Source organism: Ruegeria sp. G7 (assembly GCF_056535465.1).
Genome location: NZ_JBQFIL010000002.1, coordinates 115343 through 172331, shown reverse-complemented (window position 1 = coordinate 172331; position 56989 = coordinate 115343). Strand labels below are relative to the sequence as shown.

Here is a 56989-nt window from a genome sequence, read left to right as displayed (position 1 = left end):
AAAGCAGGGCACGACGTATGCAGGGCTTCGAAATCCACCGCGCGCAGGAACTGCCCATCCGGGTCATAGGCGGCGACCCGGCTGGCACCCCATTGAGCGATCCAGATGTTGCCTTGTGTGTCCACGACTGCGCCATCTGGGTTCAGGCCCTCTTGCGAGAGGTCAATGAAGACCGAGGCATCACCCTCGGGCCAGCCGGTCTGTGCGTCCAGCTGCCAGCGCATGACCTGTTTGGTAACGGTATCACAGAAGTAGGCGCAGGACCGGTCCGGGGCAAAACAGATCGCGTTCGAGATCGTGACACCCCCGACCAGCCGCCTCAGGTCCCCCCGCCAATAGCGATAGATCGAGCCAGCCCCGGGCTCGGCCTGTTTGCCCATGGTCCCAATCCAGAACCCGCCCCAAGGATCAGCGCGCCCGTCATTTGAACGGGTCACGCTATTGTCCGCCTCAAGCGCCACAATCAGATCTTGCGCGCCGGTTTCCAACCCAAACCGCCAGAGCCCGGTTTCCGAAGCCACCAGCAGCGTGTCGCGGTCAACCCATCCGGCAGCCGAGACATGCTCGTTGAACTGCCAGACACGCGGCCTGTCGCCCTCGCGGGACAAGATGCGTTTGTTGATGATGTCGAACCAGAACAATTGCCGCCGTTCCGGGTGCCACAACGGGCCTTCGCCCAATTCGCAGGGGCGGTCGTCATAGACCTGAGTCATGCTGCCGCCTCATCATAGGCCGCGACGATGTGACGGGCGCGATCGGCGATCTCATCGACTGACAGGCCGGGCTTGTAGAGCGCCGAGCCAATGCCAAACCCGTCCGCGCTGGCCTTGATCCACTCGCCGAAGTTCTCAGGCCCCGCGCCGCCAACAGCAAAGACCTGCGTCCCGGCGGGCAAAATCGCCCGCATTGCCGCAAGGCCCGAGGGTCCGGCCATGGACCCAGGAAACAGCTTGAGCCCGCTTGCCCCTGCTTTCAGCGCTGCAAACGCCTCGGTCGGGGTGAAGACGCCCGGCCAGCTTTCCAGACCAAGCCGATGGGTGCGTGCGATCACATCCACGTCGCAATTGGGCGACACGATCAGTCGGCCACCGACGGCGGCTACGGCATCCACCTCATCCGGTGTCAGAACGGTGCCTGCGCCGATCATGGCGTCGTTGCCAAATTCACGCGCCAGAATGCCGATGCTGTCCAACGGTTCGGGTGAGTTTAGCGGCACCTCTATCCGGTCAATGCCGGCGGCAATCAGAGCGCGCCCGACGGATGCGGCCTCGGGCGGGCTCAAACCGCGCAGAATAGCTATGATCGGACGGCTCATGCGGTTTCCTTTGTCAGTGCGCGGGCCTGCATCAGCCCGGCAAGCGTCGCGGTTGTGGCATCTACGGTTTCGATCATCGCGCCTTGCTGCCCAAGCGCCGAGGCATAGGCGCGCGACAACCCCTCCGACCCGAGGATTGCCAACTGCTGACCCAGCCAGTAGGGCCGCGTCGCAGCAAGTTCCGCCCCGATCAACAACCCTGACAGCCGAGCCTGCGCCACGGCCTTGCTTTGCCCGTGCAACAGATCAGCGGCCCGCAGGCCAAACAGCCGGGCGGCCAGTTGCTCGGGTTTCGACAAGGCATCCGCAACCGCGTCGCCGAAACTCTCATCGTCCCAGCCTTCACCCACCGAGTGACGCAGCACCGATTGCCCGCGCAGCAGATCGAACATCTCGCCCGTCATGAACGTGCGGAAACTGATGACCTCTCCGGCACTGATCTGCACCCATTTGGTGTGGGTGCCAGGCAGGCAGATTACCCCGTCCCAATGAGGGCGGTTGGCCAAATAACCCGCGATCTGGGTTTCCTCACCCCGCATCACATCCGCTGGGTCGGCTTGTTTCAGACCGGGCACGACAAAGGCGCGGATGCGAGGATCGGTGTTGGGCACCCGAATTGGCGCAGCGGGCAACGGGGCCGAGGGCACGGCGGCATATGGCGCTTCGACCCAGCCCTGCCGCGCACCGACCATGCCGCAGGCTATGACATCTACGGGGGCGGAAGGCAGCCATGGTTCGATCAGGGCAAGCAGCGCAGCCTGAAAATCGCCACCAGCGGTTTTCGACATGCCGTCCTGCGATTGTGCCTGCTGCAAGACCGTTTCGCCCTGCATGGCCCAAGCTCTTAGGCAGGATGTTCCCCAGTCCAATGCGATCCAGTCTGTGTTCATCATCTCACCCCGTTGCCACCACGCCGCCATCGACCACCATGCACTGGCCAGTCATCGCATGGCTGGCCTTTGACGCAAGAAACAGCGTCGGGGCAACCATGTCTTCGGGTTTGAGGTGTTCTTTCAGGCATTGCCGCTCCAGATGCGCGGCCAGATCCTCGGGCGTGGCCCACATATCCAGCTGTTTCTGCGTCAACACCCAGCCCGGCGCCAGCGCATTGACACGGATGCCCGCAGGCCCCAGCTCGCGCGCAAGCGACCGGGTCATACCCGTGATCCCGGCATTTGAAGTGGTGTAGATCGGATAGCCCGAGTTGCCCATCAGATAGCTGATCGAGCTGAAGTTGATGATCGAGCCACCGTCTTTCATCTGGCGCGCGGCCTCCTGGCAGGCAAAGAAATAGGCTTTGAGGTTGACCTCGACCATCCAGTCCCAGAACTCGGGTGTGGTTTCTGCAAGCGAGTGGCGTTTGTCATTCGCCGCGTTGTTGACCAGCACCTGAATGGGCCCGTGCGCCTCGGCTGCTTTGGCCATGGTGGCATGCAGAAGTTCTGTGTCGGTCATGTCACCCTGCAGAAACAGCGGCGCGCGGCCATGTTTATCGCGCATCTCTTCAACAAATGCGTTGGCGTCTGACCGACCGATGAAGGCGACATGCGCCCCTTGGGCCATGAATCCGTCCGTCAGCGCAGCCCCAAGCCCCGCCCCGCCGCCGGTGATGTAAACCGAAGCCCCATTCAGATCGTGGAAAGTGGCGGGTTGGGTCATCAGTGGCTCTCTCTGGTCACAAGACGAGTGTCTTTGCCGACGAGGAAATCGAGGTCGGCCCCCTGATCGGCTTGTAGAACGTGGTCGATGTAAAGCTTGGCATAGCCTCGGGTATAATGTGGATCGTCCGGCTGCCATGCGGCGCGGCGACTCGCAAGCTCAGCCTCGTCCACCAGTAGTTCCAACTCGCCCTTGCTGGCCGAAACGCGGATGCGGTCTCCGGTTTTCACAAGCGCCAGCGTGCCGCCGGCTTGCGCCTCGGGGCTCACATGCAGGATGACGGTGCCAAAGGCGGTGCCCGACATGCGGGCATCCGAGATGCGGATCATGTCGCGCACGCCCTCTTTCACCAGTTTGCCGGGGATCGGCATATTCCCGACCTCGGGCATCCCGGGATATCCCTTGGGGCCGCAGCCCTTGAGCACCAGAATGGTGTCGGCTGTGACGGGCAGATCATCGCGGTCGATATTGGCTTTGAGGTCCTCGATGCTTTCAAAGACAAAGGCCTCACCTTCGGTTTCCAGCAACTCATCCGTCGCCGCCGAGGGCTTCACGATGGCCCCGTTGGGCGCAAGGTTGCCGCGCAGAACGCGCAGGCCCGCGGCGGGTTTGACCGGATCGGCGAAGGGGCGGATCACGTCGGTGTTATAGCACTCGGCCCCCTCGTAATGCGCCGAAATGTCTTTGTTGAGAACCGTCTTGGCCGGGCGCAGGAACGGTTTGAGTTCGTTCAGAACAACCGGCACGCCGCCTGCGTAGCAGAAGTCTTCCATCAGGTATGTGCCCGAGGGCATGCAGTTGACCAGCAGCGGGATTTCGGACCCGATTTCAAAGTCTTTCAGGGTCAGGTCCACGCCGACGCGACCCGCCAGCGCCAGCAGATGCACGACCGCATTGGTCGAGCCGCCGACAGCTGCGTTTGCCAGAATTGCGTTTTCGAACGCCTCTTTGGTCAGGATATCCGAGGGCTTGAGGTCTTCGTCCACCATCTCGACGATGCGTTTGCCGGTCAGATGTGCCAACGCCATGCGGCGGGCATCGACAGCGGGAAGGGCAGCGTTGGTGGGCAGGGACATGCCCATCGCCTCGACCAGCGAGGCCATGGTGGAGGCGGTGCCCATGGTCATGCAGACCCCGGCGCTGCGGGACATGCCGGATTCCGCGTTCATGAAGTCCTGCAGGGTCATCTCGCCCGCGCGGACCTCTTCCGAGAATTTCCAGACATCCGTGCCCGAGCCGATATCCTTGCCTTTGAACTTGCCGTTCAGCATCGGGCCGGAACTGACCACGATAGATGGCAAATCGACCGAGGCTGCACCCATCAACTGCCCCGGCGTGGTCTTGTCACACCCGCCCAGCAGCACGACGCCATCGATGCCATAGGCACGGATGGATTCCTCGACATCCATGGCCAGCAGGTTGCGGAACAGCATTGCGGTGGGCTTCATCTGGGTCTCGCCCAGCGACATGACGGGGAATTCGACGGGGAAGCCCCCGGCCTCCCACACGCCGCGTTTGACGCCCTCGGCCAGATCACGCAGGCCCGAGTTGCATGGGGTCAGCTCTGACCATGTGTTGCAGATGCCGATGATGGGGCGACCGTCAAAGGCGTGGTCCGGAAAGCCCTGGTTCTTCATCCACGAGCGGTGAATGAACCCGTCCTTATCGAGTTTTCCGTACCAGTGCTGTGAGCGGCGTTTTGTCATGTCGGGCGATGCTTTTCGTGGCTGGGGTGGGATTTGAGTATTTGTGAAAAGATGAAGATCAGGCGGCGCGCGCCGGGCGGCACCAGTCGGGTAGCCAATCGGCATGGGCGGTCAGCAGGTCGGTGACGAGGCTGCGGATCTGGCGCAGGTCCAGTTCGGCGGCGGTGTGCGGGTCCATCATCGCGGCGTGGTAGATGTATTCGGGGTTTTCCTCGGTCAGGGCGCGGACGGTCAGTTCCTGCACGTTGATCTGCGTACGCATCAGCGCGACCAACTGCGGTGGGATGTCGGTGACGACGGAAGGCTGCACCCCATTGGCATCCACCAGACAGGGGGTCTCGACCGCGGCACCCAGCGGCAGTTGGGGAATCTGGCCGGTGTTGGGCAGGTTGCCATAGGCCGTATAAGGGGTATCGGTGACGATCGCGTTCATCAGATCGGCGGCAAACTCGTGGCTACGGGTCACTTCGATGTCGCGACCATCGGTCAGGGTTTTGGCTTGTTCTTTCCAGCTTGCAACCTGCTCGATGCAGCGGGTGGGGTATTCGTCGAGCGGGATGCAGAACTGTTCGATCAGGTCCTCGCGTCCGTCCTTGATGAACCACGGCACGTATTCGGCCAGATGCTCTGAGCTTTCAGTGCAGAAATAGCCCAGATGGTCCATCACCTCATACCGCACCTTGTTGGGGCAGCGGGGCATGAGCAAGGGCGGTTTGGGCAGCGCACCGCTGGCATAGCCCTGCCGCAGCACCGGGTAAAGGTCGCGGTCCTGGTGTTCCAGTCGCAGGAAGAATGCGACGTGGTTGACGCCTGCGACCTTATAGCGGAACTCGTCTTTGGGCAGGTCGAGGTCGTGGGCCAGTTCTTCGACCGTGTTCTGCACCGAATGGCACAGGCCGACCTGTTTCAGCGCCGGGAACCGTTCGGCCAAAGCCCAGGTGTTGATCGCCATCGGGTTGACGTATTGCAGCAGCGTCGCATCGGGGCACAGCTGCATCATGTCCCGCGCTACATCCCAAAGGACGGGAACGGTGCGCAGGCCGCGCATGATGCCGCCAACGCCCAGCGTGTCGGCGATGGTCTGGCGCAGACCGTATTGCTTGGGGATTTCGAAATCGGTCACCGTGCAGGGCTGGTACCCGCCGACCTGGAACGCGGTAATGACGAAATCGGCACCATCAAGCGCCGCGCGCCGATCCGTGTGGGTCGAGACGCTCGCGCCCGTTCCGACCGAACGGATCATGGCGCGGGCCACCGTTTCGCTCTCAGTCAGGCGCTGCGGATCGATGTCCATCAACGCAAAATGGCTGTCGGCCAGAGCTGGGGTCAGCAGGGCATCGCCCACGATGTTCTGCATGAAGATCGTGGATCCGGCCCCGATAAAGGTGATTTTTGTCATGAGACAAGCCTTTGGTTTGTCGTTATTTTACAGCACCGAGGGTCAGGCCCGCGATGAAGTGTTTCTGCATCAGGAAGAACATGGCCACCGGCGGCAGGGCCGCCACGATGGAACCGGCACTCATCAATTGATAGGCAGCGCGGAACTGCGCGTTAAAGCTGGTGATGCCTGCCGTGACGGGTTGGCTTTCGGCGCCTTGGGTCAGCACGACGGCCCAGAAATAGTCGTTCCAGATGAAGGTGAAGATCAGCACGCTGAGGGCCGCAATCGCGGGCTTCATCAGGGGCAGGACCACGTACCAAAAGATGCGGACCTCGCTGATGCCTTCGACACGGGCAGCTTCGATCAGTTCAAACGGCAGGGCGCGGATGAAGTTGCGCATGAAAAGGGTACAGAACCCGGTCTGGAACGCGATGTGGAACAGGACGAGGCCGGTTTTGGTATTGTAGAGCCCAAGTTCCAACGTCAGGTCGCGCACCGGGACCATCAGGATCTGGAACGGCACGAAGTTGCCCGCGACGAACATGAAGAAAATCCAGAGGTTCGATTTGAACTTGTAGATGCCAAGCGCAAAGCCGGTCATGCAGCTGAGGGCCACGGCTCCGATCACAGTCGGAACGGTGATCATGAACGAGTTCAGCAGATAGCGCGGCATGTCCGAATTGAAGAACACCTGCCCGTAGTTGAAGGCACCTTCAAAGCTGGAGGGCAGCCCCCAATAGTTGGCATTGGTGAAATCCGCCGCTGGTTTGACCGAGAACAGGGCAACCGCCAGCAGCGGGCCGAGCCACAGCAACAGCGCAATGGGCAACATAGCCTGATAGGTGATCTGCGCCGCACGGGGTTGTTTTTCGATGGGTTTGGGAAACATCTCAGTGCCCCTTTTCTTCGCGATACATCGACCACAGGAAGTAGGCGATGAAGCACAGCATGATCAGGAACAGGATCACGGCAATGGCCGCGCCATATCCCATGCGAAAACCATATTCTGACAGCGCGACCTCAAACATGTAATAGGCCAGCACGCGGGATGATCCGAACGGGCCGCCCTGGGTCATGATCGAGATCAGGTCAAAGGACCGCAGCGCACCGATGATGGTCACGACGAAGGCGATGAAGGTGGCGGGGCGCAGTTGGGGCAGGATGATGTGCCACAGCATCCGCGCGCCCTTTGCGCCGTCCAGACGTCCGGCCTCGATCTGTTCGGGGTCCACGGCGTTCAGGCCGGTCAGATACAGGATCATGCAATAGGCGGTTTGCGGCCACAGACCGGCGAAGATGATGCCATAGGTGACGAAACGCTCATCCCCCAGCACGTTCAGCGGGCCGAGGCCGAAAAAGCCCAGGAATTCGTTCAGGAGACCAAAGGTCGGGTCATAGAACCACGTAAAGACAAGACCCACGACCACCTGAGAAATGACGAAGGGAAAGAAAAACAGGGATTTATAAAGCCGGATGCCCCAGACGGTCTGGTTCAGGAACAGCGCGATGAACAGCCCTGCCGGGATCGCGGCAAGATACAGGATCAGCCAGATCAGGTTGTTCTTGAGCGAGATATAAAACGCGTCGCGGTCGACCCATTCCCAGTACAGGTCCTCGTAATTGCGAAAACCTACATATTCTGCGGCCCCCAGCCCATCCCATTCGTAAAGTGACAGGTTGAAGGACTGAAAGACCGGAATGATCACATAGACCATGAAGAACAGCAGACCCGGAGCCAGAAACAGCCACGGCGCGATGCGTTGTTGGTTTCGGTGGAACCAGCTTTCCTGTTCGGGGGCGTCTGCGACGGACATGGGACTCTCGGGATTTAGGTCGAAGGAGTAAGGCGGGCTGCACCCGCCTTACGCAGTTTTGAGGTGCAGGCCGGGCTTGGGTCCGGCCTGACCGGATCAGTTGTCGTAGATGCGCTCGCGCGCGCGTTCCAGCTTGGCCAGGATGCGATCGGCATTGTCAGGCTTGACCATGAATTCCTGGAAGCCTTCCATCGACACCTTTGCCATCTCAGCCGGTGCGTCACGGTCCCAGAACTGGGCAACGCCGCCAGGGCTGTTCGATGACAGCATGGCAAAGCCCTGCTGCAGGAATTTGTCGTCATCCACCTTGGACTGTGCATTCACCGGCAGTTGGCCGAGATTTGCGCCATTGTTGATCTCGGTCTGCTCGTCTGCCGAGACCACAAAGCGCAGAAATTCGCGGGCCGCTTCTTTGTTGGATGCGTTGGCCGGGATATGGAACGTGTCCGTAGGGGCGTCTTCGGCCAGTTCAACATCGGGGTTGATGGCAACGAACTGGTAGAAGTCCAGTTGATCATCGGTCAGACCCGCCTCGCGCAGCGGTGCAACGGCGAAGTTGCCCATCAGATACGCGGCGGCTTCACCATTGACCATGAAGGGCAGCGCTTCCTGCCAGCTATAGGTCTGGTGGTTGTCGATGAACGCGCCCATGTCGATCAACTGCTTCCAGTTGGCGAAGGTCTGTTTGACGCGGTCGTCCTCCCAGCTGATTTCACCATTGGCGAGTTGGTTGTGGAAGTCGAACCCGTTGGTGCGCATGTTCAGATAATCGAACCAGCCGCCTGCGGTCCACAGGAACTTGGTGCCGATGGTATAGCAGGCGCGACCGGAATCGACGATCTTCTGACAGTTTGCCAGTTCTTCTTCCCAAGTGGTCGGCTCGGTCAGGCCCAGCTCATCGAAGATGTCTTTGCGGTAGTAAACGCCCCACTGATAGTATGTGTAAGGCACGCCCCACTGCTTGCCATCGATGGTCATCGCCCCCTTGGTCGAAGCCAGATTCTCTGCGATCTCGGGTTCGGCCCAAAGGTCCGAGACATCCTCGAACAGACCGGCCTCGACATACGGTTTCATCCGGTTCGCAGCGTACCAAGTCGCAACGTCCGGTGTATCCGCGGTTAGAAAGTTGCGGATCTGGGTCTTGTAGGCTTCGCGGTCGATCACGGTGGTTTCGATCTCCAGACCGGGATGCTGCGCCGCAAACCGTTCGATCATCGCTTCCATCGTCGCGCGCGGCGCCGGGTTCGATGTGTCGAGGAAAATGCGCAGCTCACCGGAAAGCTCTGCGGCAGCCGGAGCGGCGAGTGCAACGCTCATGGTCAGCGCAGCCGCTGTGCGCTTGAAGATGGAATGCATGGTTTCCTCCCTTTTGCTTCCATTCTGGTCTTTTAAAGTTCCAAATAATGGAACCGTGTTTTATATATTGAAAACTACACATCGACTCGGCTAGTCTTGTCAAGACCCTCGTGGCACCGCCGCAGGGAAAACCGGAGGAGAACCCCCACCCGTGGCAGGTGACGGAACAATAGGAAAAGCATGTGATGTGCTGGATCAGGTGGCGTCGTTTCAGCGACCGGTGCGATTCGCGGAATTGCTGGACAGCAGCGACTTTCCCAAGGCGACGCTGTATCGGTTCCTGCAATCGCTGACCAATCAGGGCATGCTGCACTACGACCCGGAACGACAGACCTATTCCCCAGGCATGCGGCTGGTGCGATTGGCGCATTCGGCCTGGACCCAAAGCTCACTCGCTCCGATTGCGCGACCTTTTCTGGATGTGCTCAGTCAGGAAACCGGCGAAACGGTGCATCTGGCGCAACTCGATTCCGGGCAGGTGCTGTATGTGGACAAACGCAACGCGCAGCGGCCCATTGAGATGTATTCCGAAGCGGGCAAGGTGGGCCCGGCCTATTGCACCGGCGTTGGCAAGGCGATGATGGCTTTTCTGGACGAAGACCTGCTGCAGAAAACGATCTCGCAGCAGAGCTTTCACCGTTTCACTGAAAAGACGCTGGCTTCGGAAGAAGCGTTGCGCACCGATCTGGCGGTGATCCGCGGCCGGGGCTATGCGGTGGATGACGAGGAACACGAACCCGGCATCATCTGCATTGCCTGCCCGATTCTGACACCCAAAGGCCGCGTGCTGGGCGCGCTGTCGGTGACCGGATCGACCGGGCGGATGAATTTCGAGCAGTTGGAATCATGGGTTCCCCGTGTACGGCGCGTGGCCGAACAGATCGGAACCGAAGCACAGGCGTGGCGGTTCCCCGAGAGCCAGAAGGACAGGATGCAAGCAACATGACAGGTGTAACCCTGAAGGGCGCGATCAAGCGCTATGGCCAGACTCAGGTCATCCACGGAATCGATCTGCAGATCGAAGATGGTGAGTTCTGCGTGTTCGTCGGCCCCTCGGGCTGTGGCAAGTCCACGTTGCTGCGGATGATTGCAGGGCTTGAGGAGACCTCGGACGGGGAGATCCACATCGGCGCGCGTGATGTCACGCATATGGACCCGGCCAAGCGTGGGGTTGCGATGGTGTTCCAGACCTATGCGCTCTATCCGCACATGACGGTGGCCGAGAACATGGGCTTTGGCCTGCGAATGAATGGCGTTGCGAAGGCCGAAATCGACCGCAAGGTTCAGGAAGCGTCGAACATTCTCAAGCTGGATCAGTATCTCAAGCGCAAGCCCAAGGCCCTGTCTGGGGGCCAGCGTCAGCGGGTTGCCATCGGACGCGCCATTGTACGCGGGCCCGAGGTGTTTTTGTTCGATGAGCCGCTGTCCAATCTGGATGCAGAGCTGCGGGTCGAGATGCGGGTCGAGATCGCGCGGCTGCATCAGGAAATCGGCGCCACGATGATCTATGTGACCCACGATCAGGTTGAGGCCATGACCATGGCCGACAAGATCGTCGTGCTGCGCGATGGCAGGATCGAACAGGTGGGTGCGCCGATGGATCTTTATCGCGACCCAGACAACAGGTTTGTCGCCGGGTTCATCGGGTCGCCCGCGATGAACTTTCTGGACTGCGAAGTGGTCGACGGCATGGTTCGGCACCCGGCTTTGACCGATGATGTTCCAGTCACCGCAAGCGTACCGTCGGGCGCATCAAAAGTGACACTGGGCATCCGACCCGAGCACATTGAGGTGGATCGCGGCGGTGACACATGCTCGGTCGATCTGACCGAAGCGCTGGGTGGGGTTTCGTATTCCTATCTGCTGACCCCGAATGGTGACAAGCTGATCGTGGAAGAGCGCGACGATCAGCGCAGCGACACCGGCGATCGGATTGGCATCTCGGTCCGCCCGGAACGCGCCATGCTGTTTGACCCGGAAACCGGGCAACGCCTGCGCTGAAGGCTGCTTTATTCCATGAAATTGCCCCGGAAATCTGCGTAGGTTCCGGGCTTTAATGCGCGGGCACTCTGTGATGGATTTTGTATCCAATATCCGCTAGAGACGAGTCGAACACCCGCTCAACGGAGACCCCCGATGTCCGCAAATATCTTCACCGGCACTATGCCTGCCCTGATGACCCCTTGCACCCCTGACCGAGAACCTGATTTCGATGCGCTGGTCCGTAAAGGACAGGACATGATCGCGGCGGGCATGTCGGCCGTGGTCTATTGCGGCTCGATGGGAGATTGGCCGCTGCTGACCGACGCGCAGCGGATGGAGGGGGTCGAGCGCCTGATTGATGCAGGTCTGCCCGTTGTGGTCGGTACCGGCGCGATCAACACGAAATCAGCCGTCGCGCATGCTGCCCATGCGCAGAAGATGGGGGCGGCGGGGTTGATGGTGATCCCGCGGGTATTGTCGCGGGGCAGCTCTCCGACCGCGCAGAAGAATCATTTCAAGGCGATTCTCGAGGCCGCGCCGGACGTGCCCGCGATCATCTACAATAGCCCGTATTATGGTTTTGCAACACGGGCCGACCTGTTCTTTGCCCTGCGTGCCGAGCATGCCAATCTGGTCGGGTTTAAAGAATTCGGCGGCAAGGATGATCTGCGATACGCAGCCGAGACTATCACAAGTCAGGATGATCAGGTCACCCTGATGGTCGGAGTAGATACCGAGGTCTACCACGGTTTCGTCAACTGCGGTGCAACCGGCTCGATCACGGGCATCGGCACCGCGTTGCCGCGCGAGGCGCTTTTGCTGGCCGCGCTGTCCCAGAAAGCCGCCGCCGGTCATGCCGAGGCCCGCCAGCGTGCGCAGGAACTGACCGAGGCATTCCATGTTTTGTCCAGCTTTGACGAAGGCCCCGATCTGGTGCTGTATTACAAACACCTTCTGGTGCTGAACGGCGAAGAGGAATACCGCTTGCATTTCAACGAAACCGACGCCCTGACGGATGCTCAGCGCAATTATTGCGAACAGCAATATTCCCTGTTCCGCAACTGGTTTGCAGATTGGTCGAAACAGGGCGGGGTGATCGCCGAATGCATGTGATCGACAGCCATACCGGAGGCGAACCCACGCGGGTCATCCTGAACGGCGCGCCCGATCTGGGCGCGGGGCCGTTGGCCGAGCGCGCCCGGCGGTTGGCGACCGAGCATGAAGCCTTCTATCGCTCGATCATGTTAGAACCGCGCGGACAGCCCGCGATGGTGGGCGCACTGCTGGTCGAGCCTGTGGACCCCTCCTGTATCACCGGCGTGATCTATTTCGACGTGGATGCGGTCTTGGGTATGTGCGGTCATGGTACCATCGGTCTGACCGTGACACTGGCGCATCTGGGGCGGATTGATGTCGGAACGCATCGCATCGAAACACCCGCCGGGGTGGTAACGGTCGAGCTTCATGATGCAAATACGGTCACCGTCACCAACATAGAAAGCCGCCGGGTGCATCAGGGTGTATCGCTGACGGTGCCCAACCATGGCACAGTGACCGGCGATATCGCCTATGGCGGCAATTGGTTCTTCATTGTCGATCCCAGTCCGATCCCGGTCACGCCCGACAATATTGGCGCGATGACCGATTTGAACATCGCGATCCGGGAAGCCTCGATTGCATCGGGGGCCGGCGGAGAGCAGGGCGAGCCCGTGGATCATGTGATCTTGCAAGATCGTTCGCCTGACGGCGCGCATGGCCGAAATTTTGTACTGTGTCCGGACGACAATTACGATCGCTCACCTTGTGGCACCGGCAGTTCAGCGCGGCTGGCCTGTCTGGCCGCGGATGGTACGCTCATGCCGGGAGAAGAGATTGAACAGGAAAGCGTCATCGGCAGTTCCTATCGGATGTCCTATCAGCGCGGTCCGAATGGTGGGATTATCCCGCAGATCACCGGGCAGGCCTATGTCATGGCCGAGGCCACTTTGATCTTCAACCCGCAAGACCCGTTCCGCGCAGGGATCGAAATATGACCCAAGTCACAGTTATCGGCGCTGGCGTGATCGGTATCACCACTGCTCTGGAATTGCAGCGCCGGGGGCATCAGGTCCGCGTTTTGGATCGCAAGGGCGTCGCAGCCGAGACCTCGGCAGGCAACGCTGGGGCCTTTGCATTTACCGAGATCGAACCTCTGGCCACGCCGGGGATCATGCGGAAGGCGCCGCGGTGGTTGCTGGATCCTCTTGGGCCACTTTCGATTCCGCCTGCGTATGCTCTGAAGATCGCACCTTGGATGTATCGGTTTTGGCGCGCCAGTAGCCGACGCCGTTATGAAAACTTACTGAGCGCACAGGCGCAGCTGATGGGTTTGTCCTCGGCGGCGCTGGAACGGCTGATCCCTTCGGTAGATGGCGAAGCGCTGATGCAACGCGACGGACAGTTGCAGTTGTATGAAAGCGAGGCGGATTACCGCGCCAGCTTGCCCACCTGGGAACTTCGCCGCCGCCATGGGATTGAGTTCGAACTGTTGGAGAGCCCGGGCGCGATTGCCGAAAAACAACCCGGTTTGAGCCCGCGGTTCACCCATGCCGGGTTCACGCCCGCTTGGCTGAACACGGTCGACCCTAAGGCGTGGGTTGAGCTTTTGGCGCGCACATTCAGGGATCGGGGCGGTCAGATCGAGTATTGCGACATTCGTGCTCTGACGACGGGAGCCGACGGCATCGACATCCTGCATGCCGAAGGCACAATCACGACACCCCGTGCAGTTGTAGCCGCAGGCGCATGGTCTCATCATCTTGCAAAAACGCTGGGCGATCGCATACCGCTTGAGACAGAGCGCGGTTACAATACGACCCTGCCACAGGGTGCGTTCGATTTGCGCATGCACCTGACCTTTTCGCGCCACGGCTTTGTCGCCAGCCGGATCAATGGCGGTGTCCGTATCGGCGGCGCGGTAGAGCTTGGCGGGCTGAAACTGCCTCCGAACTACAGGCGCTCGGAGATTCTGTTGCAAAAAGCGACCCAGTTTCTGCCCGGACTCAAGACCGAGGGCGGCACACAATGGATGGGCTTCCGGCCTTCGCTGCCCGACAGCATACCCGTTATCGGCCCCTCGCCGAGCGCGGCCGGCGTGATCTATGCTTTCGGTCACGGGCACCTTGGCCTGACCCAGTCGGCGGGAACGGCGGAACTGGTCGGCGCGTTGATCGATGGCCAGACACCTCCGATTTCGCCGCAGCCATACTCGGCCAACCGTTTCTAAAAGAGGTCCTATGCGCAGCAGCAAAACCATACACGTCGTCTCGGCCCATGCCGAAGGTGAGGTCGGAGATGTGATTGTGGGGGGCGTTGCCCCTCCGCCCGGTGATACGGTTTGGGATCAGCGCAACTTTATAGACACCGACCAGACCCTGCGCCGGTTCATGTTGAACGAACCGCGCGGCGGTGTGTTCCGGCATTTCAATCTGCTGGTGCCGCCCAAGCACCCCGAGGCGGATGCGGGGTTTATCATCATGGAGCCCGAAGACACGCCGCCCATGTCCGGTTCGAACGCGATCTGTGTCTCGACCGTGCTGCTGGACAGCGGCATACTTCCCATGCAGGAGCCCGAGACGCACCTGACGCTGGAGGCCCCCGGAGGATTGGTTCGGGTGCGCGCCGAGTGTCGCAATGGCAAGGCCGAACGCATCTATGTGCAGAATGTTCCCAGCTTTGCAGACAAGCTGGACGCGCGGATTGAGGTAGAGGGGCTTGGAACCCTGCGCGTCGACACCGCCTTTGGCGGCGACAGTTTTGTTATTGTCGAAGCCGCCGATCTGGGCTTTGCACTGACACCGGATGAGGGCGCTGATCTGGCCCGTACCGGTGCGCGGATCACTGATGCAGCGAATGAACAGCTGGGGTTTAGCCATCCCGCAAAGGACTGGAATCATATCTCTTTCTGCCAGATCGCAGGACCCCTGCACCGCGAGGGTGATATCCTGACCGGTCGCAACACTGTGGCGATCAAACCGGGTAAGCTCGACCGATCGCCCTGTGGCACTGGCGCTTCGGCCCGGATGGCGGTGCTGCTGGCCAAGGGGCAAATGTCGGCGACTGACCGGTACCACGCACGCTCGGTGATCGATAGCGAGTTCCGCTGCCGTATCGTCGATCAGCAAGACCTGAACGGCCGCGCGGCTATTACCCCGGAAATCTCAGGCCGGGGCTGGATCACCGGGACCCATCAGCACATGCTGGACCCCGATGATCCATGGCCTGGCGGCTATCGGTTGAGCGATACGTGGGGGGCCTGACATGGGACCGAAACGCGCCATAACCCGGCAAAGCCTGCCGGATGTGATCGCCAGCGACCTGCGTGAACGCATCCTGAGCGGAGATCTGGCAGAAGGTGAAACCATCCGCCAAGAGGCGCTGGCCGAAGAATACGACGTCTCGCGCATGCCCGTCCGCGAAGCGCTCAAGCAGCTGGATGCCGAGGGGTTGGTGGTTCTGACCAACAATCGGGGGGCCTCGGTCACCGAGCACTCACTGGACGAGATTGCCGAGATTTTCGATCTGCGCGTGTTGCTTGAGGTTGATCTGTTCCGACGTGCCATCCCCGCGATGACCACTGTGGAGTTTGCCGAATGCAAGGACATTCTGCAGCAGATGGAAGCCTCATATGATGCCAATGATGTTGGCCAGTGGGGTGCGCTGAACCATCGTTTTCACGCAGCGCTTTATGCGGCAGCGGGGCGGGGTTTGACCAATGATCTGCTGTACCGCGTCTCGCTGCAATCTGATCGCTATATCCGCATGCACCTGAGCGTGATGCAGCAGCGCGGGGCGGCCAGAAAGGAACATCGGGAGTTGTTGAAGCTGGCGCAGGCCGGTCAGACGGACGCGGCCTGCGCGTTGCTTGCGACGCATATCGGGCGAACTAAAGAGGAACTGATAACACTGATGACAGCCCGTCGCGCCGCAAGACCTTAGCCGTCCTGAGTGAACATCAGGCGGGCTGTGACAGGAACGGTTCGGGTGATGCTGGGCAATTGCGCCAGTTCCAGCAGCTTGTCGACACCGGGGGTGACCCCCGCGTCTTCCGCACTGATGAACACCATGTCATTGGTCGACACCAGAACGGTATCCTCACCCACGCGAAGGACGAACATGTCGGTATAGAACTCTATGTCCGTGCCGACGAATGACAGTTTCGCATCCACCTCCATCACGGTGGTCTGTCCAACCGCAAGTTTCGAAACTTCGTCCATGTCGATCTGCGCGGTCAGCGTTGCGCTTGGGGCTTTGCGGAAGACATGCTCGATCATGCGCTCATTGCGGATATCGATATTGGTCTCGACCGATGACAGATCGATATCGATCTCGACCGCGCCGTTTTTACCGACATGACCTGACAGCTTACTAAAGGAATTGACCTCGCCCACATCCTCGATTTTAACCGTGCCATAGGCCAGATGCGAAGCCTCGGGGTCCAACGTCCAGTCGGCCGCAAAGGCAGGAGCTGCAATAATTGCCGACGCAATCGTGAATGTTTTCAGCAGAAGTTTCATTTCTTTCCTCCAGAGTCTATGTCAGTTCAGACCAAGCGGGCCCGGTCCCATATCAGAGCAAACACACATAAGTCGCGATTTATTCGATGAGCGTTGAAATGAGTTCCGAACAGGCCGTGCGCGGCGCGATCCAGACACATTCAAAACGGGTCTGGCGATTTGGGCTTGCTCTGTCCGGCGCATCCGATATGGCAGATGACCTTTTGCAGGCCACCGCGCTGCGGGCGTTGGAAAAGCACCATCAGGTTACATCTTTCGAACGGCTGGACAGTTGGCTGATGACCATCTGCCGCTCGATCTGGCTCAACGAAATCCGTGCGCGCTCGGTTCGCAAGGCGCAAGCACTGTCGGTGACGCCTGAATCCGAATTAATTGCAATCGGACCCGATTCAGAAACGAATATTTTCGCCGCTCAGGTGTTTACTCAAGTGATGCAGCTGCCAGAAGCGCAGCGAGAAACGGTTATGCTTGTGTTCGTAGAAGGATACAGTTACCGCGAAGCTGCTGCTATGCTGGACGTTCCCATCGGTACCATCATGAGCCGGTTGTCCAATGCCCGGCAGAAATTGAAATCCGTGATGCAGCACGACAGTGCCGACATCGGTCAACGGAGTGACAAATGAAGTTTTCAGATAAGACGCTTCTGGCGTATCTGGAAGGCAGTCTTGAGGAACCCGAAGCCCGCGCGATTGAGGATGCAATTGCGGATGATCCGGCGCTGGAAACGCGCCTGATGGCGCTCGACCCGTTCGCTGCAGTTGTGCAAGAGGCCTTTGCAGAGGTCCCGGCGCAGACACCACATGTCGAGCTGCCAGCGCCTGTCGCAGCGCAGAGCATGGCAGGGTCGCTGCGTCTGCTTGCGGTTGCCGCCTCTGTCGCGGTGATTGCCGTTTCGGCAACGTTCTGGGCCACCCGCCCGACCGAATTGGGCTGGGCTGCGCAGGCCGCAATCTACCAGTCGCTTTATGTGCCCGAGACCATAGCCTCGCTAGATGATTCCCCCGAGGCGCTGGATGCGCAATTTGCCCGCGCCGAGGCAGAGCTGGGGCGGTCATTGAACCGTGATGTTCTTGAGGATCTTCCTGGTCTGGATCTGAAGCGCGCGCAGGTGCTGTCTTTCAACGGCAAACCTCTGGTGCAGATTGTTTTTGCGGACGCACAAGGTCAGCCTTTCGCCTTCTGTATTATTCGGCAGGGTGAAGGCGCGCCAGCCAAGGACGTGAACCTGGCCGTTCTTAGTGGTCTGTCGACCGCGACCTGGGCCGGTGGTGGTTATGGCTATATGCTGCTGGGCAGTGATCCGCAGACGGATCTGGATCGAGAACTCAGCGTGCTGACGGGTGCTTTCACCGGCTAATCGCGCAGAAACCGCTTGTGGGCGGGGCCAAATGGCCGAAGAATATCGACCATGACGCCCAGACCTGTGAAACCGGATACGGATGACGACGCCACCGAAGAGTGGCCACGCAGCATATACGACACAGATCCACCCGAGGACGAGGATCTTTGGTTTCTTCCGCCGGAAGACGAAGAGAGCCCCGAGGATTTTCTGACCCCGGGCCCTCGGCCTCAGTCCAACCTGTTGTTCGACCCGCGCGACTGGCGTGCGGCGCAATCTGAGCTGTCCGCAGAACTCGCTGATCTTGCCCTGACATTCGGTGCACTGGACGAACGGCTGCGCGCGGGCCCTGCGGGTTGGGGACACCGGTTGGCGTTGATGGAAGTCTCGGATTTGGGTTGGTGGACCGGTGATCGGATCGGGGTTGACCGGCTGGCGTTGTGGACCGGGTTGCGGCTCGGCTCTACTGGCGATGATGTGCAGGCGCTGTATCGTGCAGGTTGGGCGGTACGGCGGCTGACGGCGGGTGCGGGACCTTCTGACGGCGGATGGGAGGGCGGTTTGACAGCCTTTCTCGACCGTCAGGCGCAAGGGATCGAAGACGTACCCGAAGCGGTTGCCGATCTGGCTGAGGTCATGCGCAGCGCCCAAGGGCTGCATCCGGTCACGCAGGCTGCAATCGGATTTCACGCCTGGAGGGCATTCTCGCCGGGGATCGGGCAAGATACCGAAGCCGCCGTCGTCGCGAACCGGCACGCGGCGACCATGGGACGAGGCGGGGCAGTGTTTTTGCCGCTGGCGCTGTCTGGGCCCGGTGCGCTGCGCGGGGTTGGGTCAGTCGATGAAAAGTTTGCGGCTTGGATAAGAGGGGCAGGACAGGCCGCCCTTGCTGCTTTGCTGCATCTGGATCGGATCAGCGCGTGGGAGGCGCGCGCGCGCGAGGCCACTTCGGACCTCAGCGGGCGCACGCCACCCGTTCTGATTGATGTGCTGACCGCCTGGCCGATGGTTTCGGCTCCGTTGGCCGAAGAGTTGACCCGTTCCTCACGCGCAGCTGTTCAGCGAAATCTGGACAAGTTCACGCGCCGGGGTCTGATCCGGGAGGTCACAGGGCAGGGGCGTTACCGCGTCTGGACTGCAGATTTGTGACCATCCGCCATCAGTTCTGGGCCGCCCGATACCTCAGAACCAACGCCCAACCGCCGTCAAAGCTGGCGGCAAGGCGGTTGGGTCCGAGGTAACGGACATCACCTGAGCGCTGACTTCCACCTCGGATGCGGCATCAAACCCCACAAATCGTGTGAGCGCCCCGCCATTGCCTGCCAACACCGGAGTGGTACCTGGTGCAAACGCAATCGGGAAATCCCAGTCCACTGCACCGCTGGCGAACACGGGACCAGTTGCCGCGGTGCAGGCGACCGGATCCAGCGTGGCGGTGCAAATCTGTGTGCCATCGGCAAAGCGCACATATGCGCCGTTAGCATTTTCGCTGCGTTCAATCACTGCACCGCTGGGCGTGCCCGCGGTTTCGGACACTGCGCCCAACAGATTGCCGGGGCCATAGCCGTAATCCGCGCGCATTAGGCGCCCGGGGGTGACGTCCTGAGCGCTGTTTTGGACCGAACTCCCTCCAACCGTACCTGTGGCTGCATCAATCCGCAGCGCTTCGGACCAGCTGCTGCCATCCGGTGACACCTTGATCGAAAATTCGGTACTGCCCGACAGGCCCATTTCGGCATAGCCGGTCCAGTTCGACTGAAACAGCAACGAAGCCGTCTCGCCCGCGTCCGCCTTGTTGATCTTCAGCTGATGCCCGCCCCCTTCATGTGTCAGCAACGTGGCAGGGCTGCGCACGGACAGGCGGTTGATTGCATCGGACCCGGTGGCGATACCCACGCCGGGGAGGTTCTGAGCGTTGACCGGTGGATCGATCCATGCGGCCCCATCCCACACCCGGATCTGACCTGCACCCTGATCCCAGGCGCGCCACCCTGTGCCGGGCGTCAGAAAATGCCAGGCATTGTCGATCCATGCCGCCAGCTTGTTGGCCTGTCCGCTCCAGTCGCCGCTGGGCGTTGCGCCCAAGGCGTGCGTTTCGCCCTGCTCGGGCGCGGCCGGAGGCGTGGTGGCGTTGACAGAGGCGACGCTCAGTTGGACGATAAGGTCGAGTGCGCGCAGCGCCTCGTTATGGGTGACGTGTTTCTGGGCTTGCGCGGGTTGCAAATAGGGCAGGTCCAGTCGGGGTGAGTTCTGTGGCACGGGCGTCCTCCTGAGGCTATCGGTCCGGTGATGATTGCGCGCCACCCTGCCGTGATCCGCGTGAATCCCACCTGACCGGGCCGAACGCCCGTCTGGTAATCTGTTAAGAAATGAGGCCCCTAATCGCGGGCGTAGATATCCTCGTAGCGGATGATATCGTCTTCGCCCAGATAGGTCCCGGTCTGCACCTCGATCAGAACCATCGGCACTTTGCCGGGGTTTGTCATCCGGTGCACCGCGCCCAGCGGCACGTAGACCGACTGGTTTTCCGAGACCAGTTGAACCGTATCGTCGATGGTGACCTCGGCGGTCCCCTCGACCACAATCCAATGCTCGGACCGGTGGTGATGCGACTGAAGGCTCAGCGAAGCGCCCGGATGAACGTGGATGCGTTTCACCTGAAACCGGTCGCCTATCACGAGGCTTTCAAACCAGCCCCAGGGGCGGTGGTCGACCGGCAGCGATTCAGCCTGTTTTGCCCCCTTGGCCCTCAGCGCCGCAACCGCCTGTTTGACGTCCTGCGCCCTGTCCATGCTGGCGACAAGAACCGCGTCGGGCATGGCCACGGTGATCACATTCTCAAGCCCCATAGCGACGACCTCCTGCGCAGGGGATTCCGAGCGGACCAGCACGTTTCGGCAATCGATGGCCGTGACCTCGCCCGCCGTGGCAACACCATTCGCGTCGGGGTTGCTGAGCTCCTGCACCGCAGACCAGCTGCCCACGTCGGACCACCCGGCGGCATAAGGCACAACGCTGAGGTTGTCGGCCTTCTCCATCACCGCGTAGTCGATCGAGATATCCTGAACCCCGCCCCAGGCCTCAGCATCCAGTCTGAGAAAGCCAAGATCGGATTGCGCCTGGTCAACCGCCTTGCGAACCGGAGCCATAAGGTCAGGCGCGTGCTGTTCAAAGGCTTTCAGGATGTCGCGTACGGCAAACAGGAAGATGCCCGAATTCCAGAGATAGCTGCCATCAGCGACCATTGCTTTGGCGTTGTCCAGATCGGGTTTTTCTACAAACCGATCCAGCGGAACCGCCGAACCGGACGTATCTGGCGCATGGCGCAGTTTGAGGTAACCATACCCGGTCTCGGGCCGGTCCGGTGTGATGCCGAAGGTCACCAGATCGCCACGTTCGGCGATCGTGCGCGCCCCTTCGGCCACGGCGGTTTGAAAGGCGGTGGTGTCGGGGATCACGTGATCCGACGCTGCCACCAGCATCACAGCCTCCACATCGACCGAGGCCAGATGCAGTGCCGCGGCCAGAACGGCCGGGGCGGTATTGCGCCCTTCGGGCTCGATCAGGATAGGGCCCGGATCGACCCCGATCTCCATCAGCTGTTCTGGCACAACAAAGCGAAAGGCCTCGTTGGTCAGGATCAAGGGCTTGGCATAAGGCGCACTATCCGGCCCTTGCAGACGCTCGGCGCATTGCTGCAGCAGGCTGGTCTCGCCGATCAGGGGCACGAATTGCTTGGGATAGCTTTTGCGCGACAGCGGCCAAAGCCGCGTACCGGAGCCGCCGCACAGGATGACCGGATAGATCTTGCTCATGTAACCTGCTCCCTCAGAGGGCCGTTATTGGGCGGCGCGATCCGAGGCGACGATGTCGTGCAGATAGCGGCTCAGGTCATCGCGCAGATCGTCGCGATCCAGAGCGAAAGAGACGGTCGCCTGCAGGAACCCGGCCTTTGAACCGCAATCGAACCGCTGGCCGTCGAACTTGTAGCCAAAGACCGGGACACCGTTGGTGATGTCCTCGGCGATCGCGTCGGTCAGCTGAATCTCACCGCCGCTGCCTGTCTTCATCTGGTTCAGATTATACAGCACCGACGGACCCAGAATGTAGCGACCGATTGCGGCCAGATTCGAGGGCGCCTCGGCAGGTTTGGGCTTTTCGACCATCCCCCTTGCCCGAACCACGGTGCCGACATTCTCACCGGTATCCAGAATCCCGTACGAGCTTGTCTTCTCGTTGGGAACCTCCATCGCAGCAACCATGTTGCCGCCGGTTTCCTCATAGGCCTCGACCATCTGCTGCAGACAGGGCTTGTCGGCTGCGATGACATCGTCGGGCAGCATGACGGCAAAGGGTTCATCCCCGATCAGGCGGCGCGCGCACCAGACCGCATGGCCCAGCCCCAGCGCCTTGTGCTGGCGGATATAGGCGATTGCACCACTTTCCATATTGGTGGCATTCAGAATCTCCAGCAGCTCATCCTTGCCCTTGGACTTCAGATCCTGCTCCAGCACCAGATTGTGGTCGAAGTAATCCTCGAGCGCGGATTTCCCGCGCGAGGTCACAAAAATGAATTCCTTGATCCCAGCCGCGCGCGCCTCGTCGATTGCGTATTGGACCAGCGGACGGTCAACCAATGTCATAATTTCTTTTGGCACCGATTTGGTCGCCGGCAGAAACCGTGTTCCCATCCCTGCAACGGGAAAAATCGCCTTGGTGACCTTGCGTGTCATGTTACCTCTCAAATTCGATGCACAACCGGCGGGGCGTCTTTATAGCCGGCGCTTTCACATAAGATGTAAATCCGTATCAATCAATTGCACCAGGCACAGTTCCCCTGGACCGGTTGGAATCTGCCATTAACCAAGGGTCAGAGTCAAAACGAAACCGCGCCCCCGCACCGTTCTGCGGCACTGGGGCGCAAGTGTTCAGCCATTGGCCATAATAGCATCAAGCGGGTCGTGCTCGGCCACGAAATGGTCCGGTGCAACTTCGCTCAGCTGCGGGACATAGTCTACCTGACCCGCCGACAACCGGCTGGGCAGGAACCGCAGTGCCGCCTTTGGATCCATGGGCGAGGGTAATTCTCCCGGCAGCTTAAGCCTTTGGCGGCTGCGCTCGACATCCGGGTCCGGGATCGGAACGGCCGAGATCAGCGACTTGGTGTACGGGTGAATGGGGTCGGAACAGATCACCTCACCATCGCCAAGTTCAACGATGCGACCCAGGTACAGCACCATAATCCGGTTCGACACAGCCCGCACCACCGACAAATCATGGCTGATGAAGATCATCGACAGGCCGAATTCTTGTTGCAATTCACGCAACAATTCAACGATTTGGGCCTGAATGGACACATCAAGCGCCGAAACAGCCTCGTCACAGATGATCAGTTTCGGTTTGTTGATCATGGCCCGCGCGATTCCCACGCGCTGGTTCTGCCCGCCGGACAGCTCATGTGGGTAACGGTTGATCATGTTGGCGTTCAGACCCACCCGCTCCATCATCTCGGCGACCATTTCCTTGCGCTCACGATCGGTCAGATCAGGACGATAGGTTTTCAGCGGCTCGGCAATAGAGGCCGAGATTGTCATCCGCGGATCAAGGCTCGCCAAAGGGTCCTGAAACACGATCTGCAGGTCTTTGCGGTATTTGTTCAGCTCGGCGCGTTTCAGCCCGACAATCGGGCTGCCCAGCCAGCTGACATTGCCGGCGCTCGGTTCGATCAGTTGCAGAACAGCCCGAGCCAGCGTGGATTTGCCACAGCCCGACTCACCCACAACGCCCAGAGTTTCACCCTTGCGAATGTCGAAGCTGACACCGTCGACCGCCTTCAGCGGCACTTTGCGCCCGAACAATCCGCCCGAGACATGGATCGGGAAATGAACCTTGACGTCATCGACCTTAAGCAACGGCTCATCGACCGCAGGCAGCGCTTTGGGCGCGTCGCCCGCATCGATGCGCGGCATCGCCTCAAGAAGGGTGCGGGTATAGGCATGCTGCGGAGCGCGGAAGATTTCGCGCGCATCACCCTCCTCGACAAACTCACCCATGCGCATGACCTGAATCCGGTCGCACATGCGCGCTACGACGCCCATGTCGTGCGTGATCAGGGCAATCGCGGTGCCTTCATCCTTTTGCAGATGAACCATCAGGTCCAGAATGTCGGCCTGAACGGTAACATCCAGCGCCGTCGTCGGCTCGTCCGCGATCAGCAGCTTGGGGTTACACAGCATCGACATAGCGATCATCACCCGCTGGCGCATCCCGCCAGAAAGCTCGTGCGGGTACTGATCCAGACGGCGCGCAGCTTCGGGGATACGCACTCGGTTCAGCCAGTCCAGACAGCGTTGGCGCGCGGCAGAGCCTTGTAGGCCCTCGTGAATTTGCAGAACCTCGCGCATCTGTTGGCCAACCCGCAGATGCGGTGTCAGGGCTGTCAACGGATCCTGAAAGATCATGCCCACATCCGATCCGCGGATCTTGTTCAACGTGTTGACGGGCAGGTTCAGGATTTCATTGCCGTTCAGCATGGCCGACCCCATGGCCCGGCCTGCAGGCGGCAAAAGCCCCATCGCGGCCATGAAGGTCTGGCTTTTACCCGATCCGCTTTCACCCACGATGCCAAGGCATTCGCCGGGATTGATGTCGAAACTGATGCCTTTGACAGCCTCGACCACGCCATCAGGGGTGTCGAACTGGACGCTCAGGTCCTTGACGGAGAACAAACTCATATCAGCGATCCTTCGGGTCCAGAGCGTCGCGCAAACCATCGCCGATGAAGAACATCGTGATGATGATGGTGACGTAGAATGTCAGCGGGTACATCAGTTGCCACAGCGTGCCATAGCTCATCGTCCCAGCCCCTTCGGCGATCAAGCGGCCCAACGAGGTGTAGGGTTCCGAGATACCCAGACCCAGAAACGAGATAAAGCTCTCGGTCAGGATCATCTCGGGCACCAGCAGCGAGGCATAGACGATCACCACGCCCAACAGGTTGGGCAGGATGTGGCGGTACATGATGGTGAACTCGCTGACACCGGCGGCACGGGCGGCCTCGATGAATTCACGGTTCTTCAGGGTCAGGGTCTGTCCCCGCACGATCCGCGCCATCGTTAGCCAGCCCACCGCACCCAGCGCGATGAACAACATGAAGAAGGATCGCCCGGCTACAACAAGCAGCAGGATGATAACCAGCGTGGCCGGGATCGCCAGCAGGATATCGACAAAGCGCATCATCACGCTGTCGGTGCGCCCGCCGATATAGCCAGCGGCGATACCATAGCAGGTGCCCACAATCAGCGCGGTTGCGGCCCCGATCAGACCCACCAGCAGCGACGTGGTGGTCGCCTGAATGACGCGGCTGTAGAGGTCGCGCCCCAGATCATCGACACCGAAATAGTGGCCTGTTTCGATCGATGGCATCCCCATGCCACGCACGTCACCCATGACATTCCAATCGATCTCTTCGTTGTTCCAGACCGCAAAATAGGGTCCGAAGATCGTGAAGAGCACGATCACGCTCAGGATGATGACACTCGCCATCGCAGCTTTGTTGCGGACAAACCGCATCCGCGCGTCTTGCCACAGCGAACGACCCTGAATGACCGTATAGTCGGTGACGTCGTCGGCCAGCTGGGCGGCTTTTTGTGATTTTCCAAGCATTGCCAGCCCCTCAGTAGCGGATTTTCGGATCGAACCAGGCATAGGCCAGGTCGGTCAGCAGGTTCACGATGACGGTTAGCGTGCCATAGAGGATCGTGACCCCCAGCAGCACCGCATAGTCCCGCGCCAGCGCCGAGTTCACATAGGCCTGACCCAGACCACCGGTCGAAAAGTAGATGTCGACAAAGACAGAACCGGTCAGCACGTAGACGAAGACCGGCCCCAGATAGGACACGACCGGCAGCAGCGTCGGTTTCAGTGCGTGACGCCAGATCACGGTTCTGGTCGGGAGACCCTTGGCCCGTGCGGTGCGGATGAAGTTCGAGTTCAGAACCTCGAGCATCGACGACCGGGTGATCCGCGCGATCGAGCCCATATACGAGGTCGCCAGCGCGATAACCGGCATGACCAGATATTGCCACTGGCCGCCATGCCAGCCACCGCCCGGCAGCCAACCCAGCCACAGGGTGAAGGTCAGGATCAAGATCGGGCCCATGATGAAGTTCGGCAGCGCCTGCGCGGCAATGCCCAGACCGACGGCGAAATAGTCGATCCAGCTATTGTGCTTGATCGCAGCGGCGATCCCCAGCGCGACACCGATGGATGTGGCCACCAGAAACGACAGCGAGCCATAGGTCAGCGAGATCGGGAAACCCTGCGCGATGATGTCATTGACGTCCCGGTCCTTGAACTTGAAGGACGGGCCAAAGTCGAAATGCACAACGATATTATACAGATAGTCCCAAAGCTGTTTCCACAGCGGCTGGTCCAGCCCGTAGCGCGCCTCGATATTGGCCAGCACCTGCGGCGGCAGGGGCCGTTCCGAGGTGAAGGGTCCACCGGGCGCGACGTGCATCAGGAAGAAACAGGCGATGACCAGCAAAAGGATCGTGGGAATGGCGACCAGCAGCCGCCGGAAACTATAGGCAAGCATTTCATGCCCCCGTGTTTATTGGCTCTGCCCCGGGCGATCCCGGGACAGAGCGTGGTTCAAAGACGATTATTCAGCGATCTTGTACAGGTTCTTCGAGTACCAGTTCTGCTCGACATTGTTCACCGGCCAGTTCCCGACATCGCTGTCCATCATGTAAACACCGGCATAATGGTAGATCGGGATCACTGGGGTCTCTTGTGCGATGATACGCTCAACCTCGGTATAGAGCGGCGCGGGATCGTTCGAGGTTTTGGCCTCTGCCAGCAGCTCGTCAACGCGGGCGTTGTTGAACTTGCCGTCGTTGTACCCCGAATCCGACTGCAGCAGGTCGAGGAAGGTCGAGGCTTCGTTGTAATCGCCACACCATGCACCACGGGCCAGTTCAAAGTTCTGGTTACCGCGCTCTTCCAGGAACACTTTCCATTCCATATTGGCCAGTTCAACCTGAACGCCCAGCTTCTGTTTCCACATCTGGCTTAGCGCCACGGCGACCTTCTTGTGGTCTTCTGAGGTGTTGTAGACCATCTCGAAGCTTAGCGGATTGTCGGGTCCATAACCTGCTTCGGCCAACAGCTCCTTGGCCAGTTCGTCGCGCTCGGCCTGGCTCATGGACGCCATTTCGACCGCCGGAACAGTGAAGCCCGCAGTGGCTTCGGGTGCGAAAGTGTAAGCCTGCGGCTGACCACCGGCCATGACCTTTTCGGTGATGATCGCGCGGTCGACTGCCAGAGACAGCGCTTGGCGGACATTGGGGTCTTTGAACGCCTCAGGGCCACCTTCGGACAGGTTGAAGGTGTAGTAGTAGTTACACAGACGCGGGAAGCTGATGGCTTCTTCGGGGTGTTCCTGGCTCAGGCGCGGATACTGTCCAGCCGGAATTTCGGTGCGGTCCAGTTCGCCTGCCAGATAGCGGGTCAGGGCGACGTTTTCGTCGTTGATGACCAGTGCGACAACCTTGTCGATGATTGTGTTGTCGTTGTCCCAGTACATTTCGTTGCGCTCACGCACCGAACGTTCCTGCGGCAGATGCTCGGTCAGGACATAGGCACCGTTCGAGACGATGTTTTCAGGCTTGGTCCAAGCGTCGCCAAACTCTTCGATCACTTTCTGGGGGGCCGGGAAGGTGGTCGAGTGCGTGGTCATCTGCGGGAAATAGGGCAGGGGCGCACTCAGGCGGACTTCCAGCGTCTTGTCGTCGATGGCCTTGACGCCCAGATCGTCGACGGATGCGTTGCCTGCGATGATCTCGGCAGCGTTCTCGATCGACATCAGTTCCATGAACCATGCATAGGGCGAAGACAGCTCGGGATCGACGGCACGTTTCCAGGCGAAGACGAAATCGCCCGCAGTCACCGGATCGCCGTTCGACCACTTGGCATCGTCGCGCAGGGTAAAGGTGTAGACGTCCTTGGTGTCATTGACCTCAAAACCGGTGGCAACGCCCGGAACCAAATTGCCTTCTTCGTCCTGGTTCATCAGTCCTTCGAACAGGTCCCGAACGATCTCGGCACCCGAGACGTCTTCGACAACCTGCGGATCAACCGAGCTGTGTTCGTCCAAGATGCGGTAGGTAAAGGTCTGGTCCTCCGCCAGCGCTTCGCCGGTTTCCGGGTGCGTCCCGGCGGCCATGGCTGCGCCGGTGATGATGGTTGAGGACAACAGCCCCGCTAACGAGGTTCGGATCATTCTGTTCATGTGTTTACTCCCGTTTATTGGTGTCGGAGCCGCGCCAATACGGCTGGGGCTCGTCTACCGATCTGTTTCCGGCATCTGCTGTGGCTGCGCTTTGATCTAGATCGCCAAAAGGCCACATCTTGGGCGCTCAGCGGCAGGGGATGTCAGAAAATCAATTGTGAAAGTGGTCTTTCACTGCGCAGGAAGGTGCCGGTTTTTGGTCAAAGGTAAAGGGTTTTGACGGTATTTGTGTGCTGAAAGGTCGATTGAAACCGTAACCGGTAAGGCAGTCGAAATAATATTTTGAAACGCTTTGTCGATATGACACTTTCGTGAAGCGAGACATATTGGTTTAGGGGAATACGTTGGCGCGGATACCCGCCAATGGCGAATCACCTGCGATTCTATGGCACCAGCTGCGCCTTCATTACGGCCTCGGGAAAGCATGTCGGTATGCGACCGGTTCGTTCTTGCCAGCGCCCGATCGACCGCCGGGTTTTGTAACCGGGTAATCCATCGACACCCCCAACATCATGCCCTCGTTGAACGAGGACCTGTTGCATGGCGGCGATGTCCGAGCGCAACAGGCCACTGACCTCGCCCCAAGAGGCGCGAAAATCGCCAACGCCATATTCAATGCGATCCCCGACATGACCAACAAACAGGGCGTATAGATCACTGGTGTTATAGTCTTTCAAAACATAAAAATTGGGCGTCACGATAAACGCCGGGCCGTTCCGTCCCGCGGGCAACATCAGGTAGCCCTCGGCGGCTAACTCATGATCGGGAAAGGGCCGACCCGAGATGCGATTGATACCCAGTGCGACCCAATCACGGATCGGACGCCCTTGATCCGGTCCTTCAAGCGTGCACGAGACATCCTGTGGCACCGAGACCTCAAATCCCCAATCGCGGCCTTTCACCCAACCATGCCGCCAGAGATAATTCCCAATCGAGGCAATTGTATCCGCCTCTGAGTCCCAGATATCAGCGCGGCCATCTGCGTTCCCATCAATCGCGTATTCCAGAAAACTGCTTGGCATGAATTGAGGCTGTCCAAGCGCACCTGCCCAACTGCTTTTGAGAACACGCACATGTCCGGCCTCGGCAATTTGAAGCGCCGCAATCAATTCCGAAGTGAAATAATCGGCCCGTGTGCTCATGAACCCCTTGGTGCCCAGAACCTGAAACGCGCTGTGGCGGATCGGAACCTTGCCATAACCGCTCTCGCGCCCCCAAATCGCCAGTATGATGTGGGAAGGCACGCCGGTTTTTGCCTCGACCTCTGCCAAAACATCTGCATGTCGCCTGGCCATCTGTCGGCCGACATGGGTGGCGCCTTGAACCGAGCCTGCGTTGAAGTAACGCGACGGCGCGCCGAATTCAGCCTGTCGTTGGATTTTGGGCGTTCGGTTCGAGCTTCCGGGCGGCACCAAATCGGGCAAATCCCAGTTCAAACTGACCCCTTCGAACGCCTTTTGAAACGTCCCACGGGAAACCCCGCGCGCCTTTGCCTGCGGCCAAATCACCTGTTGCAGCCAGTTCTGAAACTGTTGTTCGACCACCACCCGATCCTGCGCAAACGCAGTGCTTGCAGTTATGATCAGCCAAAAGAGGGCAATAAGCGAACGCATGTCAAACGGTGTCGCCCGGTCGAACCTGCAAGTCAACCGCCGGGGTAGCGCAGCTTTCGGGAAAAGGTCTTGAGAAATCTTCTGACTCTGCTGATAGTTGCCGAGAACCCGGTCATGAAAGGATCAGCAGGCGTGACCATTTCTCGGATACTCGCTGTCTCACTGGCCACTATGACGACGCTGCTTGTGTCCGGCCAGATCGCCTGGGCGAGCGACAGTTTCATGGACCCGCAGGGCCCGATCGCAACCGCACAGAAACAGCATCTGTTTCGTGCAACAGCGCTGATATTGGTCGCCGTGGTTCCGGTGCTGGTCCTGGTCCCCCTGATCGCCCTGCGGTATCGCCGCCGAAAAGGCGGAGCCGCCGCCTATAGACCGCATTGGGATTTCTCGGCCCGGCTTGAGGTTCTGATGTGGGGTATCCCTGTTCTTATCGTGGCGATCCTGTCCTTCTATCTGTGGAAGGCCACTCACCGCCTTGATCCTTATGCTGCCCCGTTCGGAGAAGAGCCCGCCCTGCAGGTGCAAGTGGTAGGATTGGATTGGAAATGGCTGTTCATTTACCCCGAGCTCGGCATCGCGAGTGTGGGAGAGCTGGGCATTCCGATCAAGCAGCAAATAGCGATGACGCTGACCACTGATACGGTGATGCAGTCCTTTATGATCCCCGCTTTGGCGGGTCAGATCTATGCGATGCCGGGGATGACCACCAAACTGCATCTGGTGGCGGATGCGCCAAAGACCATGCAGGGCGAAAACACGCAGTATAACGGGCGCGGTTTCACCAAACAGAAATTCTTGACACAAGCGATGAACCCGCAGGATTTCGATGCCTGGGTCACCAGCGTTCGGGCCAACGGCATACCATTGACCGAAGATACCTATCGCATCCTCGCCATGCGCACGGATCGGGACGAAGTCCAGGCAGCGCTAGGCACGCCGCTTATGCCACTCAATGCGCTCTATTTTACCCTGGATGACAAGGATATCTTCCAGTCAATCCTGCACCGCTATCACAGCGGAACGGCTCTGCCCCGAGACCTGCAGCCGGGGACGGCGACATTCGGGCAGGAGGCGCAGCAATGACATCAGCCGAAACCGGTTTCCTTGGCCGTCTGAATTGGGACGCATTTCCTGTTGTCGGCCTGATCCAGACTCCGAACGCGAATGAGATTGTGGCCAATGCCGCCGCGGGGATTGTCATCATCGGGGTAATCGCTGTGGTGGGAGTGCTGACGTGGTTCCGCCTGTGGGGGCCGCTTTGGCGCGACTGGCTCACCAGCGTCGATCACAAAAAGATCGGGATCATGTACATCGTTTTTGCCATTGTCATGCTGGCACGCGGTGTCCTGGAGGGGGTCGTCATGCGCGCCCAACAGGCTGCCGGGCCGGGGGACGGTTTCCTGGAAGCCGAACACTTTGCCGAGCTGTTCAGCACCCATGGCACGATCATGGTGTTCTTCGTCGCAGTACCCTTCGTCTTTGGGGTCGCCAATTATGTGATCCCGCTGATGATCGGCGCGCGAGATGTGGCCTTTCCCGTAATGAACCAGATAGGGCTAGGTTTGACCGTATCCTCGGGCATGATGTTGATGGTCTCGCTGGTGGTCGGAGAGTTCTCGACCGGTGGATGGACAGCCTATCCGCCCTACACCGGGGCTGCATTCAATCCGGGCGTTGGACCCGATTACTGGATTTGGGCCATTGTTGTTTCTGGCATCGGCACCACGCTGACGGGCATCAACTTTGCCGTCACGATCTATAAGCTACGCGCGCCGGGGATGAAGTTCATGCGGCTGCCGATGTATTGCTGGACGATCATCTGCAGTTCGATCCTGATCATCTTTGCCATGCCTCCTCTGGGTGTCGCCGCACTGCTGCTAGCCGCCGACCGGTATCTGGATTTCCACTTCTTCACCAATGACCTTGGCGGCAACATGATGAACTATGCCAACCTGTTCTGGCTGTTCGGCCACCCCGAGGTTTATCTGCTGGTCCTGCCCGCCTACGGCATTTATTCCGAGGTTTTTGCGACCTTCTCGGCCAAGCGGCTCTATGGCTATAACTCGCTGGTCATCGCGACCATGTCGATCGCCATCATGTCCTTCACGGTTTGGCTGCACCATTTCTTCACGATGGGTCAAAGCGCACTGATAAATGCGGTTTTTGGTATTGCCACGATGTTAATCGCGATCCCAACCGGGGTGAAGGTCTATGACTGGATGGCCACGCTTTATCGAGGCCGCATCCGGTTCTCGGTTCCCATGCTATACGGTCTGGCGTTTCTGATGCTTTTTGTAATCGGCGGGCTAAGCGGCGTCATCCTTGCCAACCCGACTGTCGATTATCAGGTTCACAACACGTTGTTTCTGGTCGCGCACTTTCACAACGCTCTGCTGCCCGGCGTACTGTTCGGCTTGCTTGCCGCGTATAACTACTGGTTCCCCAAGGCTTTCGGGTTCCGCCTGAACGAGTTCTGGGGCCGTGTATCGGTCTTTTGCTGGACCGTTGGCTTCCTGCTGACTTTCATGCCGCTTTACTTCGTTGGGCTGATGGGAATGCCGCGCCGGTCATTCAGTTGGGAAGACCCTAGTTTTCATCCCTATATGATCACCGCCGTGATTGGCGCGGTGGTGATCACCTGCGGCCTGTTCTCGGTGCTGATCCAGCTTTGGGTCAGCATCCGCGATCGCGAACAAGCCCGCGCGCCGGTCGGTGATCCATGGGATGGGCGCACTCTGGAATGGTCAATTCCGTCGCCGCCGCCGCCCTATAATTTCGCTGTCATCCCGCAAGTGACCGACCGCGATGACTTCGCCGCTGCCAAGGAACGGGGTCAGGCCTATCCCGAACCCGACGCGTATGAGGATATCGAAATGCCCCGCAACACCGGCATTGGCTTTATCCTGTGTGTGCTCAGCGGCATCTGGATGTTTGCACTGGTCTGGTGGATATGGTGGCTGGCCGCGTTGGTAACGATCGCGATGCTTCTGGCCTTCATCGTCTGGAGCTTCGATACCAGCACCGAAATCATCATCCCCGCCGAAGAGGTCCGCAAAGAGCACGAAGCCTGGTTATCTCTGGTCCATAGCACGCAGGCAGTGGACCGCGACTTTGAAACCGCGCCCGAAAACCATGGCCTTGCGCGTCCGGATATGGAGGCCTCGACATGACCGGCACACCCAAGCACAGCTATCCCGGCATCAACCTCGGAGAAGATCACGCCAGCGCGCACAAGGCCTCCGAAGTTGTCACCTTCGGATTTTGGGTCTTTCTGATGAGTGATCTGGTCTATTTCGGCCTGATGTTCGCAATCTACATCACGATGATCGACGCGCAGGCGGGCGGGCCAGGACCACATGAACTGTTTGATCTGAAGAGTATTTTCGCCCAAACCCTGATCTTGCTCACAAGCAGCCTGACGGTCGGTTTGGCGATGCTGGCATTGAAGTACAATCTGCCACGGGCACGTGTGGTGCTTTGGTTCGGGGTGACTTTGGTACTTGGGCTCAGCTTTCTGGTACTGGAAATTCGCGACTTCATGAACATGGCTGCGCAAGGGGGTGTCCCCCAACGCAGCGGTTTTTTGTCGGCTTTTTATGGCCTTGTGCCTCTGCACGGGCTGCATGTCGCGGCAGGGTGCATCTGGCTGGTCGTGTTGGGCATCCAGCTGCGCGTGATGGGGATGACCGATCTGGTAATCTCGCGTGCCGTAAGACTGGCGTTGTTCTGGCACTTCCTCGATCTGATCTGGATCGGCATCATCACCATCGTGTATTTCGGAGGGCTGGCCTATGGATAACCGAACCGAACTCCATCGCCGCGAGCGGCGGCGCTATGTGATCGGCTATGGCGGCTCGCTGCTGCTTACACTTGTCGTGTTTGTCATTGCATACCGGTTCGGCATCGAAACGCCCGGGGTGTACCTGACGATTGGCCTGCTGGGCTTGGCGCAACTGGTCGTGCAACTGGTCTATTTCCTGCATATCGACCGCCGCCGCAGCAGTCGCGAAGATCTGGACCTGATCTTGTTTTCAACTCTTGTCTTGCTGATCATCATCGGCGGCACGGTCTGGATTCTTGGCAACCTGGCCATTCGGATGCACACCCATATGATGTAGCACAGCACGCTTGGCTGAACGCGGATACTGGGAAAGCCAAAAGGTCATCGCTCGGCCCTGACAGGATCGAAATCGAAGCCTTAGGCGTGATACCCCGATGTCAACTCATCAAGAACAGCCCGAACCATAGCGCAAACCAGCAAAGAAACAGGCTCAGCGCGATGTTTCCGGCCGCCAGCGCGATGGTGCGTTCACGATGCAACCCGAGGGTCTGATAGGCAAAGCTTGAGAAGGTCGTGAAACCACCGCAGAAGCCAAACACCAGGCGTTTTTGTTCTTCGCCCATCTCCACCGGGCCACCCAAATAACCGATCCAAAGGCCAAGCAACAGGCTGCCCAGCACATTCACGAGCAATGTTGAAAAGGGCAGATCGTGCTCCAATCGCACCGCCAGCCAGTGGCGCAGCACGGCACCTAACCCTCCGCCCAATGCAAACACAGCGTGTAGATATAACCCAGTCATTCTGCTGTCTCAGATGGCGCGAAGCGGCGACCCAGGGCCTCGCCTGCAATGGCGGCACCCAAGCCAAAGACAATCTCGAACGCGGATGCGCTGAACACAAGCGCATAGCTTTTTTCGGCAATCCGATCCAGCTCGGCCACGAAGGAAGAAAAGGTGGACAATCCGCCACAAAAGCCAATCGCCCCCAGATGCAAAACATGGGCATGGATACGATGACGTATTGCATAAAGCCAACCGAGGATGAAACAGGCCGCAATATTGATGCCAAAGGTCGCAGTTAAAAAGGGGCCCCGGGAATTTCCAGCGCAAAGACCTCGCGCAGCAGCGATCCTGCCGCGCCGCCGACAAAAACCGCCAGATACATCAGGGCCCGATGCCTAAGTTGCGAGTCTGGTCGTGGCACTGCGGTTGATCCTGAATTCACCTCTGTTCATCTGGCATACAGATTGCGCCAATATGCTTCAAGCAACCGTGGTGAAGCATTCGTGACAGATGACAGCCGCACAAGGGCTTGCACAGAATGGTCAATCTGATCCACGGTCGTCATGAACAAAAAGGCCACGCCCGGCAGGCCTAACCCAAGGGAGATCGTATATGATTGTTCGCAGGCTCTACTACATCCTCAGCTATGTCTGCCTGCCGTTGACCTTGCTGTGGGGCTATTTCTGGCCACCCGCCTACTGGCTGCTGGTTATTCTTGTTCCATATGCGGTGATCGGCCTCTACGATATGCTGACAACCAAGCATAACGTGCTCAACAACTATCCGGTTCTGGGGCATTTTCGATATATGCTGGAGTTCGTCAGCCCCGAAATTCGACAGTATTTCGTGGAAACGAATGAAAGCGGGCGGCCTTACAATCGCATTATCCGCAGCCTTGTCTATTCTCGCGCCAAAGGGCAGGTCGACACTCAGGCTTTTGGCACGCAGTACGACATCAACACCGTCGGATACCATCGGGCAAACCATTCGCTTGCACCCAAGCATGTCGCCGAAAGCGAAGAGCGGGTGATCCTGGGCGGGCCGCAGTGCGACAAACCCTATAACGCTTCGCGTCTGAACGTCTCGGCCATGAGTTTCGGGGCCCTCAGCGCGAACGCGATCCGGGCGCTGAACGGAGGCGCCAAGGACGGTGGCTTTGCGCACAATACGGGCGAGGGCGGTTTGTCACCCCATCATTTGGCAGAGGGCGGGGACATCATCTGGCAGATCGGCACTGGCTATTTTGGTTGCCGCACCCCGGACGGGGGGTTTGATAAAGACAAGTTCGCCGAAAAAGCCCAAAAAGACGTTGTGAAAGCGATAGAGATCAAGCTGTCTCAGGGTGCAAAACCGTCGCATGGCGGGGTATTGCCCGCTGCAAAGGTTGACGCGGAAATTGCCGAAATACGGGGGTTCCGCTGCATCAGGACGTTATCTCTCCGCCGACCCATTCGGCTTTCGACGGTCCGACGGGGCTGATGGAGTTCGTGCAACACCTGCGCGAGATGTCCGGTGGCAAACCCATCGGTTTCAAGCTGTGCATTGGCAACCCGACCGAATTCATGGCGATCTGCAAAGCCATGTTAGAAACCGGTATTCTGCCTGATTTCATTACCATCGACGGCGCAGAGGGTGGCACCGGTGCAGCACCGGTCGAATTCACCAACCGCCTGGGCATGCCGTTGAACGAGGCCCTGATATTCGTGAACAACTGTTTGCGGGGAATTGGAGTGCGCGACAAGGTTCGTGTCATTTGCTCGGGCAAGGTCGCAACCGGGTTTGATATGGTCGAGAAGTTCGCGCTGGGGGCTGATATCTGCAACGCAGCGCGGGCCATGATGTTTGCCGTGGGTTGTATTCAGGCACTGCATTGCAACACCAACCGCTGCCCGTCCGGCGTCGCGACGCAGGATCCGATCCGAGGCCGGGCAGTGAATGTACCGCAGAAACGTCAGCGCGTGCATAGGTTCCATGATGCGACACTCGAAAGCTTCCGCGAAATTCTGGGCGCGATGGGCAAAGAACACGTGTCAGAGCTGACGCCCGCGGATATCCGCCGCCGGACGGCGGATGAGCGAGAGCGGAGTTACGCCGAATTGTACAGCTTGCTGGATGACGGCGCTTTGTTGGGCGAAACGATTCCGGCAGAGTTCGCATCTGACTGGCATGCCGCTTCAGCGCGCCACTTTTAGCCTTGTTTAACGCGGATTAGATCGCGGATTGTTCTGCACATGCGTGTTGATCCTGCGGATACTCCATTCGACGGCATCGCGCATGGTTCTGCCAAGCGCGATATCGAACGCATCAACCAGATCAGAGGTCTGATCGCTGGCTGCCAACACGTTCTCCTGGAATGAACTGGACGCGATAATCTTGTCGTCGTACTCGTCAATAATCTTGATGTTAATGCGCACTTCAATGCGCACCGACGTCGCGTCTTCAGTTTCGCTGATCACGATGCCCTGAAACTCTCGCAGGTCAGGGGCAATAACATAGTCTGCACGCAGGCCAACAGTCGAACGACCAACCGCGGCGACTTTCCCCGAGTTCTCGTAGCTTTCCACCATCAGAGCCTGCACAATCAACGGCGCACGATCTACCCAGCGTGCCCGTGGCAGGTATTGGACCTGCAGCAATGTGGGTTGAATAGCGATCTGGTCGGTGTTGACGGCGGCGGTTGCTGTGGGTTCTTGGACGACGATTTGCTTCTGGATGCTCGGCAGTGAAGACGAGAAGGTGCTTTTGGGCGTCAAGAGATACAGGTCGTTGGGTTTTGACGCTTGCCGCAAAGTACCCAAACCAGTGCAACCCACCAGCGCGGCCAAGGCCAGAGTAAGAATAAGGGGCCGTATCATTATTGACGAAACTCCGATGCTTGGGTGCCCAACAAGAAGCGCGCCGGGTCGCGTTCGACTTTATCGACAAGGCGGTCGAGGCTTATGACCAGACGTTGGGATTCTTCGATGAAGCGGACAAATTGTGGCAGGCCAACCCGCAGAAAGTCTGAGACCTGACGCCGATTGTCCTGCACGATCCCGTCGATTGTCCCCAGCAGGTCCGAAGCGGATTTCGAGGCGCTGAGAATATCGTCCGAGATGTTGTCGATCTTCTCGGTGATGTTCGACACGGTGGCAGCCACCTGATTTGCGGCCTTTCGCACATCCGCCGCAACCGAGGCGATATCTTCGTCCATCACCCGGTTGGCCGAGTCAAACGCGCGTTCGGCCGAAGCAAGCGCTGCCTTGGCGGTGTCCATGGCGGAATTGATCGAACCAAGTGTCGTGTTCGCATTTGCAAAGGTTTCTGTCACCGTGCCCAGGGTGATGCTGCCTTCTTCGGACAAGACAATCAGGTGATCGGCCAACCGCGAGCCTCGTTCGATAAAGGGTCGGATATCGTCGGCCATCACGGTCTGCGCGGTTTGCAGGGTGCCGTTGGCTGTCTCCAACGCGGTCTTTGCGGATTCCGACGCGTCCTTGATGCTGTTCAGCGTCTCCGTGCCGGTGGTCAGCGTTGTCTCGGCAGTGTCGGCCAGCGAATCCAGGCGTTTGGTAAATTCCCCGATTTCCTTGGCCGCGCCGCCAAGATCGCTCGACAGGCTTTCGAAGTCCGACAGCGTCTTGTCCAACCGCCCCGAGGCTGAGGCCAGGTTGTCGAGAATCTCGGACACAGCATTGCGGTTCTTTTCGTCCACGACAGAATTCAGGTCTTCAAGCAAGGTTAACGCCTTGTCCAGAACCTTGGGCGCACCTTCCAGCAGGGACTGGATCGAGCTGCGCTGGCTTTGGATAACGCTGTTTTGCGGCAACCTTTCGGCTGTTGGCGATCCGCCCGACAGCTCGACATAGGCCACGCCCGTCACACCCAGTGATTGCAACTGCGCGATGGTTTCCTTCGTCACCGGGATATCGGCATCCACCTCAAGGCGCACACGGACTTTGGACGGATCATCGTCGTCCAGCTGCAACGATATCACCTGACCCACGGGCAGGCCGTTATAGTTCACGCCCCCGGCAGCGGACAGGCCCGAGACGTTGTCGAACAGCACATCATAATAGGAGTATTGCCGCGTGACCTCGAACTTCGCGAGCCATAGGAAAAAGCCGAAGGCCCCCAGAATACCGGCAAGGGTGAACGCACCGATCAGGATATAATTCGCTCGGGTCTCCATCGCCTCTACCTGTCCTGCCCCTTCTCTTGCGCGGCGCGCGCGCGGGGGCCTGTGAAATATTCCTGAACCCAAGGATGATCGACCTTGGTCATGTCTTCAATCGGACCTTCAACCAGCACGCGTTTTTCCGCAAGTACCGCGATGCGGTCGCAAATCGCATAAAGACTGTCCAGATCATGCGTGACCATGAACACAGTCAGACCTAATGCCTGCTGCAACTCTCCGATCAGGTCATCATAGGCGGCGGCCCCGATGGGGTCCAACCCGGCGGTGGGTTCGTCCAGAAACACGATTTCGGGGTCCAGCGACAGGGCGCGCGCCAGCGCCGCGCGCTTGCGCATCCCGCCCGACAGTTCCGAGGGGAACTTGCTGCAACTCAACTGCGGCAGACCCACAAGGCTGATCTTGAGGCCCCCAAGTGCCGCCATCAGGCTTTCGCTGATGCCGGTATGTTCGCGCAGCGGGGCCATGACGTTTTGCAGCACGGTCAGCGATGAAAACAGCGCGCCGTCCTGAAACGCCACGCCCCAGCTTCTCTCAATCCGCTGGCGGTCGGCCTCGGGGCCGTTCAGGACGTCGACGCCCAGAACCTCGATGCTGCCCGCCTTGGGTTTGTTCAGCCCGACAATGGTGCGCAACAGCACCGATTTTCCCGTGCCCGAACCGCCCACCACGCCCAAAACCTCGCCGCGCCAGACGTCGAGGCTCAGGTTGTCATGCACCACCTGCTCACCGAACTGGTTGGTCAGGTTGCGCACGCGGATGACCGCTTCGCGCTGGGTATCGCTTTGGGGTTGATCCTGCAGGGCCGTGCCGTCCATCTCAGACCCCCAGTTCCGAGAAGAAGATCGAAAACAGCGCGTCGATGGCGATGACCATGAAGATCGATTGCACGACCGAGGCGGTGGTGCGTTGGCCCACGCTTTCGGACGAGCCCTTGACCTGCATCGCCTGCCAGCAGGCAATCGTGCCAATTACCAGTGCAAAGAACGGGGCCTTGATCAGGCCAATGGCCAGCTGCCAGACACCCGTGTTTTCCTTCAGCCGCGTCAAGAACATACCAGGGCTGACGCCCAGATCGATCCAGCTCATCAATGCGCCGCCGATCAGGCCCGCGATATCTGCCACAAACCCAAGGATTGGCAGCATGATCAACAGCGCCAGAACGCGCGGGATAACCAACACCTCGATCGGGTCGAGGCCCAGCGTGCGCATCGCATCAATTTCTTCCTGCACCTTCATTGAACCGATTGAGGCGGTGAAGGCCGATCCTGATCGGCCTGCAACGATAATTGCGGTCAAAAGAACACCCAACTCGCGCAGTATCGAGATCGAGATCAGCTCGACCACGAAAATCTCGGCGCCGAACTGTTTCAGCTGGGTCGCGCCCTGAAAGGCAAGAACCACACCGATCAGAAAGCCCATCAGCATCACGATGGGCAGCGCTTTGAAGCCGACCTGCTCCATCTGTGACACCAGTGCGGCACGGCGCAGCCGCCAGGGCATGATCAGTGTGCGCACCAGACGGTGCAGCGTCAGGCCCAGAAAGCCAAGGATCGACAGTGTGTCCTGCCACGCGCCCGCCGTACGCTCTCCGATCCGGCTTACCCAGTTCAAGAACCCGCGGGGCGGGGCCTGATCGCCCAGTTTCTCGGGGATATTGTGCGACACCGTTTCGATGAGCGATGAATGCGCGGGCGCCAACCCTTCGAACCGCACTTGTGCCCCCATCGTACTCAAGCGTTGCACCAGACTGGCGACCATCCAGGCGCCGCCCGTATCCAGCGCCTGTAGCTGGGACATATCCACGGTAATGTCCTGACCGTCGGGCCGGATGGCGGCAAAGTCACGCTCGACTGTGTCCAGTTGCTGCGTGCGCAGGTCACCCGAAATCCGAATGCAAACGCCGGTTGCGTCGGTGTCAGAGGTGATCGTGGGCCGAGTCATAGCGGTATGTGATGTGAAACCGGGCGCGGCTGCAACGGGTTTGTGCAACCGGACCGGGATTTCGCGGCGAGCAATTGCGATGGTGTTACAGCGGCTTCCGGTGCTGTGGGGGGCTGAAACCGGTTGCGCGGCGCGCTAAAGCCGGACACAGTCCGCCGCAAATCACTGGATCAGCGGAGGACGCAATGGCTCAGGCCGGGAATGTTCTGTTCATCACCATCGATCAACTGCGCGCAGATTGTCTAAGCGGTGCGCTGGCCGATCACGTGGACATGCCCAACCTGCGGGCCTTCATGGCCGAGGCGACCACGTTCGACCGGCATTTCTCGGTCACCAATCCTTGCGGCCCGTCGCGTGCCTCGATGCTGACGGGACGTTATGCGATGAACCACCGGTCGATCCGCAATGGTACGCCGATGCGGCAGGATACGCCCAATATCGCGACCGAGATGCGCAAGGCCGGGTATCTGCCCATGCTCTACGGCTATACCGATACTTCCGCCGACCCGCGCGCCCATCACCCCAACGACCCTGCTGCAAAAAGCTATGAACAGCCGATGAATGGCTTTCACGAAATCCTCGAAATGCGGCTTGAGGAATCCTATCCCTGGCGGGCGCATCTGTTGCAGCAGGGCTATGAATTCGAAGACTATTTCGATGTCTACAAACCCGTCTCGCCCGACGGCAGAGCGCCCAAACTGGACGACCCCGCGCTGTATCGGGCCGAGGACAGCGACACGGCGTTCCTGACTGACTGCTTTCTGCAGAGCATTGCGGCATATCATCAGGCGGATTGGTTCGCTCATCTGACTTATATCCGGCCACACCCGCCTCTGGTCGCGCCCGCGCCCTATAACAGGATGTATGACCCCGCCAAGCTGCCGCTGCCCGAGACCTTGCCCTCGGAAGAGGCCGAGCGCGCGGTACATCCGTTCTTTGGCCCCTTGATTGACAAGAGCCATCTAAAAAACGCCGTTCTTGGATTTGATGAGGTCGCGCCCACCGAAGAGAACCTGCAGACCCTGCGCGCAATCTATCTGGGACTGGCGACCGAGGTGGATCATCATATCGGACGGGTTATTCAGTACCTGAAAGACAGCGACCTTTACGACAAAACCCTTGTAGTAATCACTGCGGATCATGGTGAAATGCTGGGGGACCGGCATTCATGGGGCAAGATGTCGGTCTATGAGGCCGCCTACAAAACTCCACTGATGATCCGCGTGCCCGGGCATGGGGCGGGTAGGGAGGTCTCTGATCCAACCGAGTCCATCGATATCTCACCCACGATTCTGGATTGGGTGGGGCAGACCGCGCCCAATTCGATGGATGGCCGGTCGCTGCTGCCGCTGGTGCGTGGAGAAACGCCGTCAGATTGGCGCAGCTATACATTCAGTGAGCTGGATTTCTCAGAGCCCGAGGCCCCGACGCTTTGGCAACAAAGGCTGGGGACCGGTAACAGCGACTCGTGCCTTGGGATTCTGCGGGATGATCGGTTCACTCTGGTCGAGTTCGCCGCCGATCTGCCACCGCTGCTGTTTGACCATCAGGGCCGGGGCGAGCTTGAGGATGTCGCGGGCAGGCCGGAGTTTGCGGCGGACCTTGCGCGTTTGTGCCGTCAGATGCTGCGTCACCGGATGCGCAACACCGATCACACCCTGTCGCTTGATTCGATCACCGCTGACGGTCCGAAATCCCAAACTCGCTATCCGTAGATTCGCCAACGGAAGGCGGGTCTTGGTGGTCGCTTTCTCAGCGAGGGTGATTAAAATTCAGGCAAAACAAGCCGTTGGGACGCGACGTTTCAGCCCCGTTTATAGGGGCTGTTGCCCGTTCTGTGCGGGTATGTAGGGCAAATGACCGGATTATTGGGTTTTTGACCGGAAAAGAATTTAGGTGACAAAAACATTAAAAAACTGTCACATCTTTATGGTCTTTTGCTGAATTGAAGAAAGACCTGAACTTGCGGGCATCATGACGAAGACCAAAGTGAACGACAGCTTTGCCAACACTCTGGCGCTGGGTGGGACAATAGAAATGAGCAGCACGGCTCGGCTTTGGCAGCCGGGTTTCGCAATCGTTGATTCCACGCAGCGTACAAACGATCCGCACCACAATTCAGCCCAAGTATCGCGCCCGGTGCCTGTCGCCCGGCGTGCATCGACGTTTCAAAGACTCAAAACCAAGAGGGTTCCAAGATGAAAAGACTTCTCCTATCCGGGGTTGCAGCGATTGTGCTGCCCGGTGCCGCCTTTGCGGCGTGTCCGGCGATAACGGTTGCGGATTCACAAGGCATTGCCGCTGGCGCACATCCGCAGCAATATGAGTTGGCAGAGTTCCAATCCGCTGCGAATTGCGAGCTGAGCTTCTCGGAAAACCCCGCAATTGCCGATCTCAATGCGCGCATCGCAGGGAACGGGGACTTGCCAGCCGTTGCAGACCGGCTGCCCAGCGAACCACTGGTGGTGGTGCCGTATGAGGCGATTGGTCAATATGGCGGTCAGTTCAACGCGCTGTCGAACGCAACCGAATCTGGAACCTCGGACTTTCTGTCGACCCGCCACACGGGTCTTGTCCGCTATGCCGACGACCTGCAAACCATCGTGCCGCATGTTGCAAAGTCATACGAGTGGAACGACGATTTTACGCAACTGACGGTAACGCTGCGTGAAGGTCACAAATGGTCGGATGGCGCGCCGTTCACCTCGGCAGATATCGTGTTCTGGTACAACAACCTGATGATGGACACGAATGTGATCCCTGAGGCCAAAGCCTATGCTCTGGCCGGTGGCGAGCCCATGGAGGTCGTCGCACTGGACGAGCAAACCGTGCAATTCAACCTCAAGGCGCCCAAAGCGGGCCTGATCGAGACTTTTGCCACGCAGTACATCCAGCCTTATCAGCCGGTCCACTTCCTGGGCCAATACCACCCGGAAATCAGTGAAGATGCTGATGCGAAAGCGCAAGCATTGGGGTACGAAAATGGCTACGATCTGATCAAAGCCTATTACGGGAATTCGGACTGGACCGATACGCCCTCACCGATGCTGACTGCGGGCGACCGCCTTGGGAACCTGCCCAAACACACGGTTCCGACGCTGGAAAGCCATATCATTGTCGAAGAAAGCGCTGAAGGCAGAAGCCTGGTGGCGAACCCCTATTTCTTTGCAGTTGATACGGCGGGGAACCAGCTGCCCTATATCAACACGCAGGACGAAGTTTACATCAGCGACGAAGAAGTCCGCGTGCTGAAGCTTCTGAACGGTGAAGTAACGTACAAAGCACAGTCGGTTGGCCTGCCATCGGCGCCGGTGTTGCTGGAAGGACAGGAAGCGGGCGACTACCGCATCGACGTGCGTCCCGGTATCGCGATGCCTGCTGTTGCGTTCAACCTGACGCACGAGGATGAGGCCGTTCGTGAGATCTTCAACGACCTCCGCTTCCGCACTGCGATGTCGGTTGCCATTAACCGCGACGAGATCAATGAGACGGTCTATTTTGGTCTGGGCACGCCGCAGCAATATGTCGGCTTCTCGCCTGTTCCGGATTTCCTTGATCCAAAATGGACCAATCACGAGATCGCTTTCGACCCTGATCGCGCGGGTGCTTTGCTGGACGAGATCGGACTTGTTGATGCCAATGGTGATGGAAACCGGGATCTGCCGAATGGCGATCCATTCGTTCTGGATTGGCAGTTCTCAACCCAAGAGGTTTCTTCCCCGCTCGTCGAATTGATTGCACAGAACTGGAAGGACGCCGGTGTCAACACCACCATCAAAGAGGTGACGCCGGACGAATATCGCTCGGCCCAGTCGGCGAACACGCTTGATGTGTTGATGTGGACTGTGGGTACGCCTGTGGGCACTACTCTGGGTGACAACCAGCTTTGGGTTCCGCCCTATTCGGACTATTTCGGCCTGCGCCCGGCAATGGGTTGGGCTGAATGGCTTAGTTCCGACGGAGCAGCCGGTACAGAGCCGCCGCAATTCGCGAAAGATATGCTGGGCGATATCGAGGTGTTCCAGACTGCGGCGCCGGGGTCACAGGAACAGGCCGATGCCGGCAACCGTCTGGTTGCGGCGAAGACCGGAAACCTTGTTTTCATCGGCATCATCGCGGCACCATCGCCGATCTATTTCAGCAACAAGCTGAGCAACGTGCCAGAGTTCAAGACCGCGTCTTATGAATTCTACCGCACCTATCCTTACCGCGCGTATCAGTGGTCGCTGAGCGAATAAACGCGGCATAATGCAATTCGAAGGCGGGCGGTCACGCCCGTCTTCACGCTGTTTCTGAAGGATACCCATGCTACAATTCGCCCGATTTGCCGCGACCCGGGCGGTCATGGCACTGATCACTCTGGTGATAGTTTCGCTGATTGTGTTCTCTTTGATGGAGCTTGTGCCGGGCGACTGTGCCGAGCGCTACCTTGCCTACAAGAACACTCAAGGGCAGGCGATTACACTGGCTGATATCGAAAGCGAGCGCATACGCCTCGGTCTGGATCGCCCATTTTTGGAACGTTGGGCCAGCTGGCTTGCCGGTGCCTTCCGTGGCGATTTTGGTGATAGCTGCATCCTGCGGGTCGATATCGCGCAGTTGCTGGGTGACAAATTCTGGGTCTCACTTTGGATTTGCCTTGGCTCGCTGACGCTGGCTTATGCGATTGCGATTCCGGTCGGGATCATCTCGGCGGCGTCACGCAACGCTGTCCTGAACAACACGCTGCGCATCGTCAGCTATCTTGGGCTCGCGATGCCGAACTTCCTGCTGGCCCTCATGGTGATGCTGTTTTCGACCATCTATTTTGGCGAAACGCTTACCGGGTTGTTCTCTCCGGAATACAAGAACGCGCCCTGGTCATGGGCGAAGTTCGTGGATTTGCTGAAACATGCGTGGCTGCCTGTTTTCATCCTCGGCTGGTCCGCAACCGCGTTTGCTTTGCAAACCGTGCGCGCGCTGATGTCGGACGAGATCGGCAAGCTTTATGTAACGGCAGCAGCGGCCCGGGGCATTTATGGCCGCCGCCTTCTTTGGCGGTACCCGGCCCGTCACGCGCTTGGGCCCATCGTGAATTCGCTGGGGTTCGATCTGAACCGCATTTTCAATGAACTGCCCATTGTGGCCCTGATCCTGACACTGACCGAAGCGGGTTCGTTGCTGCTGGATGCGCTTGCCCGATCAAATGACCAACAACTTGCAGGGGCGATCATCTTTCTTCTGACCGCATCCATCGTGACCCTGAACTTTGCCACCGACATTCTGCTGGCGGTGCTCGACCCGCGCGTCCGCAAAAGTATCCTGAGGTAAGCCGATGACCGCGATGACAAAACAACAGGCGAAAGAGGCCTATTTCACCGCTTCTCAGCGGCAACTGATCTGGGCGCGGTTCAAGAAACAACGCTCGGCCATGATTGCCGCGTCGGTTTTGGTTGTACTGATCCTGTCCGGAATTTTCGCGCCTTTCCTGTCGCCCTACGACCCCACCGCTGCTGGTCGTGACAAAGACTATCTGAACGGCGCACCGCAGATCCCGCAATTCTGTGACAAGAATGGATGCTCATTGCGCCCATTCCTGCACGAGGTCACACGCGAACGCTCTTTGGCGACGAACTTTCGCTGGGTGGAGAAGGTGAATGAAGACGAACGGCGCTATGTCCAGTTCTTCGTGAAGGGTGATCCCTACAAGCTGTTCGGCTTTATTCCCGGCGACATTCATCTGTTTGGCACTGATACAGGTTACATTCACCTGTTTGGAACCGACGCCGCCGGCAAGGACATTTTCAGCCGGACACTTCATGCGGTCTGGACCTCACTGCAGGTCGGTACCTTGGGCGTTTTGATCTCGTTTGTTCTGGCTTTGGCGATCGGCGGGATCGCCGGGTATTATGGAGGCATGATCGACAGCGTGATCCAGATGATCACCGACGCCGTGCGCACCATCCCCTCAATCCCGCTATTTATGGCCATTGCTGCCTTTATCCCGCCGGAATGGTCCGCAGAAACCAGATTTTTTGTCATTACCGCGATCCTGGGACTTGTTGGCTGGCCTACGCTGGCAAGGCGCGTGCGCACCCACCTGTTGACCGAACGGAATCAGGAATATGTACTGGCCGCCCAGCTCAGCGGAGCATCCCCCAGCCACATCATCCGCAAACACCTGCTCCCCAGCTTCACAAGCTATATCATCGTCGATCTGGTGATTACATTTCCCTATGTGGTGCTCAGTGAGACCGCGCTCAGCTTTATTGGCCTCGGCCTGAAAGATCCGGTCAACAGCCTTGGAGTGATGTTGCAGAATGTGACCAATGCTGACGTCTTGCTGAACTACCAGTGGTACTTCATACCAGTGTTCTTCTTCATCGCTCTGGTGATGGCGTTTGTATTCGTTGGCGATGGATTACGTGATGCGGCAGACCCTTATTCGGAGACCCGAAAATGAGCCTGCTCGACGTTGAAAATCTGACCGTTCAGTTCAAAACCGACGAGGGTCTGATCACCGCCGTAGATGACGTATCTTTTTCCGTTTCACCGGGTGAGGTGCTGGGGCTCGTTGGCGAAAGCGGTTCGGGCAAGTCGGTGACGGCCAAGTCGCTGATGAAGCTCAACGCCAACAATACCGTCTATGCACCTGAATCCCGGATCAACCTGCATCTTGAATCGGGCGAGGTGGATGTAATGTCATTGCGCCGCCCTCGCGACATGCAAATCGTGCGGGGCGGGGCCATCAGCATGATTTTTCAGGAACCGATGGCCAGTTTCGCTCCGGCTATGACGATTGGCCATCAGATGGTCGAACAATTGCTGATCCATACAGACCTGAAAAAGAAACAAGCCAAAGAGCTGTCGATCGAGATGTTGGATCGAGTCGGCATTGTTGAACCTGCCGCCCGCTTTGATCAATACGCGTTCGAACTGTCTGGCGGCATGCGGCAGCGCGCCATGATTGCGATGGCGCTTTCCACCAAACCGAAACTTTTGATCGCTGATGAGCCGACGACCGCTCTGGACGTGACCATTCAGGCGCAGGTGCTTGAACTGATGAAGGATCTTGTGGCCGAGTTTGGCATGGGAATCATCTTCATCACCCATGATCTGAGCGTCGTCGCCCAGACAGCGGATCGGGTCGCGGTGATGTATCTGGGAAGGATCATGGAAAGCGGACCGGTCCGCGAGGTCATTAAACACCCTGCGCATGCCTATACGCGCGGTTTGCTGAATGCGTTGCCCCGGCTCGACGATCTGGATGCCCCCCTGACCCCGATTCCCGGAGATATTCCGTCACCGCTTGAACGACCCGAAGGGTGCGTCTTCCACCCGCGAAACCCCGAGCTTGAGCCCGGATCACGTTATGAAACAGAGCGCCCTCCGTTGACCGAGGTCGCTCCGGGTCATTTCGCTGCAATTTTCCCCGAAGATGTGCCGGACCAGCTATGATACACAACCTGATCAAAACAGAAAACCTGTCCGTCGAATTTCCTTTGGGCGGGTCGATATTCAATAAGCGATCCATCAAGGCAGTCGACAATGTGTCGATCGAAATACCGAAAGGCGCCTTCGTCGGCGTGGTTGGAGAGTCGGGCTCAGGTAAGACCACGCTGGGGCGCGCGCTGCTCAACGCGGTGCCGATCACCAGCGGCAGCGCGCATTATGATGACGGCGAAAAACAGTTCGATTTGAACCGCATCTCTGCTGCGGATTTGAAAGAATATCGCAAACGGGCGCAGCTGATTTTTCAGGATCCATATGCCGCGCTGAGCCCGCGCATGACCGTCCGCGACATCATTGCAGAACCGCTTGAGGTCATGGGTCTGACCAAGTCACGCGAGGAAACCGACGAGCGCGTGCGGACGATTGCCGCCAAGTGCCGCTTGAACCTTGAGCACCTGCGTCGCTATCCGCATGCGTTTTCGGGCGGACAAAGGCAGCGGATTTCCATCGCGCGCGCGCTTGCCTGTAACCCGCGGTTTGTCATCGCCGATGAATGTGTGGCGGCGCTTGATGTGTCAATTCAGGCGGATATCCTGAATCTGCTCAAATCATTGCAGAATGATCTGGGCCTGACATTCATGTTCATAAGCCACGACCTGTCCGTCGTTGCGCATACCTGCGATTTCGTTGTTGTGATGCATCATGGCAAAATCGTTGAAACGGCACCCACGCGCGAATTGTTCGCGGCCCCCAAACAGGACTACACGAAGCGCTTATTGGCCGCGATCCCGTCGTTGGATCCAGATCACCGCCTGCAGGTCTGACCGTCATCAGCGTGCAGGCTCGCTAATACTCAGATAAATATAGACAAGCACCGGACTTGGGGTATCGTGGCAGCAGGTTTATCTGCTGCAACACCCTTTATTTGCACAGGCGAGTTGGCCGGCACGCAAGAACGTTCGACGACGAACGCCTGAGCCGGGTCACCGATCCGCGCCTGTTATGCTCATTGGTCAATGATTATGAGGTGGAATATGATCGACTGGCTGGTGAATATCCTTCAAACCTACCCGGAACTGGCCGTATTTCTGTCGATCGGTATAGGTTTCCTTGTCGGTCCCTGGAAGCTGATGGGCTTCAGCCTTGGCACTGTAACGGCGACACTGTTGGCAGCCGTGGTGATAGGGCAGGCGCAGATCGAGATCGACTCGGCGGTCAAATCGACCTTCTTCATTCTGTTTATTTTTGCGGTTGGCTACGGCGTTGGTCCGCAATTCATGAGGGGCCTGAAGGTGGATGGCGCGCGCGAGGTTTTCTTTGCCCTGAGCGTCCTCGCGCTTTGTCTTGTAGTGCCCGTCATTGCCGCCAAGGTCGCTGGGTTGGAACTGGGTTATGCCGCAGGGCTTTATGCCGGGTCTCAGACAATCTCGGCGGCGATCGGTGTTGCCACGGATCAAATTGGACAGTTGGGCTTGTCGGCAGAACAAGCCAAGACCTATGCCAACCAGATCCCCGTCGCATACGCGGTGACTTACATATACGGCACCATCGGCTCGGCTATTATTTTGGCCAAGATCGGTCCACGCCTGATCGGTGTCGATCTGGTCGCGGCTTGCAAGGAATATGAGGTGCAACTCGGTGGCGGCGCATCGGTTGAAACAGGCGATGGCATGGTTTCGGCCTATCGCGCAATCGAAGCACGGGCGTTCGAAATCCCCGAGGGCAGCGATCTTCTGGGGCAACCGGTGAAAGAGCTGATGCCCGGCGTTCGCATCTATGCCGAACGGTTGCGCCGGGGTGACCAGATTATCGAGGTGGACGACGACACCGTATTACAGGCGGGTGATGTGGTCATGTTCTCTGGCCGTCGGGCCGATCTGGTGACCCTGCTTGAAACCAGTTTGAAAGAGGCTGACGCGCCCGATCTGCTGAGTATCCCTTCGGAAAAGCTAGACGTACTAATCACCAGCAAAGCTGTACACAACAAGACGCTGGAAGAGCTTGGGAAGATGGCGATTGCGCGCGGCGTGTATGTCTCCAAGCTGACCCGCAATATGTTAGAGCTTCCGCTATTGCCCGGCACAGCAGTCCATCGCGGGGATATTGTGACCCTGCAAGGCAGCAAGCGCCATGTCGAGGCTGCCATTGAAAAAATCGGATATGCGGATCGACCCGTCGACACAACCGATCTTGCGTTTGTGGGCTGGGGCATCTTCATCGGTGGCATCATCGGTACACTCGCGATCATGATCGGCGGTTTCCCCATCAGCCTGTCCACGACCGGCGGCGCGCTGCTCGCGGGTCTGGTGCTGGGCTGGCTGCGCACGGTGCACCCCACATTTGGCCGCATTCCGGGGCCTGCATTGTGGTTGATGAACACACTGGGTCTGAATGTCTTCATCGCTGTAATCGGGATCACGGCGGGACCAGGATTTGTCGCCGGCCTACAGCAGGCTGGTATCGCGTTGTTGTTATGGGGCATCGTCGCCACGTCGCTGCCAATGATCTTTTCGGTTTATGTCGGGCACTACGTATTCAAGTTCCACCCCGCCATCCTGTTCGGAGCCTGTGCAGGCGCACGCACGACCACCGCAGCCTTGGGCATGATCCAGGAAGCTGCCCAAAGCCGCATTCCCGCGCTTGGCTATGGCATGCCCTATGCCATCGGCAACACATTGCTGACCATCTTCGGGATGGTCGTCGTCTTGATCCTAAGCTGATTTTGAAAGGTTCGATCCATGGATAGAGTCACGCTGCACGATTACGAAGCGCTCAGCCCGTTTCAGATCAAGGATGAGCTGATCCAGCTGGCCTCAGCCGAAGCGCGCAAGGCCAACAGCGCCTTTCTGAACGCTGGTCGCGGCAACCCCAACTGGGTCGCCACACGCCCGCGCGAAGCGTTTTTTGCCCTAGGCCAGTTTGCTGTGACCGAGTCCAAACGCGTGATGAATCATCCCGCCGGACTAGGCGGTATGCCCGCCATGAACGGTGCCCATGATCGGTTACAGGATTGGGCCGCAAAAAATGCCGACATGCCGGGCGTCGACACGTTGGTAGATGTTGTGGCACATGCCATTTCGGCCTTTGAGTTCGAAGCGGACGAGTTTGTTCACGAGCTGACGGATTCCATTATCGGCGACAACTATCCGGTTCCCGATCGCATCCTGAAACACAACGCGATTATCGCGCATGAATACCTGATGTGGGCCATGTGCGCAGGCCAGCGGCCGGACGCGCAGTTCGACCTCTTCGCGGTTGAAGGCGGGACAGCCGCGATGTGCTATATCTTCAAAACGCTGAAAGCGAACCGTTTGCTGAATGCCGGGGACACCATTGCGCTCTGCACTCCGATCTTCACGCCCTATCTTGAGATGCCAGATTTGGAAGACTACGCGCTGGAATCCGTGCATGTCGAAACCGACGAAGAAGACGGCTTTCAGCTGACGGACGCCGCCCTGGAGAAGCTGAAAGACCCTAAGGTGAAGGCCTTTTTCCTCGTTAATCCCGGCAACCCTTCTTCGGTCGCCCTTAGCACGGGGTCGCTGCGCAAGCTGGCTGATCTGGTCGAAAACCATCGACCCGACCTGATTGTTCTAACTGACGATGTTTATGGCACGTTCGTGCATGACTTCACCTCTGTTATGGGTCATTTGCCGCGCAATACGATCGGAGTTTACTCTTATTCAAAATACTTCGGCTGCACCGGCTGGCGTCTAGGTGTCATCGCCGTTGCGCAAGACAACATCTTTGACCTTAAGCTGGCCGACCACCCCGATGACATCAAACAGAAGCTGGATAAACGCTATGGCACGCTCAGTCTGACGCCACGCGATATTCGTTTCATTGACCGTTTGGTCGCGGACAGCCGCGATGTGGCGCTGAATCACACGGCCGGGCTGTCGTTACCACAACAGGTTATGATAACGCTGTTTTCACTGTGCGAGCTTGTTGACACAAAAAAAGCCTACCAGACTGCCTGCATTGAGCTGGTCCACCGCAGATTCAAACTGCTGACCGAAGCGATGGGGATCGAGGTTCAAACCGGCGAACACTATGACGCCTATTATGGCATCATCGATTTCGAATTCTGGTTGCGCAAATACGTGGGCGAGGATGTGGTGGGTTGGATCAAGCAAAATGTCCATCCGCTGGATATCGCGTTCAAACTGGCCGAGGATTACGGGATCGTCCTGTTGAATGGCAGCGGGTTTGATGCCCCCGGCTGGTCGGCCCGCGTGTCTTTCGCAAACCTTCCAGATGAAGCCTATTCACAAATCGGAACTGCGGTCCGCTCAGTCGCGCGCGGTTATGTACAGGCCTATCGCGCCGCGCACAACCAACCGCTACACGGCTCGACATGACCCTACACCTGCGCTTGATCTGGTGATACCCCTAGGCGCAGGGGAGGACGCAATTGGAGATCACCGAACAACGCATAAAGGCGATGACGACTTCTGGCCTGAACCTCATAGGCCAGGCGCTCTCGATCTATGACAGCAAGCTGCGTCTCGTGCTTAGCAATCTTCGCTTTCAAGAGATGTTTGACCTGCCCGAAGAGCTTGTCCAGCCTGGAGCCTTGTTCCACGACACGATCCATTTTCTTGCCAGTCGCGGCGAATATGGCATCGATGGGGACGTTGCCGAGATGGTTGAAACCCGTGTCGCGCAGGCGCTTGCCTTTGAGCCCCACTACATGGAACGCGTTCGTCCCAATGGTCAGGTCATCTCGATCGAGGGTGCGCCGCTGCCCAATGGGGGCTGGGTGGCCGTTTACACCGACATCACCCGAACGCGGCAGGTCGAAGATTTGCTGCGCGCGCGGTCAGAGGAATTGTCAGGACAACTTCTGAGCCACGCCGAAGAGCTTTCGGCCACCAACCGCAAACTGGCGGCCACGATTACCGCTCTGGAAGAGGCCAAGCGCCAGCTGACCGAGATTGAAGCCCGGACCCGCATGACGACCGAGATGATGCCTGCGCATATCGCCCATCTCGATGCAAACCGGCGGTATGACTATTCCAACCGTCGGCTCAGTTCGGTCATGCCAGGTCGGCCATCGGAAATTCTGGGTCGCCATATATCCGAAGCACTCGGTACAACGGCCTATGACCGGGTCAAACCGCACCTGGAAAAGGCCTATGGCGGCCAGCCTTCGGTATTCGAATTCACCGAAGATCAGGATGCCCGGCGCATTCGGGTGTCATTTACGCCGGATCAGGCGGGCGGGGTCTATGTCATGTCAGTGGATATCACCGAGGAAACTCAGGCCCGCGTCGCCCTGCAGCAGACCCGCCGCCGCGCCATGGCGGCGCAGATGACAAGTGGGCTGGCGCATGATTTCTCGAACCTTCTGACGATCATTCTTGGGATGCAATCGCGGCTGGCCAGGATGGACCTGTCCGAAGAGGCCCATAAGCTCGTGGCGGCCACGCAGTCTACCGCGCGCCGCGGTGGCCAACTACTCAACCGGATCGCCGATATGACCGGCAATCGAACGCCGCAGCCCAAGGCCACCGACATGCGCGGGTTGCTTGAAGACCTGCGGGTTTTGGCGACGCCATCCTTGCCGCGTGGCATGGGGCTGTCGGTCGTGAACACACTGCCTGATGCGCCGTTGATGCTTGATCCGGGGATGGTACAGGATGCGTTGCTGAACCTCGTGCTTAATGCGCGTGACGCCTGCGGTAGCTCGGGGCAGATCACCATTAGTGCTCATGCGATTGGAACGATCTGGGCCGAAATCACGGTGTCAGACACGGGGCCTGGCTTTTCGTCAGAGGCGCTGGACAATGCGCTGAACCCGTTTTTTACGACCAAGGGCAGTGATGGATCGGGGCTGGGTCTGCCCATGGTTTACGACACAGTGAAACTCGCCGGTGGAGACTTGAGCCTCCGCAACACGCCTTCCGGTGCATCTGTCGTCATGCGCTTACCCTATCGGCCTGCGGCACCTGCGCGATCCGGTTTTGTGCTTCTGGTCGAGGACAACGACGACCTGCGCGATCAGTGTCGCGACATGCTGGTCGAGCTGGGGTGTTCGGTGATCGAGGCAAGCTCGGTTGATGAGGCGTTTGAGCTGATTGAAGAGATCGACGATATCTCACTTGTGGTAAGCGATATTCGACTCGAGGGGCAGGGCACCGGTATTGATCTTGTGGACCGGATCAATGGCGCGTTACCCTGCATCCTGATGACGTCCCTACCGCATTCTGATCCGCTGCACGATCAGGCATTGACCCGCGCGCCCGTCCTGCGCAAACCATTTACCCAAACTCAATTGTCCGCGCTGATCCGCGCCGAGGCCGCATAGATGACGAACCCTTTGGTCACCATCCTTGATGATGAGCCGGAAATTCGGCGAATCCTAACTGACACGCTGGAAGAAGCAGGGTTCCGCACCCAAAGCTATGCCCGAGCGCGCGAATTTGAGGCGGCACTCAAGCGTGTCACGCCAGATGTTTGTTTGGTGGATTTGTCGCTGCCTGATACCGACGGGCTGGCATTGGTGCATCGGCTGGCACTGGAACAAGGCGCAGCAGTCATTATCATCTCTGGACGTGCGCAAGTTCAGGACCGCGTAACCGGGCTTGAGCTCGGGGCGGATGACTATATCACCAAACCCTTCGATCCCGCCGAGGTGATCGCGCGCATCCGCGCACGCCTGAGGTCTTCGGGCCCCGCGGTTCAGAGCGCAGAGGTCGCAGAGTTCAACGGCTGGACCGCCCAGTTCGACCGATATGTTCTGATTGACGCAAAGGGCGTAGAAACCCCTTTCAGCCATGCTGAAGGCGAAGTTCTGCGCCTGTTCTTGGAGAGCCCGAAGCGCTTGATTAACCGTGCCCGGATGCAAGAGATGCTGGGCGGCGGAGCTGGTGACAGCTTTGATCGTGCAATGGATGTCCGGATTTCGCGCTTGCGGACAAAGCTAGGCGAAGACCCCAAAAAACCGCGACTCATCAAGACAATATACGGTGCCGGATACATCTTTCTGGGCGACGTCAGCTGGCGCTGAATTAGATTTTTAGATCGACGGAACACCCATGTTGTAGATCCGCTGCGCCTTCAGCCTACTCACGCAGAGCTTGCTCTTTCACTTTGAGGACGGGTCGGATCAGATAGTCCAGCACCGATTTCTTGCCTGACAGGATATCAACTTCGGCAACCATACCGGGGATGATTTCGACCGCGACACCTCCGGCATCGAGCATGGTGTCCATGGTTTCAATCTCAACAACGAATACTTCTTCCTCGTTGCGTTCTGATCGGGTGATCGTATCTGCCCCGATGCGCACAATCTCGCCGTTCAGGCCACCGTAGCGCGAAAAATCATACGCGGTAATCTTGATTTTTACCGGCTGACCCGGGTGCAAAAAAGCGATATCACCTGGCTTGACATACGCCTCTACCAATAAACGCTCGTCCAGCGGCACAAGCTCGATCAGTTCTTCGCCGCCTCTTGCCAGCCCACCTATCGTGGTACGATGAATGCGGTTCACGATGCCACGGACCGGAGCGCGTATCTGCGCGCGTGCGACGCGGTCGCGCAAGGCGGGCAACGCTGGTTGTAACGCGGCAAGCTCTGCGGTGACCAGCGCCAGATCAGTCAAAGCAGCGCTTCGGAAGCGGTTGCGCGCAGCTTTCACCTTATCATCCATTTCATCAAGACTGGTCTTCAGTCTACCAATCACTGCTTCGGCCCGAACTTTGCGGCCTTTCCATTCAGCTTCGCTGCGGCGCAAAGCGAGCAGGGTGGTAACCGGTTCCATGCGCTGCTCGACAAGGGGGGCTATCATAGATCGCTCCTCGGCGAGGACAGCCAGGGTTTCCACCGCTGTGATCTGATCAACCAGACCCTCTTCATATTCTCGCTGCCTTTGCTCGCGTTGTCGGTGCAGGATTGCGATTTCAGCTTCGAGCTCGGCTTGTCGCCCCTGATACAACGCGGTTTCCGAACGAACCACACCCGGTGCACCGCTTAGCAGTATTGAATCAAACTCAAGAGCAGTTCCATCGATCTCAGCCTGAAGCCGTTGCGCACGCGCCATCAAACCGTAAGCCCGCTGTTGTTCTTGGCTCAGCTCACGATTGATCTGATTGGTGTCGAGTTCCATCAACAGGGTGCCCGCCTCCACGACGACGCCTTCTTGAACATGCAATGCGTGCATCACACCGGATTCAGTTGCTTCAATCACCTGCACGTCGCTGGAAGGCACGATCCGACCGTCCGCCCGAACAACATCGTCCAGTTCGGTGAAATAGGCCCACGAGATGGCGCTGACCATACACAGCAGAATCAACACCAAGAGAAGCGACCCGCGTAAGGAAGATCTTCCCTGCATCTCGCGTGCAATTTGCTCAAGATCAGGATACCGCGACATTCAGGTGTCTCCCGGTTTTGCTGATATGCTGGGTCAGAATGCTCTTTGGCCCATCCATACCGACCTGCCCATTTTCGATTACGATCACCCTATCGACGAGTTCCAGCAAGCTGGGGCGATGGGTAACAACGATCATCGTTTCTTGCTGAGTTGCAGCCTTCAGACGCCGGATGATTCCAGCCTCGGATTTGACGTCCATCGCACTTGTGGGTTCATCCAGCAGCAGTACGGGCGGACGCCCGACAAGCGCACGGGCAAGTGCGGTGGCCTGTCGCTGCCCGCCTGACAATCCTTCGCCGCGTTCTGTCACTTGCAGATCGTACCCTCTGGAGTGTCGGGACACGAAATCCTCTACGCCTGCCAACTTTCCCGCACGGATCAAATCCTCGTCGCGCGCATGGATGCTGCCGCTGGCAATGTTGTCCCGCAACGAGCCCGAAAATAGCCAGACATCCTGCAAGACCGCCCCAATGTTTCGCCG

At 58.7% G+C, this 56989-nt stretch carries 54 protein-coding genes (2 of these 54 cut by a window edge); 27 read left to right on the top strand and 27 right to left on the bottom strand.

What is annotated here, in order from left to right:
- The 9 genes from ACR3EN_RS17565 to ACR3EN_RS17525 form a co-directional block, all read right to left on the bottom strand.
- Window positions 1–713: the 5' portion of an SMP-30/gluconolactonase/LRE family protein gene (locus ACR3EN_RS17565; protein WP_480820749.1), read on the bottom strand. It extends 148 nt beyond the left edge of the window; 713 of the gene's 861 nt are visible here — the first part of the coding sequence; its start codon is at window positions 711–713; the stop codon falls past the left edge of the window.
- Window positions 710–1315, bottom strand: coding sequence for a 2-dehydro-3-deoxy-6-phosphogalactonate aldolase (locus ACR3EN_RS17560; RefSeq protein WP_480820751.1), 606 nt, complete (start codon window positions 1313–1315; stop codon window positions 710–712). The genes ACR3EN_RS17565 and ACR3EN_RS17560 overlap by 4 nt, the downstream gene beginning before the upstream one ends.
- Window positions 1312–2205, bottom strand: coding sequence for a 2-dehydro-3-deoxygalactonokinase (locus ACR3EN_RS17555; protein ID WP_480870406.1), 894 nt, complete (start codon window positions 2203–2205; stop codon window positions 1312–1314). Before ACR3EN_RS17555 ends, ACR3EN_RS17560 begins: the two co-directional genes overlap by 4 nt.
- 4 nt (window positions 2206–2209) lie before the next feature.
- On the bottom strand, window positions 2210–2974 hold the full coding sequence (locus tag ACR3EN_RS17550) for an SDR family NAD(P)-dependent oxidoreductase (protein ID WP_480820755.1): 765 nt from the start codon (window positions 2972–2974) through the stop codon (window positions 2210–2212).
- Complete coding sequence (locus ACR3EN_RS17545; RefSeq protein WP_480870403.1) at window positions 2974–4680, bottom strand: IlvD/Edd family dehydratase; 1707 nt, start codon at window positions 4678–4680, stop codon at window positions 2974–2976. The genes ACR3EN_RS17550 and ACR3EN_RS17545 overlap by 1 nt, the downstream gene beginning before the upstream one ends.
- Before the next feature lie 58 nt (window positions 4681–4738).
- Window positions 4739–6079 carry an alpha-galactosidase gene (gene melA / locus ACR3EN_RS17540; protein WP_480820759.1) on the bottom strand — a complete coding sequence of 447 codons (1341 nt, stop codon included), beginning with the start codon at window positions 6077–6079 and terminating at the stop codon, window positions 4739–4741.
- 22 nt (window positions 6080–6101) lie between these two features.
- Complete coding sequence (locus ACR3EN_RS17535; protein WP_480733432.1) at window positions 6102–6950, bottom strand: carbohydrate ABC transporter permease; 849 nt, start codon at window positions 6948–6950, stop codon at window positions 6102–6104.
- A 1-nt stretch (window position 6951) separates the two neighbouring features.
- The gene (locus ACR3EN_RS17530) at window positions 6952–7875 is read right to left on the bottom strand and encodes a carbohydrate ABC transporter permease (protein WP_480820761.1); all 924 of its coding nucleotides are present in this window, start codon (window positions 7873–7875) and stop codon (window positions 6952–6954) included.
- Between the two features lie 96 nt (window positions 7876–7971).
- Entirely contained in the window at window positions 7972–9231 is a 1260-nt protein-coding gene (locus ACR3EN_RS17525) for an ABC transporter substrate-binding protein (RefSeq protein ID WP_480857812.1), read from the bottom strand.
- A 151-nt stretch (window positions 9232–9382) separates the two neighbouring features.
- Between ACR3EN_RS17525 and ACR3EN_RS17520 the strand changes: the two genes are divergently transcribed.
- The 7 genes from ACR3EN_RS17520 to ACR3EN_RS17490 all read left to right on the top strand — a co-directional run bounded on the left by ACR3EN_RS17520 (window position 9383) and on the right by ACR3EN_RS17490 (window position 16191).
- Entirely contained in the window at window positions 9383–10177 is a 795-nt protein-coding gene (locus tag ACR3EN_RS17520; RefSeq protein ID WP_480820765.1) for an IclR family transcriptional regulator, read from the top strand.
- Complete coding sequence (locus tag ACR3EN_RS17515; RefSeq protein ID WP_480820767.1) at window positions 10174–11232, top strand: ABC transporter ATP-binding protein; 1059 nt, start codon at window positions 10174–10176, stop codon at window positions 11230–11232. Before ACR3EN_RS17520 ends, ACR3EN_RS17515 begins: the two co-directional genes overlap by 4 nt.
- A gap of 135 nt (window positions 11233–11367) precedes the next feature.
- On the top strand, window positions 11368–12327 hold the full coding sequence (locus ACR3EN_RS17510) for a dihydrodipicolinate synthase family protein (protein ID WP_480820769.1): 960 nt from the start codon (window positions 11368–11370) through the stop codon (window positions 12325–12327).
- Entirely contained in the window at window positions 12318–13247 is a 930-nt protein-coding gene (locus ACR3EN_RS17505; protein WP_480870400.1) for a 4-hydroxyproline epimerase, read from the top strand. The genes ACR3EN_RS17510 and ACR3EN_RS17505 overlap by 10 nt, the downstream gene beginning before the upstream one ends.
- Window positions 13244–14479: an NAD(P)/FAD-dependent oxidoreductase gene (locus tag ACR3EN_RS17500; protein WP_480870398.1), complete on the top strand. Its 1236-nt coding sequence runs from the start codon at window positions 13244–13246 to the stop codon at window positions 14477–14479. The genes ACR3EN_RS17505 and ACR3EN_RS17500 overlap by 4 nt, the downstream gene beginning before the upstream one ends.
- A gap of 10 nt (window positions 14480–14489) precedes the next feature.
- The gene (locus ACR3EN_RS17495; RefSeq protein WP_480870395.1) at window positions 14490–15512 is read left to right on the top strand and encodes a trans-3-hydroxy-L-proline dehydratase; all 1023 of its coding nucleotides are present in this window, start codon (window positions 14490–14492) and stop codon (window positions 15510–15512) included.
- A gap of 1 nt (window position 15513) precedes the next feature.
- Window positions 15514–16191, top strand: a complete 678-nt coding sequence (locus ACR3EN_RS17490; protein WP_480857802.1) for a GntR family transcriptional regulator — start codon at window positions 15514–15516, stop codon at window positions 16189–16191.
- Here ACR3EN_RS17490 and ACR3EN_RS17485 read toward each other — a convergent pair.
- A complete protein-coding gene (locus tag ACR3EN_RS17485) occupies window positions 16188–16769 on the bottom strand; it encodes a YceI family protein (RefSeq protein ID WP_480820779.1) in 582 nt (193 codons plus the stop codon). The two genes, ACR3EN_RS17490 and ACR3EN_RS17485, sit on opposite strands and share 4 nt — an antisense overlap.
- 86 nt (window positions 16770–16855) lie before the next feature.
- On the opposite strand from ACR3EN_RS17485, the gene ACR3EN_RS17480 reads away from it, so the two are divergent.
- The 3 genes from ACR3EN_RS17480 to ACR3EN_RS17470 are packed head-to-tail and all read left to right on the top strand — an operon-like array spanning window position 16856 to window position 19257.
- The gene (locus tag ACR3EN_RS17480) at window positions 16856–17392 is read left to right on the top strand and encodes an RNA polymerase sigma factor (RefSeq protein WP_480857800.1); all 537 of its coding nucleotides are present in this window, start codon (window positions 16856–16858) and stop codon (window positions 17390–17392) included.
- Complete coding sequence (locus ACR3EN_RS17475; RefSeq protein ID WP_480820783.1) at window positions 17389–18126, top strand: hypothetical protein; 738 nt, start codon at window positions 17389–17391, stop codon at window positions 18124–18126. Before ACR3EN_RS17480 ends, ACR3EN_RS17475 begins: the two co-directional genes overlap by 4 nt.
- A 51-nt stretch (window positions 18127–18177) precedes the next feature.
- Window positions 18178–19257, top strand: a complete 1080-nt coding sequence (locus tag ACR3EN_RS17470; RefSeq protein ID WP_480820785.1) for a helix-turn-helix domain-containing protein — start codon at window positions 18178–18180, stop codon at window positions 19255–19257.
- Window positions 19258–19290: 33 nt separating this feature from the next.
- Here ACR3EN_RS17470 and ACR3EN_RS17465 read toward each other — a convergent pair whose 3' ends face one another.
- From ACR3EN_RS17465 to ACR3EN_RS17430, 8 genes are all read right to left on the bottom strand, one after another.
- Window positions 19291–20367, bottom strand: a complete 1077-nt coding sequence (locus ACR3EN_RS17465) for a DUF2793 domain-containing protein (protein WP_480820787.1) — start codon at window positions 20365–20367, stop codon at window positions 19291–19293.
- A gap of 119 nt (window positions 20368–20486) precedes the next feature.
- Window positions 20487–21923, bottom strand: coding sequence for a mannose-1-phosphate guanylyltransferase/mannose-6-phosphate isomerase (locus tag ACR3EN_RS17460; RefSeq protein ID WP_480820789.1), 1437 nt, complete (start codon window positions 21921–21923; stop codon window positions 20487–20489).
- Window positions 21924–21947: 24 nt separating this feature from the next.
- Window positions 21948–22841: a UTP--glucose-1-phosphate uridylyltransferase GalU gene (galU, locus tag ACR3EN_RS17455; protein WP_480820791.1), complete on the bottom strand. Its 894-nt coding sequence runs from the start codon at window positions 22839–22841 to the stop codon at window positions 21948–21950.
- Window positions 22842–23036: 195 nt separating this feature from the next.
- Window positions 23037–24842, bottom strand: coding sequence for an ABC transporter ATP-binding protein (locus ACR3EN_RS17450; RefSeq protein WP_480820793.1), 1806 nt, complete (start codon window positions 24840–24842; stop codon window positions 23037–23039).
- A 1-nt stretch (window position 24843) separates the two neighbouring features.
- Window positions 24844–25773: an ABC transporter permease subunit gene (locus tag ACR3EN_RS17445; RefSeq protein ID WP_480820795.1), complete on the bottom strand. Its 930-nt coding sequence runs from the start codon at window positions 25771–25773 to the stop codon at window positions 24844–24846.
- A 10-nt stretch (window positions 25774–25783) separates the two neighbouring features.
- Window positions 25784–26707, bottom strand: coding sequence for an oligopeptide ABC transporter permease OppB (gene oppB, locus ACR3EN_RS17440; protein ID WP_480820797.1), 924 nt, complete (start codon window positions 26705–26707; stop codon window positions 25784–25786).
- 66 nt (window positions 26708–26773) lie between these two features.
- Entirely contained in the window at window positions 26774–28402 is a 1629-nt protein-coding gene (locus ACR3EN_RS17435) for a peptide ABC transporter substrate-binding protein (RefSeq protein WP_480820799.1), read from the bottom strand.
- 383 nt (window positions 28403–28785) lie between these two features.
- Window positions 28786–30015, bottom strand: a complete 1230-nt coding sequence (locus ACR3EN_RS17430) for a lytic murein transglycosylase (RefSeq protein ID WP_480820801.1) — start codon at window positions 30013–30015, stop codon at window positions 28786–28788.
- Window positions 30016–30084: 69 nt separating this feature from the next.
- Here ACR3EN_RS17430 and ACR3EN_RS17425 point away from each other — a divergent pair, with 69 nt between their 5' ends.
- From ACR3EN_RS17425 to ACR3EN_RS17410, 4 genes are read left to right on the top strand one after another with little or no spacing between them, the layout of a single operon-like run.
- A complete protein-coding gene (locus ACR3EN_RS17425; protein WP_480820803.1) occupies window positions 30085–31101 on the top strand; it encodes a cytochrome ubiquinol oxidase subunit II family protein in 1017 nt (338 codons plus the stop codon).
- Complete coding sequence (locus tag ACR3EN_RS17420) at window positions 31098–33188, top strand: cbb3-type cytochrome c oxidase subunit I (RefSeq protein ID WP_480820805.1); 2091 nt, start codon at window positions 31098–31100, stop codon at window positions 33186–33188. The genes ACR3EN_RS17425 and ACR3EN_RS17420 overlap by 4 nt, the downstream gene beginning before the upstream one ends.
- Entirely contained in the window at window positions 33185–33817 is a 633-nt protein-coding gene (locus ACR3EN_RS17415; RefSeq protein WP_480820807.1) for a cytochrome c oxidase subunit 3, read from the top strand. The genes ACR3EN_RS17420 and ACR3EN_RS17415 overlap by 4 nt, the downstream gene beginning before the upstream one ends.
- Window positions 33810–34136 (top strand): cytochrome o ubiquinol oxidase subunit IV, encoded by a 327-nt coding sequence (locus tag ACR3EN_RS17410; protein WP_480820809.1) that lies wholly within the window; start codon window positions 33810–33812, stop codon window positions 34134–34136. Before ACR3EN_RS17415 ends, ACR3EN_RS17410 begins: the two co-directional genes overlap by 8 nt.
- A gap of 100 nt (window positions 34137–34236) precedes the next feature.
- On the opposite strand, the gene ACR3EN_RS17405 is transcribed toward ACR3EN_RS17410, so the two are convergent.
- The 3 genes from ACR3EN_RS17405 to ACR3EN_RS17395 are packed head-to-tail and all read right to left on the bottom strand — an operon-like array spanning window position 34237 to window position 35002.
- A complete protein-coding gene (locus ACR3EN_RS17405) occupies window positions 34237–34545 on the bottom strand; it encodes a fluoride efflux transporter FluC (protein WP_480918465.1) in 309 nt (102 codons plus the stop codon).
- 50 nt (window positions 34546–34595) lie between these two features.
- Window positions 34596–34841: a CrcB family protein gene (locus ACR3EN_RS17400; RefSeq protein ID WP_480918493.1), complete on the bottom strand. Its 246-nt coding sequence runs from the start codon at window positions 34839–34841 to the stop codon at window positions 34596–34598.
- A 35-nt stretch (window positions 34842–34876) separates the two neighbouring features.
- On the bottom strand, window positions 34877–35002 hold the full coding sequence (locus ACR3EN_RS17395) for a hypothetical protein (protein WP_480918464.1): 126 nt from the start codon (window positions 35000–35002) through the stop codon (window positions 34877–34879).
- Between the two features lie 191 nt (window positions 35003–35193).
- On the opposite strand from ACR3EN_RS17395, the gene ACR3EN_RS17390 reads away from it, so the two are divergent.
- Window positions 35194–36060 carry a glutamate synthase-related protein gene (locus ACR3EN_RS17390; protein WP_480918463.1) on the top strand — a complete coding sequence of 289 codons (867 nt, stop codon included), beginning with the start codon at window positions 35194–35196 and terminating at the stop codon, window positions 36058–36060.
- Window positions 36060–36773 (top strand): glutamate synthase-related protein, encoded by a 714-nt coding sequence (locus ACR3EN_RS17385; RefSeq protein WP_480918462.1) that lies wholly within the window; start codon window positions 36060–36062, stop codon window positions 36771–36773. The genes ACR3EN_RS17390 and ACR3EN_RS17385 overlap by 1 nt, the downstream gene beginning before the upstream one ends.
- A gap of 6 nt (window positions 36774–36779) precedes the next feature.
- Here ACR3EN_RS17385 and ACR3EN_RS17380 read toward each other — a convergent pair whose 3' ends face one another.
- The 4 genes from ACR3EN_RS17380 to ACR3EN_RS17365 are packed head-to-tail and all read right to left on the bottom strand — an operon-like array spanning window position 36780 to window position 40699.
- Window positions 36780–37406, bottom strand: a complete 627-nt coding sequence (locus tag ACR3EN_RS17380; protein WP_480888693.1) for an ABC-type transport auxiliary lipoprotein family protein — start codon at window positions 37404–37406, stop codon at window positions 36780–36782.
- 29 nt (window positions 37407–37435) lie between these two features.
- On the bottom strand, window positions 37436–38752 hold the full coding sequence (locus ACR3EN_RS17375) for an MlaD family protein (protein WP_480870389.1): 1317 nt from the start codon (window positions 38750–38752) through the stop codon (window positions 37436–37438).
- Window positions 38753–38757: 5 nt separating this feature from the next.
- Entirely contained in the window at window positions 38758–39573 is an 816-nt protein-coding gene (locus ACR3EN_RS17370) for an ABC transporter ATP-binding protein (RefSeq protein ID WP_480820821.1), read from the bottom strand.
- Window position 39574: 1 nt separating this feature from the next.
- The gene (locus ACR3EN_RS17365) at window positions 39575–40699 is read right to left on the bottom strand and encodes an MlaE family lipid ABC transporter permease subunit (RefSeq protein WP_480820823.1); all 1125 of its coding nucleotides are present in this window, start codon (window positions 40697–40699) and stop codon (window positions 39575–39577) included.
- Window positions 40700–40884: 185 nt separating this feature from the next.
- On the opposite strand from ACR3EN_RS17365, the gene ACR3EN_RS17360 reads away from it, so the two are divergent.
- From ACR3EN_RS17360 to ACR3EN_RS17310, 11 genes are all read left to right on the top strand, one after another.
- On the top strand, window positions 40885–42414 hold the full coding sequence (locus ACR3EN_RS17360) for a sulfatase-like hydrolase/transferase (protein ID WP_480820825.1): 1530 nt from the start codon (window positions 40885–40887) through the stop codon (window positions 42412–42414).
- Window positions 42415–42673: 259 nt separating this feature from the next.
- The gene (locus ACR3EN_RS17355) at window positions 42674–42901 is read left to right on the top strand and encodes a hypothetical protein (protein ID WP_480843202.1); all 228 of its coding nucleotides are present in this window, start codon (window positions 42674–42676) and stop codon (window positions 42899–42901) included.
- Window positions 42898–44937 (top strand): ABC transporter substrate-binding protein, encoded by a 2040-nt coding sequence (locus ACR3EN_RS17350; protein WP_480820827.1) that lies wholly within the window; start codon window positions 42898–42900, stop codon window positions 44935–44937. Before ACR3EN_RS17355 ends, ACR3EN_RS17350 begins: the two co-directional genes overlap by 4 nt.
- 67 nt (window positions 44938–45004) lie before the next feature.
- Window positions 45005–46009: an ABC transporter permease gene (locus ACR3EN_RS17345; RefSeq protein ID WP_480820830.1), complete on the top strand. Its 1005-nt coding sequence runs from the start codon at window positions 45005–45007 to the stop codon at window positions 46007–46009.
- A 4-nt stretch (window positions 46010–46013) separates the two neighbouring features.
- Window positions 46014–47141, top strand: a complete 1128-nt coding sequence (locus ACR3EN_RS17340) for an ABC transporter permease (RefSeq protein ID WP_480820832.1) — start codon at window positions 46014–46016, stop codon at window positions 47139–47141.
- Complete coding sequence (locus ACR3EN_RS17335) at window positions 47138–48136, top strand: ABC transporter ATP-binding protein (protein WP_480820834.1); 999 nt, start codon at window positions 47138–47140, stop codon at window positions 48134–48136. Before ACR3EN_RS17340 ends, ACR3EN_RS17335 begins: the two co-directional genes overlap by 4 nt.
- Window positions 48133–48954, top strand: coding sequence for an ATP-binding cassette domain-containing protein (locus ACR3EN_RS17330; protein WP_480820836.1), 822 nt, complete (start codon window positions 48133–48135; stop codon window positions 48952–48954). The genes ACR3EN_RS17335 and ACR3EN_RS17330 overlap by 4 nt, the downstream gene beginning before the upstream one ends.
- Before the next feature lie 210 nt (window positions 48955–49164).
- Window positions 49165–50850, top strand: coding sequence for an aspartate-alanine antiporter (gene aspT / locus ACR3EN_RS17325; RefSeq protein ID WP_480820838.1), 1686 nt, complete (start codon window positions 49165–49167; stop codon window positions 50848–50850).
- 18 nt (window positions 50851–50868) lie between these two features.
- On the top strand, window positions 50869–52491 hold the full coding sequence (locus tag ACR3EN_RS17320; RefSeq protein WP_480820840.1) for a bifunctional aspartate transaminase/aspartate 4-decarboxylase: 1623 nt from the start codon (window positions 50869–50871) through the stop codon (window positions 52489–52491).
- Window positions 52492–52544: 53 nt separating this feature from the next.
- Window positions 52545–54440 (top strand): PAS-domain containing protein, encoded by a 1896-nt coding sequence (locus ACR3EN_RS17315; protein ID WP_480820842.1) that lies wholly within the window; start codon window positions 52545–52547, stop codon window positions 54438–54440.
- Window positions 54441–55142, top strand: a complete 702-nt coding sequence (locus tag ACR3EN_RS17310) for a response regulator transcription factor (protein ID WP_480820844.1) — start codon at window positions 54441–54443, stop codon at window positions 55140–55142. It begins immediately after the preceding gene.
- A gap of 55 nt (window positions 55143–55197) precedes the next feature.
- Here ACR3EN_RS17310 and ACR3EN_RS17305 read toward each other — a convergent pair whose 3' ends face one another.
- Both ACR3EN_RS17305 and ACR3EN_RS17300 read right to left on the bottom strand, forming a co-directional pair.
- Window positions 55198–56508: an HlyD family type I secretion periplasmic adaptor subunit gene (locus tag ACR3EN_RS17305; RefSeq protein WP_480820846.1), complete on the bottom strand. Its 1311-nt coding sequence runs from the start codon at window positions 56506–56508 to the stop codon at window positions 55198–55200.
- A protein-coding gene (locus ACR3EN_RS17300; protein ID WP_480820848.1) for a type I secretion system permease/ATPase crosses the window boundary here: on the bottom strand, window positions 56492–56989 show its final stretch. It continues 1635 nt past the right edge of the window; only the last 498 of its 2133 coding nucleotides appear in the window; its start codon lies beyond the right edge, outside the window — the gene reads right to left on this strand; it ends in the stop codon at window positions 56492–56494. The genes ACR3EN_RS17305 and ACR3EN_RS17300 overlap by 17 nt, the downstream gene beginning before the upstream one ends.

What these genes read in the sequence shown, in the direction of transcription:
- ACR3EN_RS17560 (WP_480820751.1), bottom strand. Translation starts at nt 1,315, where the DNA reads ATGAGCCGTCCGATCATAGCTATTCTGCGCGGTTTGAGCCCGCCCGAG.
- ACR3EN_RS17555 (WP_480870406.1), bottom strand. Translation starts at nt 2,205, where the DNA reads ATGAACACAGACTGGATCGCATTGGACTGGGGAACATCCTGCCTAAGA.
- ACR3EN_RS17550 (WP_480820755.1), bottom strand. Translation starts at nt 2,974, where the DNA reads ATGACCCAACCCGCCACTTTCCACGATCTGAATGGGGCTTCGGTTTAC.
- ACR3EN_RS17545 (WP_480870403.1), bottom strand. Translation starts at nt 4,680, where the DNA reads ATGACAAAACGCCGCTCACAGCACTGGTACGGAAAACTCGATAAGGAC.
- melA (WP_480820759.1), bottom strand. Translation starts at nt 6,079, where the DNA reads ATGACAAAAATCACCTTTATCGGGGCCGGATCCACGATCTTCATGCAG.
- ACR3EN_RS17535 (WP_480733432.1), bottom strand. Translation starts at nt 6,950, where the DNA reads ATGTTTCCCAAACCCATCGAAAAACAACCCCGTGCGGCGCAGATCACC.
- ACR3EN_RS17530 (WP_480820761.1), bottom strand. Translation starts at nt 7,875, where the DNA reads ATGTCCGTCGCAGACGCCCCCGAACAGGAAAGCTGGTTCCACCGAAAC.
- ACR3EN_RS17525 (WP_480857812.1), bottom strand. Translation starts at nt 9,231, where the DNA reads ATGCATTCCATCTTCAAGCGCACAGCGGCTGCGCTGACCATGAGCGTT.
- ACR3EN_RS17515 (WP_480820767.1), top strand. Translation starts at nt 10,174, where the DNA reads ATGACAGGTGTAACCCTGAAGGGCGCGATCAAGCGCTATGGCCAGACT.
- ACR3EN_RS17510 (WP_480820769.1), top strand. Translation starts at nt 11,368, where the DNA reads ATGTCCGCAAATATCTTCACCGGCACTATGCCTGCCCTGATGACCCCT.
- ACR3EN_RS17505 (WP_480870400.1), top strand. Translation starts at nt 12,318, where the DNA reads ATGCATGTGATCGACAGCCATACCGGAGGCGAACCCACGCGGGTCATC.
- ACR3EN_RS17500 (WP_480870398.1), top strand. Translation starts at nt 13,244, where the DNA reads ATGACCCAAGTCACAGTTATCGGCGCTGGCGTGATCGGTATCACCACT.
- ACR3EN_RS17495 (WP_480870395.1), top strand. Translation starts at nt 14,490, where the DNA reads ATGCGCAGCAGCAAAACCATACACGTCGTCTCGGCCCATGCCGAAGGT.
- ACR3EN_RS17490 (WP_480857802.1), top strand. Translation starts at nt 15,514, where the DNA reads ATGGGACCGAAACGCGCCATAACCCGGCAAAGCCTGCCGGATGTGATC.
- ACR3EN_RS17485 (WP_480820779.1), bottom strand. Translation starts at nt 16,769, where the DNA reads ATGAAACTTCTGCTGAAAACATTCACGATTGCGTCGGCAATTATTGCA.
- ACR3EN_RS17480 (WP_480857800.1), top strand. Translation starts at nt 16,856, where the DNA reads ATGAGCGTTGAAATGAGTTCCGAACAGGCCGTGCGCGGCGCGATCCAG.
- ACR3EN_RS17475 (WP_480820783.1), top strand. Translation starts at nt 17,389, where the DNA reads ATGAAGTTTTCAGATAAGACGCTTCTGGCGTATCTGGAAGGCAGTCTT.
- ACR3EN_RS17470 (WP_480820785.1), top strand. Translation starts at nt 18,178, where the DNA reads ATGACGCCCAGACCTGTGAAACCGGATACGGATGACGACGCCACCGAA.
- ACR3EN_RS17460 (WP_480820789.1), bottom strand. Translation starts at nt 21,923, where the DNA reads ATGAGCAAGATCTATCCGGTCATCCTGTGCGGCGGCTCCGGTACGCGG.
- galU (WP_480820791.1), bottom strand. Translation starts at nt 22,841, where the DNA reads ATGACACGCAAGGTCACCAAGGCGATTTTTCCCGTTGCAGGGATGGGA.
- ACR3EN_RS17450 (WP_480820793.1), bottom strand. Translation starts at nt 24,842, where the DNA reads ATGAGTTTGTTCTCCGTCAAGGACCTGAGCGTCCAGTTCGACACCCCT.
- ACR3EN_RS17445 (WP_480820795.1), bottom strand. Translation starts at nt 25,773, where the DNA reads ATGCTTGGAAAATCACAAAAAGCCGCCCAGCTGGCCGACGACGTCACC.
- oppB (WP_480820797.1), bottom strand. Translation starts at nt 26,707, where the DNA reads ATGCTTGCCTATAGTTTCCGGCGGCTGCTGGTCGCCATTCCCACGATC.
- ACR3EN_RS17435 (WP_480820799.1), bottom strand. Translation starts at nt 28,402, where the DNA reads ATGAACAGAATGATCCGAACCTCGTTAGCGGGGCTGTTGTCCTCAACC.
- ACR3EN_RS17430 (WP_480820801.1), bottom strand. Translation starts at nt 30,015, where the DNA reads ATGCGTTCGCTTATTGCCCTCTTTTGGCTGATCATAACTGCAAGCACT.
- ACR3EN_RS17420 (WP_480820805.1), top strand. Translation starts at nt 31,098, where the DNA reads ATGACATCAGCCGAAACCGGTTTCCTTGGCCGTCTGAATTGGGACGCA.
- ACR3EN_RS17415 (WP_480820807.1), top strand. Translation starts at nt 33,185, where the DNA reads ATGACCGGCACACCCAAGCACAGCTATCCCGGCATCAACCTCGGAGAA.
- ACR3EN_RS17410 (WP_480820809.1), top strand. Translation starts at nt 33,810, where the DNA reads ATGGATAACCGAACCGAACTCCATCGCCGCGAGCGGCGGCGCTATGTG.
- ACR3EN_RS17390 (WP_480918463.1), top strand. Translation starts at nt 35,194, where the DNA reads ATGATTGTTCGCAGGCTCTACTACATCCTCAGCTATGTCTGCCTGCCG.
- ACR3EN_RS17385 (WP_480918462.1), top strand. Translation starts at nt 36,060, where the DNA reads ATGGAGTTCGTGCAACACCTGCGCGAGATGTCCGGTGGCAAACCCATC.
- ACR3EN_RS17375 (WP_480870389.1), bottom strand. Translation starts at nt 38,752, where the DNA reads ATGGAGACCCGAGCGAATTATATCCTGATCGGTGCGTTCACCCTTGCC.
- ACR3EN_RS17370 (WP_480820821.1), bottom strand. Translation starts at nt 39,573, where the DNA reads ATGGACGGCACGGCCCTGCAGGATCAACCCCAAAGCGATACCCAGCGC.
- ACR3EN_RS17365 (WP_480820823.1), bottom strand. Translation starts at nt 40,699, where the DNA reads ATGACTCGGCCCACGATCACCTCTGACACCGACGCAACCGGCGTTTGC.
- ACR3EN_RS17360 (WP_480820825.1), top strand. Translation starts at nt 40,885, where the DNA reads ATGGCTCAGGCCGGGAATGTTCTGTTCATCACCATCGATCAACTGCGC.
- ACR3EN_RS17355 (WP_480843202.1), top strand. Translation starts at nt 42,674, where the DNA reads ATGACGAAGACCAAAGTGAACGACAGCTTTGCCAACACTCTGGCGCTG.
- ACR3EN_RS17350 (WP_480820827.1), top strand. Translation starts at nt 42,898, where the DNA reads ATGAAAAGACTTCTCCTATCCGGGGTTGCAGCGATTGTGCTGCCCGGT.
- ACR3EN_RS17345 (WP_480820830.1), top strand. Translation starts at nt 45,005, where the DNA reads ATGCTACAATTCGCCCGATTTGCCGCGACCCGGGCGGTCATGGCACTG.
- ACR3EN_RS17340 (WP_480820832.1), top strand. Translation starts at nt 46,014, where the DNA reads ATGACCGCGATGACAAAACAACAGGCGAAAGAGGCCTATTTCACCGCT.
- ACR3EN_RS17335 (WP_480820834.1), top strand. Translation starts at nt 47,138, where the DNA reads ATGAGCCTGCTCGACGTTGAAAATCTGACCGTTCAGTTCAAAACCGAC.
- ACR3EN_RS17330 (WP_480820836.1), top strand. Translation starts at nt 48,133, where the DNA reads ATGATACACAACCTGATCAAAACAGAAAACCTGTCCGTCGAATTTCCT.
- aspT (WP_480820838.1), top strand. Translation starts at nt 49,165, where the DNA reads ATGATCGACTGGCTGGTGAATATCCTTCAAACCTACCCGGAACTGGCC.
- ACR3EN_RS17320 (WP_480820840.1), top strand. Translation starts at nt 50,869, where the DNA reads ATGGATAGAGTCACGCTGCACGATTACGAAGCGCTCAGCCCGTTTCAG.
- ACR3EN_RS17310 (WP_480820844.1), top strand. Translation starts at nt 54,441, where the DNA reads ATGACGAACCCTTTGGTCACCATCCTTGATGATGAGCCGGAAATTCGG.
- ACR3EN_RS17305 (WP_480820846.1), bottom strand. Translation starts at nt 56,508, where the DNA reads ATGTCGCGGTATCCTGATCTTGAGCAAATTGCACGCGAGATGCAGGGA.